This is a genomic window from Flavobacterium suncheonense GH29-5 = DSM 17707, from assembly GCF_000430025.1.
GTDB lineage: Bacteria > Bacteroidota > Bacteroidia > Flavobacteriales > Flavobacteriaceae > Flavobacterium > Flavobacterium suncheonense.
The window spans coordinates 1-57,671 of record NZ_AUCZ01000004.1 but is presented as its reverse complement, the minus strand read 5'-3'; the positions used below and the strand labels follow the sequence as shown (position 1 = coordinate 57,671).

Annotated in this window: 52 protein-coding genes and 1 pseudogene (1 of these 53 running past the window's edge); 22 read left to right on the top strand and 31 right to left on the bottom strand. The window is 37.6% G+C overall.

The annotated features are described in order from the left end of the window. Window positions 1-696: the 3' end of an excinuclease ABC subunit UvrA gene (gene uvrA, locus G498_RS0102485; RefSeq protein ID WP_026979691.1), read on the top strand. Its footprint begins 2,091 nt before the window's first position; 696 of the gene's 2,787 nt are visible here — the last part of the coding sequence; the start codon falls outside the window, past its left edge; the stop codon is at window positions 694-696. Between the two features lie 33 nt (window positions 697-729). Here the strand turns inward: uvrA and G498_RS0102480 are convergent, their stop codons facing one another. After that, a complete protein-coding gene (locus G498_RS0102480) occupies window positions 730-1,932 on the bottom strand; it encodes a M20/M25/M40 family metallo-hydrolase (protein WP_026979690.1) in 1,203 nt (400 codons plus the stop codon). Window positions 1,933-2,044: 112 nt separating this feature from the next. Between G498_RS0102480 and G498_RS0102475 the strand changes: the two genes are divergently transcribed. Together G498_RS0102475 and G498_RS0102470 are read left to right on the top strand one after the other, a co-directional pair. Further along, window positions 2,045-2,437 carry a VOC family protein gene (locus G498_RS0102475; RefSeq protein ID WP_026979689.1) on the top strand — a complete coding sequence of 131 codons (393 nt, stop codon included), beginning with the start codon at window positions 2,045-2,047 and terminating at the stop codon, window positions 2,435-2,437. 228 nt (window positions 2,438-2,665) lie between these two features. Next, window positions 2,666-3,385 carry a hypothetical protein gene (locus G498_RS0102470; protein WP_026979688.1) on the top strand — a complete coding sequence of 240 codons (720 nt, stop codon included), beginning with the start codon at window positions 2,666-2,668 and terminating at the stop codon, window positions 3,383-3,385. 59 nt (window positions 3,386-3,444) lie between these two features. Here G498_RS0102470 and G498_RS0102465 read toward each other — a convergent pair whose 3' ends face one another. Together G498_RS0102465 and G498_RS0102460 are read right to left on the bottom strand one after the other, a co-directional pair. Continuing rightward, on the bottom strand, window positions 3,445-4,005 hold the full coding sequence (locus tag G498_RS0102465) for a hypothetical protein (RefSeq protein WP_035743840.1): 561 nt from the start codon (window positions 4,003-4,005) through the stop codon (window positions 3,445-3,447). Between the two features lies 1 nt (window position 4,006). Next, entirely contained in the window at window positions 4,007-4,918 is a 912-nt protein-coding gene (locus tag G498_RS0102460) for a hypothetical protein (RefSeq protein ID WP_026979686.1), read from the bottom strand. Between the two features lie 159 nt (window positions 4,919-5,077). Here G498_RS0102460 and G498_RS0102455 point away from each other — a divergent pair, with 159 nt between their 5' ends. Beyond that, window positions 5,078-6,079, top strand: coding sequence for an SIMPL domain-containing protein (locus tag G498_RS0102455; protein WP_026979685.1), 1,002 nt, complete (start codon window positions 5,078-5,080; stop codon window positions 6,077-6,079). A 43-nt stretch (window positions 6,080-6,122) separates the two neighbouring features. Here G498_RS0102455 and G498_RS0102450 read toward each other — a convergent pair whose 3' ends face one another. From G498_RS0102450 to G498_RS0102430, 5 genes are all read right to left on the bottom strand, one after another. Beyond that, entirely contained in the window at window positions 6,123-6,752 is a 630-nt protein-coding gene (locus G498_RS0102450; protein ID WP_026979684.1) for a chloramphenicol acetyltransferase, read from the bottom strand. 19 nt (window positions 6,753-6,771) lie between these two features. Beyond that, window positions 6,772-8,049, bottom strand: coding sequence for a glycosyltransferase family 4 protein (locus G498_RS0102445; RefSeq protein WP_026979683.1), 1,278 nt, complete (start codon window positions 8,047-8,049; stop codon window positions 6,772-6,774). 1 nt (window position 8,050) lies between these two features. Then, entirely contained in the window at window positions 8,051-8,422 is a 372-nt protein-coding gene (gene crcB, locus G498_RS0102440) for a fluoride efflux transporter CrcB (protein ID WP_026979682.1), read from the bottom strand. A gap of 54 nt (window positions 8,423-8,476) precedes the next feature. Continuing rightward, entirely contained in the window at window positions 8,477-10,915 is a 2,439-nt protein-coding gene (locus tag G498_RS0102435) for a YfhO family protein (protein WP_026979681.1), read from the bottom strand. A gap of 113 nt (window positions 10,916-11,028) precedes the next feature. Beyond that, on the bottom strand, window positions 11,029-11,304 hold the full coding sequence (locus G498_RS0102430) for a DUF4834 family protein (RefSeq protein WP_026979680.1): 276 nt from the start codon (window positions 11,302-11,304) through the stop codon (window positions 11,029-11,031). Between the two features lie 120 nt (window positions 11,305-11,424). Between G498_RS0102430 and G498_RS0102425 the strand changes: the two genes are divergently transcribed. Together G498_RS0102425 and G498_RS0102420 are read left to right on the top strand one after the other, a co-directional pair. Then, window positions 11,425-12,372, top strand: a complete 948-nt coding sequence (locus G498_RS0102425) for a transporter (protein WP_026979679.1) — start codon at window positions 11,425-11,427, stop codon at window positions 12,370-12,372. Window position 12,373: 1 nt separating this feature from the next. Further along, window positions 12,374-13,492, top strand: a complete 1,119-nt coding sequence (locus G498_RS0102420) for a GNAT family N-acetyltransferase (RefSeq protein ID WP_026979678.1) — start codon at window positions 12,374-12,376, stop codon at window positions 13,490-13,492. A gap of 53 nt (window positions 13,493-13,545) precedes the next feature. Here the strand turns inward: G498_RS0102420 and G498_RS0102415 are convergent, their stop codons facing one another. Further along, window positions 13,546-14,811, bottom strand: a complete 1,266-nt coding sequence (locus tag G498_RS0102415) for an aminotransferase class I/II-fold pyridoxal phosphate-dependent enzyme (protein WP_026979677.1) — start codon at window positions 14,809-14,811, stop codon at window positions 13,546-13,548. Between the two features lie 285 nt (window positions 14,812-15,096). Between G498_RS0102415 and G498_RS0102410 the strand changes: the two genes are divergently transcribed. From G498_RS0102410 to G498_RS0102395, 4 genes are all read left to right on the top strand, one after another. Next, on the top strand, window positions 15,097-15,510 hold the full coding sequence (locus G498_RS0102410) for a hypothetical protein (RefSeq protein WP_026979676.1): 414 nt from the start codon (window positions 15,097-15,099) through the stop codon (window positions 15,508-15,510). 127 nt (window positions 15,511-15,637) lie between these two features. After that, window positions 15,638-16,720 carry an efflux RND transporter periplasmic adaptor subunit gene (locus tag G498_RS0102405; protein WP_035743836.1) on the top strand — a complete coding sequence of 361 codons (1,083 nt, stop codon included), beginning with the start codon at window positions 15,638-15,640 and terminating at the stop codon, window positions 16,718-16,720. A gap of 25 nt (window positions 16,721-16,745) precedes the next feature. Next, window positions 16,746-19,958, top strand: coding sequence for an efflux RND transporter permease subunit (locus G498_RS0102400; RefSeq protein WP_026979674.1), 3,213 nt, complete (start codon window positions 16,746-16,748; stop codon window positions 19,956-19,958). Further along, window positions 19,945-21,381, top strand: a complete 1,437-nt coding sequence (locus tag G498_RS0102395) for a TolC family protein (RefSeq protein WP_026979673.1) — start codon at window positions 19,945-19,947, stop codon at window positions 21,379-21,381. Before G498_RS0102400 ends, G498_RS0102395 begins: the two co-directional genes overlap by 14 nt. Before the next feature lie 245 nt (window positions 21,382-21,626). Here the strand turns inward: G498_RS0102395 and G498_RS0102390 are convergent, their stop codons facing one another. Both G498_RS0102390 and G498_RS16025 read right to left on the bottom strand, forming a co-directional pair. After that, window positions 21,627-23,162 carry a carbon-nitrogen hydrolase family protein gene (locus G498_RS0102390; RefSeq protein WP_026979672.1) on the bottom strand — a complete coding sequence of 512 codons (1,536 nt, stop codon included), beginning with the start codon at window positions 23,160-23,162 and terminating at the stop codon, window positions 21,627-21,629. Window positions 23,163-23,532: 370 nt separating this feature from the next. Next, entirely contained in the window at window positions 23,533-23,730 is a 198-nt protein-coding gene (locus G498_RS16025; RefSeq protein WP_081694197.1) for a hypothetical protein, read from the bottom strand. Between the two features lie 256 nt (window positions 23,731-23,986). Between G498_RS16025 and G498_RS0102380 the strand changes: the two are divergent. Then, a pseudogene (locus tag G498_RS0102380) lies at window positions 23,987-24,247 on the top strand (hypothetical protein); the annotation flags it as partial. A gap of 30 nt (window positions 24,248-24,277) precedes the next feature. Here the strand turns inward: G498_RS0102380 and G498_RS0102375 are convergent. Further along, window positions 24,278-24,832 (bottom strand): REP-associated tyrosine transposase, encoded by a 555-nt coding sequence (locus tag G498_RS0102375; RefSeq protein WP_026979669.1) that lies wholly within the window; start codon window positions 24,830-24,832, stop codon window positions 24,278-24,280. Window positions 24,833-25,347: 515 nt separating this feature from the next. Here G498_RS0102375 and G498_RS0102365 point away from each other — a divergent pair. After that, window positions 25,348-26,835: a MauE/DoxX family redox-associated membrane protein gene (locus tag G498_RS0102365; RefSeq protein ID WP_026979667.1), complete on the top strand. Its 1,488-nt coding sequence runs from the start codon at window positions 25,348-25,350 to the stop codon at window positions 26,833-26,835. 83 nt (window positions 26,836-26,918) lie between these two features. Next, the gene (locus G498_RS15305; RefSeq protein WP_051269649.1) at window positions 26,919-27,203 is read left to right on the top strand and encodes a DUF6520 family protein; all 285 of its coding nucleotides are present in this window, start codon (window positions 26,919-26,921) and stop codon (window positions 27,201-27,203) included. A 49-nt stretch (window positions 27,204-27,252) separates the two neighbouring features. Here G498_RS15305 and G498_RS0102355 read toward each other — a convergent pair whose 3' ends face one another. Genes G498_RS0102355 through G498_RS0102345 form a run of 3 tightly spaced genes read right to left on the bottom strand, consistent with a single transcriptional unit; the run spans window position 27,253 to window position 34,226 of the window. Then, window positions 27,253-29,880 carry an alpha/beta hydrolase family protein gene (locus G498_RS0102355; protein WP_161625328.1) on the bottom strand — a complete coding sequence of 876 codons (2,628 nt, stop codon included), beginning with the start codon at window positions 29,878-29,880 and terminating at the stop codon, window positions 27,253-27,255. Next, window positions 29,880-31,253, bottom strand: a complete 1,374-nt coding sequence (locus G498_RS0102350) for a RagB/SusD family nutrient uptake outer membrane protein (RefSeq protein WP_026979664.1) — start codon at window positions 31,251-31,253, stop codon at window positions 29,880-29,882. Before G498_RS0102350 ends, G498_RS0102355 begins: the two co-directional genes overlap by 1 nt. Window positions 31,254-31,268: 15 nt before the next feature. Continuing rightward, complete coding sequence (locus G498_RS0102345) at window positions 31,269-34,226, bottom strand: SusC/RagA family TonB-linked outer membrane protein (protein WP_026979663.1); 2,958 nt, start codon at window positions 34,224-34,226, stop codon at window positions 31,269-31,271. A gap of 565 nt (window positions 34,227-34,791) precedes the next feature. On the opposite strand from G498_RS0102345, the gene G498_RS0102340 reads away from it, so the two are divergent. From G498_RS0102340 to G498_RS0102325, 4 genes are all read left to right on the top strand, one after another. Then, entirely contained in the window at window positions 34,792-35,028 is a 237-nt protein-coding gene (locus tag G498_RS0102340) for a helix-turn-helix domain-containing protein (protein ID WP_240470433.1), read from the top strand. A gap of 122 nt (window positions 35,029-35,150) precedes the next feature. Beyond that, on the top strand, window positions 35,151-35,954 hold the full coding sequence (locus G498_RS0102335) for a trypsin-like peptidase domain-containing protein (protein WP_026979661.1): 804 nt from the start codon (window positions 35,151-35,153) through the stop codon (window positions 35,952-35,954). Window positions 35,955-36,105: 151 nt separating this feature from the next. Continuing rightward, window positions 36,106-36,993, top strand: a complete 888-nt coding sequence (locus G498_RS0102330; RefSeq protein ID WP_026979660.1) for a DUF6602 domain-containing protein — start codon at window positions 36,106-36,108, stop codon at window positions 36,991-36,993. Between the two features lie 3 nt (window positions 36,994-36,996). Continuing rightward, window positions 36,997-38,064: a nucleoid-associated protein gene (locus G498_RS0102325; RefSeq protein ID WP_026979659.1), complete on the top strand. Its 1,068-nt coding sequence runs from the start codon at window positions 36,997-36,999 to the stop codon at window positions 38,062-38,064. A 211-nt stretch (window positions 38,065-38,275) separates the two neighbouring features. On the opposite strand, the gene G498_RS15695 is transcribed toward G498_RS0102325, so the two are convergent. Further along, the gene (locus G498_RS15695; protein WP_154656439.1) at window positions 38,276-38,443 is read right to left on the bottom strand and encodes a hypothetical protein; all 168 of its coding nucleotides are present in this window, start codon (window positions 38,441-38,443) and stop codon (window positions 38,276-38,278) included. Between the two features lie 46 nt (window positions 38,444-38,489). Here G498_RS15695 and G498_RS0102315 point away from each other — a divergent pair, with 46 nt between their 5' ends. After that, window positions 38,490-39,344 carry a restriction endonuclease gene (locus tag G498_RS0102315; protein WP_161625327.1) on the top strand — a complete coding sequence of 285 codons (855 nt, stop codon included), beginning with the start codon at window positions 38,490-38,492 and terminating at the stop codon, window positions 39,342-39,344. Window positions 39,345-39,459: 115 nt separating this feature from the next. Continuing rightward, on the top strand, window positions 39,460-39,597 hold the full coding sequence (locus tag G498_RS16020; protein ID WP_154656438.1) for a hypothetical protein: 138 nt from the start codon (window positions 39,460-39,462) through the stop codon (window positions 39,595-39,597). 60 nt (window positions 39,598-39,657) lie between these two features. On the opposite strand, the gene G498_RS0102305 is transcribed toward G498_RS16020, so the two are convergent. From G498_RS0102305 to G498_RS0102250, 12 genes are all read right to left on the bottom strand, one after another. Then, window positions 39,658-43,038, bottom strand: a complete 3,381-nt coding sequence (locus G498_RS0102305) for a P-loop NTPase fold protein (protein WP_026979657.1) — start codon at window positions 43,036-43,038, stop codon at window positions 39,658-39,660. An 89-nt stretch (window positions 43,039-43,127) separates the two neighbouring features. Then, a complete protein-coding gene (locus tag G498_RS0102300) occupies window positions 43,128-43,544 on the bottom strand; it encodes a hypothetical protein (protein ID WP_026979656.1) in 417 nt (138 codons plus the stop codon). A 3-nt stretch (window positions 43,545-43,547) separates the two neighbouring features. Continuing rightward, on the bottom strand, window positions 43,548-44,309 hold the full coding sequence (locus tag G498_RS0102295; protein ID WP_316928682.1) for an endonuclease/exonuclease/phosphatase family protein: 762 nt from the start codon (window positions 44,307-44,309) through the stop codon (window positions 43,548-43,550). 62 nt (window positions 44,310-44,371) lie between these two features. Continuing rightward, window positions 44,372-44,581, bottom strand: coding sequence for a hypothetical protein (locus G498_RS15580; protein WP_081694195.1), 210 nt, complete (start codon window positions 44,579-44,581; stop codon window positions 44,372-44,374). 85 nt (window positions 44,582-44,666) lie between these two features. Next, window positions 44,667-45,218, bottom strand: coding sequence for a hypothetical protein (locus G498_RS0102290; RefSeq protein ID WP_035743830.1), 552 nt, complete (start codon window positions 45,216-45,218; stop codon window positions 44,667-44,669). A gap of 321 nt (window positions 45,219-45,539) precedes the next feature. Then, a complete protein-coding gene (locus tag G498_RS0102280; RefSeq protein WP_026979653.1) occupies window positions 45,540-46,598 on the bottom strand; it encodes a type I restriction endonuclease in 1,059 nt (352 codons plus the stop codon). Between the two features lie 4 nt (window positions 46,599-46,602). Continuing rightward, complete coding sequence (locus G498_RS0102275; RefSeq protein WP_026979652.1) at window positions 46,603-46,935, bottom strand: FmdB family zinc ribbon protein; 333 nt, start codon at window positions 46,933-46,935, stop codon at window positions 46,603-46,605. Between the two features lie 20 nt (window positions 46,936-46,955). Then, window positions 46,956-47,366, bottom strand: a complete 411-nt coding sequence (locus G498_RS0102270; protein WP_026979651.1) for an FxLYD domain-containing protein — start codon at window positions 47,364-47,366, stop codon at window positions 46,956-46,958. 2 nt (window positions 47,367-47,368) lie between these two features. Beyond that, entirely contained in the window at window positions 47,369-47,719 is a 351-nt protein-coding gene (locus tag G498_RS0102265) for a DUF2809 domain-containing protein (RefSeq protein WP_240470432.1), read from the bottom strand. A gap of 221 nt (window positions 47,720-47,940) precedes the next feature. Continuing rightward, window positions 47,941-48,606 (bottom strand): DNA-binding transcriptional response regulator, encoded by a 666-nt coding sequence (locus G498_RS0102260; RefSeq protein WP_026979649.1) that lies wholly within the window; start codon window positions 48,604-48,606, stop codon window positions 47,941-47,943. A gap of 6 nt (window positions 48,607-48,612) precedes the next feature. Continuing rightward, complete coding sequence (locus tag G498_RS0102255; RefSeq protein WP_026979648.1) at window positions 48,613-50,313, bottom strand: tetratricopeptide repeat-containing sensor histidine kinase; 1,701 nt, start codon at window positions 50,311-50,313, stop codon at window positions 48,613-48,615. Window positions 50,314-50,365: 52 nt separating this feature from the next. Then, window positions 50,366-50,611: a hypothetical protein gene (locus G498_RS0102250; protein WP_035754122.1), complete on the bottom strand. Its 246-nt coding sequence runs from the start codon at window positions 50,609-50,611 to the stop codon at window positions 50,366-50,368. A gap of 333 nt (window positions 50,612-50,944) precedes the next feature. Here G498_RS0102250 and G498_RS15300 point away from each other — a divergent pair, with 333 nt between their 5' ends. From G498_RS15300 to G498_RS0102230, 3 genes are all read left to right on the top strand, one after another. Then, on the top strand, window positions 50,945-51,820 hold the full coding sequence (locus G498_RS15300; RefSeq protein ID WP_051269647.1) for a hypothetical protein: 876 nt from the start codon (window positions 50,945-50,947) through the stop codon (window positions 51,818-51,820). 301 nt (window positions 51,821-52,121) lie between these two features. Then, window positions 52,122-52,412, top strand: a complete 291-nt coding sequence (locus tag G498_RS0102235; RefSeq protein WP_026979646.1) for a helix-turn-helix domain-containing protein — start codon at window positions 52,122-52,124, stop codon at window positions 52,410-52,412. Between the two features lie 98 nt (window positions 52,413-52,510). Beyond that, complete coding sequence (locus tag G498_RS0102230) at window positions 52,511-53,716, top strand: type II toxin-antitoxin system HipA family toxin (protein ID WP_240470431.1); 1,206 nt, start codon at window positions 52,511-52,513, stop codon at window positions 53,714-53,716. 242 nt (window positions 53,717-53,958) lie between these two features. Here the strand turns inward: G498_RS0102230 and G498_RS0102220 are convergent, their stop codons facing one another. The 3 genes from G498_RS0102220 to G498_RS15295 all read right to left on the bottom strand — a co-directional run. Continuing rightward, window positions 53,959-55,806 carry an OmpA family protein gene (locus G498_RS0102220; protein ID WP_240470430.1) on the bottom strand — a complete coding sequence of 616 codons (1,848 nt, stop codon included), beginning with the start codon at window positions 55,804-55,806 and terminating at the stop codon, window positions 53,959-53,961. 92 nt (window positions 55,807-55,898) lie between these two features. After that, complete coding sequence (locus tag G498_RS0102215) at window positions 55,899-56,837, bottom strand: PorP/SprF family type IX secretion system membrane protein (protein ID WP_026979643.1); 939 nt, start codon at window positions 56,835-56,837, stop codon at window positions 55,899-55,901. A 42-nt stretch (window positions 56,838-56,879) separates the two neighbouring features. After that, on the bottom strand, window positions 56,880-57,671 hold a 792-nt coding region (locus G498_RS15295; protein WP_026979642.1), incomplete at its 5' end, for a gliding motility-associated C-terminal domain-containing protein.

Here is a 57,671-nt window from a genome sequence, read left to right as displayed (position 1 = left end):
GATTTGTTTGCTAAACAGCAATTGTCGAAAATGCGCGGCTATCAGGCGAAACATTTTTCCTTCAACGTAGACGGCGGCCGCTGTGAAACCTGTAAAGGCGAAGGCGAAGTAACCATCGAAATGCAGTTCATGGCCGACGTGCATCTGGAATGTGAAACCTGCAACGGCAAACGCTTCAAAAAAGAAATCCTGGAAGTGAATTTTGAAGGCAAAAACATCGATGACATACTGACGATGACCATTGATGACGCTATTTCCTTCTTCGACACACACAAACAGACGAAAATCATTCAGAAATTACAACCGCTTCAGGATGTTGGTTTGGGATATGTGCAGTTGGGTCAATCGTCTTCTACTCTTTCCGGCGGTGAGGCGCAGCGTATCAAGCTGGCGTCGTTTTTGGTAAAAGGAGCTACTAAAGAAAAAGCACTATTCGTTTTCGATGAACCGACAACCGGATTACACTTCCACGACATCAAAAAATTATTGGCTTCTTTTGATGCCTTAATTGAAAAAGGGCATTCCATAATCGTAATTGAACACAATCTGGATTTAATCAAATGTGCGGATTACATCATCGACATTGGTCCGGAAGGCGGTGAAAACGGCGGAAACCTGATAGCTTTCGGAACTCCGGAAGAAGTGGCAAAAAACACAAAATCAATTACCGGAAAATATTTAAAAGAAAAACTGTAAAAAAAAGACCTCCGTTTAAGAGGTCTTTTTTATTTATTCGATTACGATTTTCTTTGTAACCCTAGTCTCTCCGGATTCTAAAATACCCAAATAAACGCCGGAACTCAAATGCGAAACATCAAGCGTTTCTATCTGTCGGGCATTCTGAAAAGTTTCTGCAATCACTTTCTTTCCATTAATATCTACTACTGAAAACGTATAATTGGGATTGGTTAAAACTCCTAAATTGATGTTCAGCTTGCCTTTTGCCGGGTTGGGGAAAAAGCTTATCTGAAAATCAGCCTGGAAATCTTCCTGGGAAAGTGCCGCTACTGACGCTTTGGCAAAGTGAAGAGTTGCTCCTACGGCAGCTTTAGCCACCTTAAAGTTATAAACCGGATCCATGTTTACCAACAAATCGTTTACCGTGTGTGCATAAGGCGTTTCATTGGTTTCAAAAAAACCGGTAATGATTTCGTTATTGTTTTCAAAAGTCATGTAATCCGATGCATAAGCCGATGCCAGAACCGGGGTTAAAGGAGAATACAAACTCACGCAATTCATCAGTTCCTGTGTCATGGTATTCGAAGCGGCGTTATTGGTGGTTGGATTACCGGTATCGCGTTCGCAGGTGATGGAATTGTTGGCCATTCCGGCTCTTCCGCCTACTTCATCGATATTGAAAACCAAACGGATGTCCATTTTCGGATTTGTCGCGTTAACCACATCGGTTACATAATGCTGACTGCCGCGCAGGCCGTCTTCTTCGCCACTGAAATTGATAAACTTAACCGAATACTCCGTTGGAACACTTTGCAGCAATCTTGCAACTTCCAGGATAGTTACCACTCCGCTGCCATTATCGTTTGTACCCGTTCCGACAATGGAATCGTAATGACCACACACAATAACATAAGTATTAGGATACAGGGTTCCTATCTTTGTTACCACAACATTTTTACAAGTAACCGGAGAACCGGAATAGGTATAGGTGTACGAATCTTCAACAATTTGTGAAGCTGTGTAACCATAACTTTGATATTTTGTTTTCAGCCAATTTAAAGTATTCTGTAAAGCAGCTGAACCGCGCTGTTTAACTCCTAACGCTTCGTATTCGGTTAAATTTGCGGTAACGTTCGTTTGGGAAGTCTGATTGACAACATCGGCATACGCCTGAATGAACGTCTGTGCAGTAGTGGTTTGCAGACAAAACACTGCCGAAAGTAATAGCAGTAGTTTTACGGTAAGAATTTTCATTTTTAGTTAATTAGTTAAGTCGGTTTGTTAGTTTGGTTCACGAATTTATAAAATTTTAGCTTAGGAACTACATTTTTTTATATTTTTCCATCACAATAGAACAAAATCACAAATGAAACAAATCTTAGCCTCCGAATTCATCCTATATGTTGACAATCAGGAAAGTACTTCCCGCTTTTACGAAGCCGTGTTCCGAACCAAACCTACTTTGGAAGTGCCCGGCATGACCGAATTCACCCTTTCCGAAACCCTCAAAATCGGACTGATGCCCAACAGCGGTATTGCCAAAATCTTAACCCCGAAAACGGTTCACCCGGAAAAAGGAAACGGTATTCCGCGTTGTGAGTTCTATTTTTATGTAACCGATTTGCAATTTGAATTTGATAATGCCGTGAAAGCCGGAGCCAAAATCATCAGCGACATCGAAGACCGAAACTGGGGTGACCGCGTTGGTTATGTAGCCGATTTGGACGGTCACATCATTGCCTTCGCGGAAAAATTGTAATTAAATCATACTTCACACAAAACACAATCTCATTTCTCTGTAAAAAGTGAAATTTTTTATTTTACACAAAACACTGTTTATCAGGATATTAACTTATAAAGAATCAAATTAAAAACACACAGAACATTTTTTGGCACGCTAATTGGATATCACTAAGCAACAAGAATTTTTACTTGTTCGAGGAAGCCGAAAATCGAAAGAGTAAGCAAACTGTTAAATTGTAATGTTATGAGAAAAATTACTCTTTTAGTAGCCAGTACTATCCTGGTAGGAAGTATGGCTTTTGCGTCAGAAAATCCTGTTTTTTCTGATAACAACGGTAGAAACCCACGTCATTATGTGGATTATCGCAACGCCGAACCGATTATGTTTCTGGAACGCGGTATTGAGTTTTACATATTCCCTAACGGTGAATTTGATTTCAACACAAGACCTTCAGGCCCAAGAAGAACTGAGGTGAACACCACTTACGGAGCGCCCGGCGTTTATGCCACAACCTATTACGGACCGGCAAACTACGGTGTACGTATTGAACACGACAACTTAGGACGTGTAAGACGAATCGGAAACGTTTTCATCAACTACGACAGCCGTAACCGTGTAAAACGCGTAGGTTCTGTATACATGAGCTATAACAGTTTTGCGCTTACTCAAGTGGGTGGTTTGAGAATTTTCTACAACAGAAGAGGACAAATCATCGATGTAACCGGATATGTGAACGGTGCCAGTCATGCCTACGCTTACAACCCATTTGCCGATGCAGGCTATGGCGGTAACTACGGAACAGGCTACGATTACGACTATGGTTACGATAGCGGATCAGGGTACAACGAAGACGATTACTACTACTACAGAGCCGACGGAACCAAAGCGAAAATGAGCAAAGAAGAAATCGAAGCGGTTAAAAAAGACGAACGTTCTGTAATGGAAAAAAATAAAAGATCATAATAGATTTGGTTGGTTAGTTTGGTTAGAGTCCCGTGGAGCAGCAATGTGAAGCGGGATTTTTACATTTTTAATGGCCCCAAAGTGTATTCCCAAACTTCTTTGGTTTTGTTTCCGAATTGCTTTTGAACCGGATAGAAAAAAACCTGCTGCTGAATGTTCTTCTTTTGAGAATTCACCAGAACTGTATAACTAAACACAAAACTGTTTTCCTGAACGGCTTTTTTCTCAATTTCAAGCAACTGAATATGGTGTTTAGAAGATTTGAGTAGTTGCAGAAAAGCATCAAGTGTAATTGTAGTATCAGCATCCAAAACCATATTATCCATCATAACAGCAGTATTTCCGAAAAGGCTCTTGATACTTTCCATCACCTGATTTTTAAACGCTTCCGATTCATTACCAGAAAGCAGCTGAAAATAACTGTACAAATCCTTGATTTTGGCTTCCGCATTCTCTTGATAAACTACAATGGAAGCAACATTAAAATTGGTCTGAATTGCCTGTTTTGACATTTTTTTATTCACACCGGAAGTTTCAGTACTCATTTCTTTATTCGAAATATTCTGTCCGAAACACAAAACCGAAGCAAACAATAAAAATATATTTAAAAATGGCTTCATCTTACTTTTGAATTAATCGGATTAGCGAAATCTTATTTTCCTTGTCTTTTTCCAAAACCACTATTTTGAGTTGCTTCAGTGAAGGCGTAGGCACCACCAATTGTTGAGTAAATTCTTTTTTATCAAAATACTCGACGCCTAAATTATCCTTTAGCATTACCATAACTTCCAGATTATCAGATAAAATCATCTCCAATTGTGCTTTTCGGATTTCCCAATCTTTGATATCCGATTGCATAAAGGCTTTTAACATCATTCCGTAATCATCGGGTTTGAGTTCAATAATCTGTGGTTCGGAATTGGAACTTACCGTAATTTGCTTGCCTTCATAAAATGGGCTTTTCAATACCACTTTATCTTTTACACCAACTTCCAAAATACCGTTTTTTATCGGAATTGCCTTTTCCACCGAATCGTTTACTACAAAAGCTTTCACTTCATCGGTTGCAATTTTTTCTTTGGTAAAAGTGTCTTTCAATTCGATGGTTTTCTTTTCCGGAACAAATACATTTTTCAAAAACAGTGCTGCAAGTATGAGTATAAGACATATTCCTATAACATAAAATGCTCTACTATTTCCGGTTTTTGAAATTATAGCTTCTTCCGTTTCTTCTGAAATTGCAGTTCCCTTATACTGAAATTTGAATTCGTCCCAACCTGAAAGACCAACATACTGGCTTAAAATATCCAGCATGTCTTTTCGGGGTAACTTCTCATTCTGTTCCGGTTTCAGATGGGTGTAAATCCACTTTTCACTTACGGATTGTTTTGTATTCAGCTGAATGGAGTCAATCAAGTTGAAAATATCCTGGGAACTGAACGTTTTCCAACTTCCAGTAAAATACGGATGCTGCTTTCGGTACGTTTCCAAAACGCTTAGTTTCAACTGAAAAAACACGTCCAATTCGGTCATAAATAACTGCTGTAAAAGTAGTTGCTGCTAGCTTTTCTTTACTGTAAAAGCACTGTAAATGTACTGAAAAAACATTACAGTAAGTCGAAAGTCCTTTTACAGCAAACAATTCTTCATCTGAAAATACATTTGCCTCATCAACCTTAAAAATCAAACATCATGAAATCAAAATGGCTAACCATCGTATGCATTGCAACTTCTTTTTTAAATGCTAACGCACAACATTCCGGGAACGTGAATTCGGAAACCGCTAAAAAAGAAATGGGTAATTACAATTACAATAACCAGTATCAGAATCGGGAAGTGAACAGTATTCAGACAACGTATTCCAACGATTATGAAATGGTCATTAACATCAAAGGAATTTATAACGAAAAAGCAACGGCGCAGCGGGCGGTTTTCAGTGTTTTACAGATTGGAAAATCGGCGGAAGAAGTAACGAATCTCATCGACGACCGTATTAACAAAGTGGCAAAAGAACTTCAGGAGTTCAACAAAGATATCGAAGTGGTTTCCGATATCATCACATTCATCCCAACCTATGAATACGAAGCAGAAAAAAAGATTTTCAACCCGAAAACCTACAACGAAAAACCATCCGGATTTGAACTGAAGAAGAACCTCATCATCAAATACAAAAACACCAACGACCTGAACAAAATCATGAACATTTGCGCCAAACAGGAAATTTATGATATGGCAAAAGTGGATTATGTGACGAGTAATTTAGATCAGATTCGCGACGTGCTTCAGGCAAAAGCCTTGGAAGAATACAAACAAATGCTCACCAATTATTCCGTCATTATGAATACCGATTTGTTCAAAAAGGAAAAAACGCTAACCGAAGGCTACAACACCATTTATCCGATGGAAAGTTACAAATCGTATTCCGCTTACAGTCAGGCTTCCATTAATTTTGACCCAAAAAGTCAGGTGAATCAAGTGAAGAAAAACACGACGCAATTTTATGATGCAGCCTTGGCCAAATCGCACACTTTTGTGGTGAATCCGGAAATTACCGAACCGACGATTCAACTGTTTTACGATATGGTAATAAAAATCAAATTGAAGGAAGACCAATTACCGAAAAACACCATTATTCGCAACAACCGCTATTATATTATCACAGCGGCCGGCGATATCAAACCGTTAAACCTGTAAATAAAAATCCCGCTTCACAGCAATATGAAGCGGGATTTTTCAATTAAATCGAATTCAGGAAATATTGAAATTTTTCAAGATATTTTGCGATATGGAAGCCGTCCACTAACCCATGATTGGCTTCAATGGAAAACGGAAGAAACCGTTTCCCTTCACGGACAAACGCCTTTCCAAAAGTAATTTTCGGAACGGATTCGCTGTTATTGAAATTCGTCGGATGCAGAAGCCCGGTAAACGACAACCACGGCAAAGTTGAATGACGAATTAAATCGCTTTTGAAATCATCATTGTTCAATCGTAATCCGGTGGAATTTTGCACTTCCTGAATTTCCCGTTGCAGTTCCGCATTAAAAACTTCAAAATCGTCTGAAAAAGGAATAAAAGCAAACCCAAAAGTCCCGTCTTCCCTTCCTATTGTCGTTCCGGCGTGAATGACATCAAAAACCACCACCTGATTGTCTACAATTCGATATTTAAATTCTTCCGTTTGATTGATTGCCATCATCGATTTGTGCATGTACGTAGCGAAAAAAGATTGCTGCAACTCTTTCGCCTTCAGATATGCATGCGTACAATCCACTTCAGTTACGATACCGAAATAAGGACTGTCCATTTTCGTAAAAAATTCAAAATGCTCTTTTCGGTTCCAGGTTGATAGGTCTATAATTCTCATTTGAACCTTTTACAAGTAGTTATTTTAGAAGCGCCGCTAATTCTTTGGTCAGGTTTTTTCGGCTGTATTGTTGCAAACCAACGGGATACACTTTCAAATTCTTCTCCAGATATAAGTTGAAATAATTGAGAATCGTTTCTTTCACTTTGTCTTTTTCGTCGTACAGGGCAAACGTTCCGCTATTGGTTTGTTTTAAGATTTCGGAAAAGTCCGCGTCTTTTGGACCGATGGCTAAAATCGGACGTTCGGACACCATATATTCAAACAATTTTCCGGGAATGATGCTTTTCGTGTCTTCCGAATCAATTTCAATCAGCAACAAAACCTGCGATTTCCGCTGTTGTTCCACCGCTTCCTGATGTGAAACATAACCCAAATTGTTTACGAAAGTATTCAGTTTAAATTCTTTAATCGCATCCAAAACTTCCTGACTGGTAGCGCCTATCAATTTCAATTCGAAGTGCTTTCTGAATTCGGCATTTTCTTTGGTAAGTTCCCGCAAGGCTTTCCACAAAACACGCGGATTGCGTTCCGATAAAAACGACCCAATGTGTGCCAAGGTGAATTTTTCATCCATAGCCGGCCTTCCCACATTTTCCACGTCGTAACCATTCGTAATGACATGAATCGGTTTATTGGTAATGGCTTCAAATTCTTTTTTGGTGGTTGGACTGGTTACCAAAAGAAAATCAGCGGTAGTCATGACTTTCTTCTCCATATCCTTATGCTTTTTAGCCGATGCTTCCGTTAATTTCAAAGCTTTGTGATACCCGATAGTCGTCCACGGATCGCGGAAATCGGCTATCCATTTGACATTCAGCTTTTCCTTGAGCTGCAATCCTATTAAGTGCAGGCTGTGTGGCGGTCCGGTGGTAATTACCGTATCAATATTATTTTCCTGAATGTATTTTGACAGATACTTTACAGATGGTTTCACCCACAACACACGGGCATCGGGAATAAACAGATTACCGCGAACCCAAAGCATCATTTTCTGAATCAAGGATTGTTTTCTCTGGTTCGGAATAATTCCGGAACTGATTTTTTTGGTATTCTTTTTCGAAAAAACCGAAGCCCAGGCATACGGCTCAATGATTTTATTTTTAAGAATGGTTACGTTTTTCGGCACATCTGCAACCAACTTTTCATCCAATAACGGATAAGTCGGATTTTCGGGTATGTAAACTATGGGGTCGATGTCGAAATCCGGTAAATACTTCACGAATTTGAGCCAACGCTGTACGCCGGGTCCTCCCGCGGGTGGCCAATAATACGTTATGATGAGTACTTTTTTCATGTTATCCTTTCGAAACCATTAAACCGGCATAGGTGGCGGCTAATCCTAAAATCACACTTAAACCAATATATAGAAATGCCGTTCCAATCTGATTGGCTTGCAGTAGTTGTACATTCTCGTTTGAAAATGTGGAGAATGTTGTATAACCGCCACAAAAACCGGTTACCAAAAAGAATTTCAGATCCGGATTGGTGATGTGGTTTTTCTCCAGATAGCCTAAAAACAGACCGATAAGGAAACAGCCCAGAATGTTCGCGGTAAACGTGGCATACGGAAAATATAACTGTACATGTTTATTAACAAACTGAGCGGTCAGGTAACGAAAAACGCTGCCTAATCCTCCGCCTAATGCTATTAATAAAATGATTCTCATATTTTCTTGAAACGAAGATAAAACGGATGCACGCAACGCAGATTATCACTGATTTTATACTTCTTCTTTTTTTCTTTTAACTTCTGTAAAAATTCCGAAACCGATTAAAAGTATCATACCAAAGCAGCTTACTAAGGAAATCAGGCTTCCGGTTTTTACCACTTGCGGTTCGAATTTGAATTCTATGGTGTGTTTCCCGGCTGGGATTTGCAAACCTCTCAAGACATAATTTACATTGTAGATTTTCGTTTCTTTTCCATCAATGGTAGCTTTCCAGCCTTTTGGATAGTAAATCTCAGAAAACACACCAAAACCTTCTTTAGTGTTTGATGATGTATAAACCAAACGGTTTGGCTTGTATTCCGTTAATCTTATAGTTGCTGTGGAATCTTTAGAAATGTTTTCCGCTCCTTTAAAATCCTGTCCTCCTTCTGCCAATGTATTGAGAATTACAGTGTTTTTGGAATCCAGTTTGTCCAAAGCTTTCATCTCCTGATCGGCAGAACTTACAAATTGAACTTTATTCACAAACCAGGCATTTCCGTTCGCATTCGGATTGACCATCGGAACATCCTGACCTTTTTCGTCTTTTTGGATGATGTATTTTACATTCAGCATGTTCAACACTTCAATATTGTTTTTCGCAATCTGATAATCAAACAACTGTTGCATTTTTCGTGGTTTGGCGGCATGATACCCCCCAATCGATTTATGGAAATACGACGCACGCGCGCTCGACATGTTCCCGTCTACTTCAAAAACACGGTAATGGGTGGTGTCGCGTAAAATGTGCTCATCAGCCGGTGTGGCTTCGAACGGTAAATCCGCTTGACGGGCCGAAACGAAACTGTCATTGTTTACGTAATTTTTGTCTACAAAGAATAAATCGCCTACCATTAAAACACCCACTATGATAATTGCAGTTAGCTCAGATAGTTTGTTTTTAAGGAATAGCCAAAGTGTTCCTGCTGCCAGTAAAATAAGTATTCCGGAACGCATCAAATCGGACGAATACATTTCTTTGCGCTGTTCCACTAAAGCATCGATAAACGGTGGACCCATTTCGCCGTACATCTGCAAATACATGCTGTCGCTGCCGCCGGTAAATCGGAACATGCCTTTGAAAAGGAACAAGACAACAATTACGCCTACCGTTACTGCAGCTGTTTTCCATAAAGCGGTAAAACGCTCTTTTTCCTCAGCTTTGAAGAATGCCTGTAAACCTAAAATCGCCATAACCGGCATACACAGTTCCAAAAGCACCTGAATGGAAGATACTGCCCGGAATTTGTTGTACATCGGCACGAAATCGATGAAGAAATCCGTCAATAACGGAAAGTGTTTCCCCCAAGACAACAACAACGATAAAATGGCACCGCCTAAAAACGCGTATTTGATTTTGCGCTTGTCTACAAACATCGACAAGACAAATAAGAAGAAAACGATGGCGCCGATATAAGCCGGTGCTGCCACAATAGGCTGATCACCCCAATACGTTGGTACCGAAGAGGCAAAATCCTTGGCTTCTGCCGGTGAAGCTCCTTGTGACAATACGAAATCATACATCGGTGAACCTTCTCCTGTATTCTCATGATTGGAACCCCCAAACAAACGCGGGGCAATAAGGTTTAAACTTTCGGCAATTCCATAGCTGTATTCGGTGATGTATTCGTAGGACATGGCATTGCTGCTGTCTGCTTTTTTCCCGTCGGGTGCGAAACTCAATTCACTGTCGCTTCGGGTGGAATATTTGGCGTATTCGGAAGTCGCCATTAAGTTAGTAGCATTCGCACCAACAGCAAGTATCGCGGCCAGTGCAAAAATTCCGGCGGTCTTCCAAAGCCCTTTGAAATCTTTTTCTTTTACATACTGGATTGTATAATACAACGCAATCACCAAAAGTAAAAACAGTAAATAATACGTCATCTGAAAGTGATTCGCGTTGATTTCCAGTGCGGCTGCTATCATCGTGAGCAAACCACCAATAACATAGCGCTTCTGATACACCAGAATAACGCCGGCAACTACCATCGGCATATAGGCAATGGCGTGCGCTTTAGCATTGTGCCCCACCCCGAGAATGATAATCATATAAGTAGAAAAACCAAACGCGAGCGCTCCGAAAAACGACTTCATCGTATCTACCCGGAGGGATTTCAGCAAAATGAAAAAACCTAAAAAGTACAAAAACAAATAATCGGCAGGACGCGGTAGAAATCGGAATACACTGTCTAATTTTTTGATGTAATTGTGCGGATAATTGGCGCCTAACTGATACGTTGGCATGCCTCCGAAAGCACTGTTCGTCCAATACGGCTCTTCTCCCGTGGTTTTTCTGAAATCCGCCTGCTCTTTTGCCATTCCGATGTATTGAGCAATGTCGCTTTGAAAGACTTTTTTACCCTGCATGACCGGATAAAAATAAAGAAGGGAAATGATTGCAAAACCTGCTATAACCAGCAAATAAGGGTAGATTTTGTTTAGGTTTTTCATATAATATGAATGTAAATTGCTTCGATTAGCTTAAAAATCAGGCTAAAATAACAATAAAAACCCTTTTAAAAAAAGAAAACGAACAACTGGGGGTTATTCGTTTTTACTTGTGCTTATTCAATTTCTTCAAAATCAATATACTCGCCTACTTTTTTCTTCTCCCGGGGCATCTCATTCTTAGAAGACTGCGGTTGACTTTGTTGCGAATATTGCTGCTGATAATTTTGCTGATAGTTTTGTTGTTGCTGTTTAAAATTCTGCTCGGCTTTTTTTACTACCTGCTGAAACAAATACGGTGCAAGCAGACGCATCAGGAATTTCAAAACGTAGTAAATAAAAACAATCCAGAGTAAGGTTCTTAACAGTCCGGTAAATGAGGCCGTATCCATAATCGAAATAAAATTTTTCAAATTTAAGCAAAGCTAACTTTAAAAATCGGTTTCGTTTCTTAAAATAATAATAAAAATGCTATTTTTGGAAAGCTTAATAAAAACGGAAACTCACAAACCATGCGAAACATAAAAACAAAACTTCTCGGCTTTTTGCTTTTAACGTCGGGAATCACTTTTGCTCAATATACAGAGGAAATTAACTCGAACCGTCCGGGAAAATCTTTTGGAGCGTATTCGATCGGAAAAACAGTAATTCAGGCGGAAACCGGCGTGTTTTATCTGAAAGAAGACCACGATTTACTGGAAACAGAATCCAAAGGTTTCGGATTGGATTTAGCCGTTCGTTACGGTGCTTTTCTGGAGCAACTGGAATTTATTGCCGAAATGCAATATGAAACCGACAAATTCAGCACGCCTTTCGGAAACGAAAACCGCAACGGCTTCCGACAATTATTAGTAGGAGCCAAATATCTGGTTTACGACCCGTGGAAAAACTACAAGGAAAAAGTGAACGTATACAGCTGGAAAGCCAATAAAAAATTCAAATGGAGAAAATTGTTGCCGGCTGTTGGTGTGTATGCCGGAGCGAATTTCAATGTTGGAGACAATCCGTATACCTTTCCGAATGACCCGAGTTTCAGCCCGAAAGTAATGGCCATTTTGCAAAACCATTTCGGTAACAAAACCGTATTGACCACCAACATCATCTACGATAAATTCACAACCGACTATCCTTCACTGGGCTACATCTTAACGTTAAGCCGTGCCGTTGGGGAAAGATGGTCTGTTTTTCTGGAAAACCAAGGTTACAAAAGCGACTGGTATGCCGACAGTGTAATCCGCGGCGGTGGTGCTTTCCTGTTGAAGAAAAACATGCAGGTTGACGTTTCTTTGGGAACCAACTTTAAAGACACGCCGTCCATCCTGAGCGGTGCCGTAGGTTTTGCGTGGCGATTTGACAAAAACTACAAGCCTATCGAAATTAAAGAAGGGAAAGAAGTGAAAGGCGATTCGAAAGGAAAAGCCATGGAGAAAAAGAAAAACCGTACCGACGAAGTAAAATAACATGATTACAATAAAAGAGGTTACCTCAAAAAAAGCGTTGAAGGAGTTCGTTTTGTTCTCCTTCGACCTTTTTAAGAACAATCCGTACTGGATTCCGCCGATTATTGCCGACGAGCTGGAATCGTTTGATAAAGACAAAAACCCGGCGTTTAAAACAGCCAGCGTTAAATTTTTTCTGGCCTACAAAAACGGAAAAATTGCCGGAAAAGTGGCGGCCATCATTAATTGGGACGAAGTAAACCTGCTGAAGAAAAAGAAAACCCGATTTGGCTGGTTTGATGTTGTTGACGACCTTGAAGTAACTAAAGCGCTATTGGATAAAGTGGCCGAATTCGGTAAAGAAAACGGCATGGACCATATCGAAGGCCCAATGGGTTTCTCCAATTTAGATAAAGTGGGCGTTTTAACGGAAGGTTTTGACCAACTGGGTACGATGATTTCCTGGTACAGCCCGCCGTATTACAAAGAACACTTTGAAAAACTGGGCATGGTAAAAGAAAAGGAATATTTCGAGAGTTACTTTTCCATGGAAGCAGTAAATCCGGAACCTTTTCAGCGCGCCAGCAAAATGATTAAAGAGCGTTACGGTTTAAAAGTGCTGAACTTTAAAACATCCGCAGCAGTCATGCCGTATGTGGATCAGATGTTTGATCTGTTTAACGAATCTTATGCTTCACTACAGTCGTTTGTGGCCATTAATGAAGAAACCAAGGAATATTTCAAGAAGAAATACATCAGTTTCATCAATCCGGAGTACATCAAATTTATTATTGATAAAAACGACAAGATGATTGGTTTTACCGTGGTGATGCCGTCGTTTGAAAGAGCACTGCAGAAGGCCAAAGGTAAATTATTCCCATTCGGATTTATTCATCTGCTGCAGGCGAAAAAAAATTCAAAAGAAGTGGTTTTTTACCTGATTGGGGTTAGCCCTGAATACCAGAACAAAGGCATTACGGCCGTTATTTTCGATGAATATTACAAAGTTTTCAAAGAAAAAGGCATCAAACGCTTCATCCGCACTCCGGAATTGGAGGAGAATCATGCGATGCATAATTTGTGGAAGAATTTTGATCCGACCGTTCACAAATGGAGACGAACGTATCGAAAAGATATATAAACAAAAAACCGAAGATTGCTCTTCGGTTTTTTTTATGATTTGAATTGTTGAAATTACTCAGCAGAAACGTCTACCGTAGTTTTTTCAGCGATTGCTTTATACGTTCCGTTGGTTAATTTCTCACGGATGGCTTCAAAAGCAGCTAAAGTTTCGTCGATATCTTTTTGCGTGTGCGACGCCGTTGGAATCATACGCAACAAGATGATACCTTTCGGAATTACCGGATATACCACAATGGATAAAAAGATTCCGTAGTTTTCACGCAAATCGTTTACCATTACCATCGCTTCCGGAATAGAACCTTCCAGATAAACCGGTGTGATACAGGTATTAGTATCGCCAATGTTAAACCCTCTTTCTTTTAATCCGTTTTGTAAAGCGTTTACGTTTACCCATAATTTGTCTTTGATTTCAGACGAATTGCGCAACAACTCCAAACGCTTCAGTGAACCGATAGTCTGAATCATCGGCAACGCTTTAGCGAACATTTGCGAACGTAAGTTGTATTTCAGATAATCGATTACATCTTTATCTGCCGCTACGAAAGCCCCGATATTAGCCATGGATTTTGCAAATGTTGAGAAATATACGTCAATTCCGTCCTGACAACCTTGCTCCTCACCTGCTCCGGCTCCTGTTTTCCCAAGGGTTCCGAAACCGTGCGCATCGTCTACCAGCAAGCGGAAATTGTATTTTTTCTTCATTTCCACAATTTCTTTCAGTTTCCCCTGCTGACCGCGCATTCCGAAAACCCCTTCGGTAATGAAAAGGATACCACCTCCAGTTTCCTGTGCCATTTTAGTGGCACGCTGCAGGTTTTTCTCCATACTTTCCAGGTCGTTGTGTTTGTAGGTGAAACGTTTTCCCATGTGCAGACGAACGCCGTCGATGATACACGCGTGAGAATCCACATCGTATACGATAATGTCGTTTTTAGACACCAAAGCATCAATGATAGACACCATTCCCTGATACCCGAAATTCAGCAAATAAGCCGCTTCTTTCTGCACAAAAGCCGCTAATTCGTTTTCCAGTTGTTCGTGGTATTTGGTGTGACCCGACATCATACGGGCGCCCATCGGATAAGCGGCTCCGAATTGTGCTGCCGCCTCGGTATCCGCTTTGCGAACTTCCGGATGATTCGCTAATCCTAAATAATCGTTCAAACTCCAGTTTAAAATGTCTTTTCCGTGGAATTTCATTCTTGGTCCTAATTCGCCTTCCAATTTCGGAAACACATAGTAACCTTCTGCCTGTGAAGCCCATTTTCCTAACGGGCCTTTATTGTTTTGTATTCTTTCAAATAAATCTTTTACCATAATGCAAGAATGTATAAGTCTGATTTTTAATCGCTCCAAAAGTAACTATTTCTGATTTTCTATCATAAATAAATTGCATTTTTTAAATCTAAATTTACAAACCGTTTCAGGACAGCTAAAACGCTAAAATATTCTTCTCCGGATTTACGACTGCTTCCTCCAAAACCTTTTTAAACAAAAGCAAAGCGTCACAACACACTTTTTAAAACCGTAAAATTATTTTAACATCATTTTATATGCATTAAGTTTCCTTAACAGAAAACTTTAATTACTTTTGCCGTACTTATGAAGAGACTGTTTCATCACATCCTGCTTCTTTTTACCGTCTTATGGTTTAACAACCTGTTTGCTGTTAATTCCGATAAGGCGCACGCTCATTTTTTATCCTCTGAAAAGAATTCCGAAGTGTATGCTTCTTCAGATGCTGAGTTTAAATCGGATGCTGATGTTAAGCAGTACTTATTTATTCCAAAGGCTTTTAAAGACAAAATTGAGCTTTCCGAAAGTGAAATTGAAACGGAAAATTTTCAGTTCAATCACCTCAGCGGCACTTTCAGTTTCTTTGAAACCTACTTTTTTACAGCTACCAACGGCAATATCAGCCAACTGTTTCACAACGGTTTAGCACCCTGCCAACATTTCTTATACCTCGCAACGATTAAGTCGTTCTGCATTATTTTCTGCGTCTACAGGATTTGATCCCGCTTCTTTCCCGGAATTGCTCCCTTAAAGCCTTTATGGCTTAAACTGACTTTTTTAGTTCTCTAAAACAAGCCGGAGCACCTTTACCATTTCAAAATTTACAATCATAACCATTTTTATTATTATGGCTAAAAGACTTTTATTGCTTCTTAGCTTGTGTGGTCTGCTATGGAACACCAGCTGCAATACTGAAAAAGAAAAGAAAGAAGAAAATCACAACTTTTTGGTTACCAACCCTATACAAAAAGACACTTTAATCACAAAATCTTATGTGTGCCAGATTCACGCCATCAATCATATCGAATTACGGGCTCAGGAACGCGGATATTTACAGAAGATTTATGTAGACGAAGGCCAATTCGTAAAAAAAGGCCAATTGTTGTTCCAAATCATGCCGAACCTCTATCAGGCGGATGTGCAGAAAATGCAGGCCGAGGTCAACTTTGTGCAAATCGAATATCAGAACACCAAAAGATTAGCCGAGAAAAACGTCGTTTCTCCTAACGAACTTGCCATGGCAAAAGCCAAGTTAGACAAAGCCATAGCGGAACTGGGTGTGGCAAAAGTGCATTTACAGTTTACCGAAATCCGCGCGCCGTTTGACGGGATTATCGACAAATTCCATGTGCGTTTGGGAAGTTTGCTGGAAGAAGGCGATTTGTTGACTAATTTGTCTGATAACAGCAAAATGTGGGTGTACTACAACGTTCCGGAAGCGGAATATCTGGATTACAAATCGAAAACGAAAGATAACGGCAAAACCACCGTGGATTTGCTGATGGCAAATAACGAGTTCTTCCCTCAAAAAGGCGTTGTAGAAACCATTGAAGCCGATTTTAACAACGAAACTGGTAACATTTCTTTCCGTGCGACCTTCCCGAATCCGAAAGGGCTGCTGCGCCATGGCGAAACCGGAAGTGTTCAAACCACGATTCCGCTGAAAAATGTGATGCTGATTCCTCAAAAAGCCACTTTCGAAGTACTGGAGAAAAAATATGTATATGTGGTAGACCAAAACAATGTAGTACATTCCAAAGCCATTTCCATAGTGGCCGAATTGCCGCACATCTTCGCCGTAAAAGGCTTATCGGAAGGCGATAAAATTCTGCTGGAAGGATTAGGCCTGGTGAAAGAAAACGAAAAAATCGAGTATAAAGCAGTCGCTCCGAACACCGTGTTGTCGCATTTAGACTTGTATGCTGAATAATTATAAATCTTAAAAAAAGAGAAAAATGTTTAGCAAATTCATACACAGACCGGTATTCGCGATTGTGATTTCCATCGTGATACTTTTTGTGGGATCGCTGGCCATCAAACAGTTGCCCATCTCACAGTTTCCGCAAATTGCGCCAACCACCGTTAACATCTTTATTGCCTATCCCGGTGCGAGTGCCGATGTATTGGTAAAATCGACACTTATCAGTTTGGAAAATGCCATAAACGGTGTGGAAGGCATGCGTTATATTGCCACCGACGCCACCAGTGCCGGAGAGGCCACCTTAAGAATCATTTTTGAACCCGGAACCGACCCCAACGAAGCCGTAGTCCGGGTAAAAACCAGGGTCGATCAGGTGATGCCGCTCTTGCCGGAACTGGTACAACGGGAAGGGGTTGTCATTACTCCGATTCAGCCTTCCATGCTAATGTACGTGAACCTTTACTCGAAAGACAAAGGCATGGACGAAAAATTCCTGTACAATTATGCCAGCGTAAAAATGATTCCCGAAATCAACCGACTGAAAGGTGTGGCGCGTTCCCAGATTTTGGGAAGCCGAACCTATGCGATGCGGGTCTGGTTAAATCCGGAGCGGATGCGTTCGTATAATATTTCGGTGGATGAAGTGATGGACGCTTTAGGCGAACAAAGTATCATCGGACGTCCGGGCCGGATCGGACAGAGTTCGGGTATTGCTGCCCAGTCACTGGAATATGTACTGACCTATAAAGGCCGTTTCAGCGAGCCTAAAGAATACGAAAACGTAATTATCCGTGCGAATTCAGATGGCGAAAAAATCCGTTTGAAAGACATCGGAAAAGTGGAATTGGGAAGTGAATTCTTCGACATCTATTCCAATTTGGACGGAAGCCCGTCTGCGGCCATCGTCTTAAAACAAAACTACGGCAGTAACGCCAGCGAGGTTATTGAAGAAATCAAAGCCAAACTGGAGGAAATGAAAGAAACCTTTCCTCCTGGCATGGATTACAAAATCAGTTACGACGTTTCGCAGTTCCTTGATGCGTCTATTGAACAGGTTGTTGACACCTTACGCGATGCGTTCATTCTGGTAGCTTTTGTAGTGTTTATCTTCTTAGGCGACTGGCGTTCGACTTTAATTCCGATTATTGCCGTACCGGTATCGTTAATCGGGGCGTTCTTTGTGATTCAGTTCTTCGGGCTTTCCATCAACTTAGTTACCTTATTTGCGCTTGTACTGGCGATTGGTATCGTGGTGGATGACGCGATTGTCGTCGTCGAGGCCGTCCATGCCAAGTTTGAGGAAGACCCGCATATCACACCGTATCAGGCCGTTAAAAAAGTATTGGGCGAAATCAGCGGGGCAATTATTGCGATTACTGCGGTAATGGTTTCCGTATTCCTGCCGATTTCCTTCATGTCGGGTCCTGTAGGAACGTTCTACCGTCAGTTCTCGATTACCATGGCGAGTTCGATTGTGATTTCGGCTTTGGTTGCCCTTACCCTAACCCCGGTATTGTGTGCCATCATGCTGAAAAACCATCACGGGCACGAAAAGAAAAGCAATGCCTTTACCCGCGCCCTTGACAAGTTCAATAGTATTTTTGACCGACTGACCGGTAAATATGTTTCGCTGTTACGAAAGATTGCCAGCCGAAGATGGGTTACGTTTGGAATCTTAGCTGCTTTCTGTGCGGGCATTATCTTTGAAAATCAAATTCTGCCGTCCGGATTTATTCCGAATGAAGATCAGGGAACCATTTATGCCATTATTCAGACGCCTCCGGGCTCGACTTTGGAACGCACCAATCAGATTTCGCAAAAACTGCAGAAAATATGTAAAAGTGTTGACGGAATAGAATCGGTGTCTTCATTGGCTGGTTATGAGATTATGACGGAAGGACGCGGTTCGAATGCCGGCACCTGTCTAATCAACCTAAAACCTTGGTCGGAACGGGAACATACCGTGAAGGAAATCATGGAAGAACTGGAAGAAAAATCGAAAGGATTGGGCGCCGTGGTGGAATACTTTGAGCCACCAGCCATTCCGGGATTCGGTTCTTCGGGCGGTTTCTCGATGCGTTTGCTGGACAAGAATACCACAACCGATTACCACGAATTCGACAAAGTCAACAAAAAATTCATGGCCGATTTGGGCAAACGCAAAGAACTGACCGGTTTGTTTACCTTCTTCGCGGCCAATTATCCGCAATACGAGCTGGAAATCAACAACGATTTGGCGATGCAGAAAGGCGTTTCCATCGGTAAAGCCATGGAAAACCTCAACATCATGATTGGTAGTACCTACGAACAGGGGTTCATCAAATTTGGCCGTTTCTTTAAAGTGTATGTTCAATCCGATCCTAAATTCCGACGATTGCCTTCGGACATTTTGAACATGTTTGTGAAAAACGAAAATGGGGAAATGGTACCGTATTCCGCGTTTATGACCCTGAAAAAATCACAGGGACCGAATGAGATTACGCGCTACAACATGTATAATTCCGCGGCGATTCAGGGACTTCCGGCAAAAGGGTACACCACTGCCGAAGCCATTCAGGCCATTCGTGAAGTAGCCGAAGTTTCGTTGCCAAAAGGCTATGACATCGCCTGGGAAGGTCTGTCTTATGACGAATCCAACCGGGGTAACGAATCCATTTACATTTTCGGCATCGTACTGATTTTCGTGTATTTGGTTTTAGCGGCGCAATACGAAAGTTTCATCATTCCGTTGTCGGTTATTTTCTCGTTGCCGGCGGGTATTTTCGGATCGTTTATGCTGCTGCAGTTAATGGGGCTTGAAAACAATATTTACGCGCAGATCGGGCTCATCATGCTCGTCGGACTGCTCGGGAAGAATGCCGTGCTGATTGTGGAATTTGCCATACAGAAGCACAACGAAGGCATGACCATACTCGAAGCAGCCATCGAAGGGGCAAAAGTGCGTTTCCGTCCGATTCTGATGACTTCCTTTGCTTTTATTGCCGGACTAATTCCGTTGATTATTGCCACAGGAGCCGGTGCCATCGGAAATAAAACCATTGGAGCGGCTGCTTTAGGCGGAATGTTGTTGGGAACTGTTTTCGGCGTAATTGTCGTTCCGGGACTGTATTACATTTTCGGATCGTTGGCCGACGGCCGTAAACTGATTAAAGGCGAAGACGAAAGCTCCTTATCCGATGAATTCGTGCATATGATTGATGCGTTTAAACCACAACAAGAAACTGAAGAAAACCATGAAAACAACTAAGAACTGGAAATATAGTTGCATAGCCGGCACGCTCATTCTGCTGAGTGTAGCAGGCTGTAAAACACCCGGCCTAGCCGAAAAGAATGCCAACACCAAAGTTCCTGAGCAGTATACCGCTGTTCAGGACACGGTGAATTCGGGAAAAATGTCCTGGAAAACCTATTTTAAGGATGCCAACCTGCAAGCATTGATTGACGAAGCGTTGAAAAACAATCAGGAGCTGAACATTACGATGCAGGAGATTGAGATTTCAAAAAACGAAATCAAAGCCCGAAAAGGAGAATACCTCCCGTTTGTAAATGCCAAAGCCGGAGCCGCCGTGGATAAAAAAGCGCGGTACACTAACATCGGGGCTATGGAAGCCACTACTGAAATCAGCCCCGGGGAAGAAATGCCGGAACCGCTAAACGATTTCAATTTAGGGCTTTACGCGAACTGGGAACTGGACATCTGGAAAAAACTCCGCAACGCCAAGAAATCGGCGGTGAGTCGTTATCTTTCTTCGGTGGAAGGGAAAAATTTCATGGTAACCAATCTGGTTTCGGAAATTGCGAATTCGTATTATGAATTGCTGGCGTTAGACAATCAGCTGGAAATTGTAAATCAGAACATTGCCATTCAAAGTAATGCTTTGGAAATCGTAAAATGGCAGAAAGATGCCGCACGTACGACCGAATTGGCCGTTAAGAAATTTGAAGCCGAAGTGTTTAAAACCAAGAGCCTGCAATTTGACATTCAACAGCAAATTGTGGAAACGGAGAACCGGATTAATTTCTTAGTCGGCAGATTCCCGCAGCCTGTGGAACGCAACAGCGGTACTTTTACTGAAAGCCTGCCCAATGTGGTACACACTGGTTTACCGTCGGATTTGCTGGCCAACCGTCCGGACATCAAACAGGCGGAATACGAATTGGCCGCTACGAAACTGGACGTGAAATCGGCGAAAGCACGTTTCTACCCTTCTGTAGGGATTTCTGCCGGTATCGGGTATCAGGCCTTTAATCCGGAATATCTTTTCAAACCGAAATCGTTATTGTACTCGTTAGCCGGTGATTTAATGGCACCTTTAATCAACCGAAATGCGATTAAAGCAAGCTACAATACGGCCAACGCAAAACAGATTCAGGCGGCTTACAATTACGAGCAGACCATTCTGAAAGCCTATATTGAAGTGAGCAATCAGGTGTCTAAAATCAGTAATCTGGAAAAGAGTTATGCTTTGAGAAGCCAACAGGTGGAAGCGCTGAACAACTCGGTTAACATATCCAACGATTTGTTCCGTTCTGCCCGTGCCGATTATATGGAAGTTTTGTTAACCCAACGCGATGCTCTGGAATCCAAATTCGATTTGGTGGAAACCAAAATGCAGCAGCTAAACGCCATGGTTAACATTTACCGAGCTTTAGGAGGCGGCTGGCAATAATGCAGTTAGTTATTATGGATTGATGAAAAGCCATTGTACTTCGGTACAGTGGCTTTTTCTTTACCCGCTTTCGTCTGTTTTTTATTCCCATAAAAATATCAGAGAAAAAACGACTTAAATCCGATAATTAGCATTACATTTGTACCCGAACGCACAGCAATGTGGTTACACGTTCACTTTAAAAGTCGGGGGCTCCACCCCGGCTTTTTTCATTTTCAACTGTTTTTTTACTTCATATTGCCTGTTTATCCTTCGGAAGGCACTGATTTTAACAGTTGCGTGGCATACAAATCGTTTCTTTTGTCTAAGAGGTTTTTTACGCTGCCGTGGAAATGCAGACTTTCCAGTAAACTCAAATCGACATCGGAAATCAGAATCATTTCGGTATTGGCGGTCGCTTCACTTTTGATGCCGTTAAACGGAAAGGCAAAGTCACAAGGCGTAAACACCACGGCCTGCGAATAGTGCAAATCCATCGCTTCCACCTGAGGCAAATTCCCGACGCTTCCCGTAATGGCCACAAAACACTCGTTTTCAATCGCCCGGGCTGCGGCGCAATGGCGTACTCGCATGTAGGCATTGTGGGTATCGGTTAAATACGGGACAAACAGTATCTGCATTCTTTCTTCGGAAAGCAAACGGGCAAGTTCGGGAAATTCTACGTCGTAGCAGATTAGGATGCCAATTTTTCCGGCGTCGGTATCGTAGGTTCTGAGCATGTCGCCGCCTTTAAGCCCCCAGTATTTTTGCTCGTCGGGTGTGATGTGGATTTTTTCGTAGCGTTCGGTTTTCCCGTTGCGGTGGCAGAGAAATCCAACGTTTTTAAGCCGGTTGTCTTCCATAAAAGGCATGCTTCCGGTAATGATGTTGACGTTGTATTTGATGGCCCATTCGCTGAACTTGTCTTTGATTTGTTCGGTATAGTCGGCTAACTGTCGCATGGCATCGGCTTCGTCTTTGCTTTCCAGCAGTGCCATCATCGGGGCGTTGAAAAATTCCGGAAAGACCGCAAAATCCGATTTGTAAGCCGATACGGAATCGATAAAATATTCGGCCTGGGTAAACAACTGTTCCAGCGATGTATAATAGCGCATTTCCCATTGGATAAGACCAAGACGGACGTTTCGGGTTACTCTTTTGGTTTCTGTTTCGCTGTCTTCGTAATAGACGTTATCCCATTGCAGCAAGGTGGCATATTCGCGGCTTTGCAAATCTTCGGGAAGGTAATTGGTAAGCACTTTTTTAACGTGAAAATCGTTACTGAGCTGAAAAGATAAAACAGGATCATAAATTTCCTTGCGTTTTACTTTGGCAATATACTCTTTGGGCTTCATTTCCGATTCGTACTGGTAATAGTTCGGGATGCGCCCGCCGAAAACCACCGCTTTGAGGTTGAGTTTCTCACAGAGTTCTTTCCGGACGTCGTAGAGCCTGCGGCCTAAGCGTCTTCCGCGGTAATCGGGATGGATGAACACTTCGATTCCGTACAGTACATCGCCTTGGGGGTTGTGGGTGGAAAAGGTATAATTTCCGGTAATTTCTTTGTAGGTATGGTTGTCGCCAAAATCGTCGTAGTTTACAATGATGGACAACGCACAGCCTACGATTTTATCGTTATAACAAATGACCAGCTGGCCTTCGGGGAATTTCTTGATGAGCCGGTCTATGGCCATAAACGTCCAGAGGTTGCCTACCCAGTTTTTGTAGGCGGCTTCCATGGTTTCAATCAGTTGTCTGTAATCGTCCAGCTTTAGTTCCCGTATTTCAACAATATCATCCATAGGTATCTTTTTTTCGGATTAAAAAAACGCTGTAAACCGGTATGCACAACCTTACCACAATATGAGGTGAACCTGGTGTCTAGCAAGGCGAAGAATAACAAATTTAAGAAATACCCGTTGTTTTATGAAGAAATTCTTAATTTTTTAAGAGTTTTTTGAATTGGCCACGAATTACACCAATTACACGAATTTACACGAACCGGTGTGTGGTTTCTTGGCTTTAGCACCGTTGTAACAACATTTTTGCTTTGATTTTTTGTTGCAATATGAATTTTAGCTGTAGGTTTTGAAAATGAACCGTAAATCCTGTTCTTTTGTTTTTAGTTTTGCTTAAAGCCCGGGAGGCTTTGCTGCGTGATGTTAATGTTCCTTACAGATAATTTTCCACTAACTGTTTTTTTAAACCTGTATACTCACAAAATTCATCGATACTGACCAAACTGGATTGGGGTTTATTTTGTTCTTCCTTAATCCTTTGCAATAGCCTTGCTGACTGACGGTAGCTTTTTCCGGTTATGGTTTGTACATCTTTCGGGTAAATACAAATTCTTTTGGGTGTTGTTTTCATACTTTATCCATGCTTTGTCTATGCTATTTAAAAGCTGCTGTTTTTTTGAGCCACTAAAATATTTAATAAATGTATCGGTTTGAAGTGGTCGTTTACGTCTAAAAATGTCTTTTGTGTTCCTTTCTGTCATTTGGAATGGCAGCGGGTAAAAACGCTTGATATAATTTAAAAATTTGCCTCCGGATCAATCCGGAAATGTTGCAACAGAATTACGATTGATAAGCAAATTATTTTATTAATTTAAAAGACAAACATTATGGCCAGACAGAAAGGCATATTTAAAATTAAAGGTACCATTGGGGATGTTACTTTTTACAAATCGGGAGATGGGTATTTAGTTCGTGAAAAAGGCGGTATTGATGCCAACCGCATTGCGAGTGATCCGGCATTTCAGCGTACCAGAGAGAACGGTTCGGAATTTGGACGCGCCGGAAAAGCCGGTAAAATGCTGCGAACCGCATTTCGCCCATTATTACTGAACTCGGCGGACCACAGAATGGTGAGCCGTTTAACCCGATAGCGCGGATTTGCAATCCGTGCCCACAATCTAAATCAAATCTAACAGAGTAACTTCTAAATCATTTTCTAAACGAGCATAATTTCTTGCGGAACTAAAATAATAATCTTCCGCGAAACCAACTATTTTATCTTTGACGGGATTTTGATGAATGTAATTTACTTTTTGCTTTATAAACGAGTTACTATAAACATGTTCCGCATGATAACCATCTTGCCAAATTTTATATTGTTGCTTCCTTTTTAAATGTTCACAAGCGTTTTGAAAATAATGCAACATCCATTCTCTTCTGCTTTCAGGTTCTTCGATTATCGTTTGAATGATTTTCTTTGAAGTGAATTTCTTAAAATCACGCATCACATCAGACAAAACAAACCCACTTGTTGCCTTGCATAATAAATGAACGTGACTTGTCATGATACAATAGGCATATATTTCCAATCCTTTGTTTTGTTGACAATGCTGTAATGCATGGATGAGCACATATTTTTGATTAAGACGTGTAAATATATCTATCCAACCTACTGTTGTAATGGTAATAAAATAGGCTTCTTCTGTTGTTGTGGCTTTATATTTCGTTGACATGGCTTTTTATATAAAATAACAAAGCTACAACTTTTTGTCGTTGTAGCTTTTAGTCGCGTCTCTTTGTGGGCACGGATTGCAAATCCGCGCTATCGGGTTGCACTAACCCAAGTTAATCCTTTGAGTTTAAAATATCCAATTTCAACTAAGAAAGGCGCCAGTGGTTCTGCCATCATGCTTAAAGATTCTATTTCAATTGTAGGTATTCACACACGTGAAACTGATGAAACTCTTAATCAGGGGGTCAGAATTACTGAAGATGTGAAAAATGAAATTTATAGCTGGATGCATTAGTAAAAGAATTCTAACTTAGATATATTAAAACCTTGTTTCTAAAGAGAAAACAAGGTTTTTTTTATTTAACTTAAATTTATATTGAATGCAAGGAGCTTAAAAACATCTATCTGTTAACCTTATAATTTTCTCCCTTTTGGATAAGTTGTTGTCCCGAATTGAAATGCCTTTACTGTTTGTATTTCAGAATTTTACATCATTAAACCAATCGAGTTAATGTTATGAAACTGAATGCAACTTTTAGGACTGTTTTACTTGAAAGTATTTGTTTGCTGTATGTTATTTTGTTTGTGTATGCGGCTGTAAGTAAATTACTTGAATTTGACAATTTTCAGGCGCAGCTTGGGCAATCTCCTCTTTTAAGTGCTTTTACCGGATTTGTGTCTTATAGTGTATTAGGACTTGAACTTATTGTTGCCTTATTGGTCTGCTTTCCTAAAACCCGGTATATCGGTTTGTTATCCGCTTTAAGCTTAATGGTGCTTTTTACTGCTTACATTGTAATTATTTTGAACTATTCCTACTTTGTGCCTTGTTCCTGCGGTGGTATTTTGGAATCGTTGGGATGGAAGGAACATCTTGTTTTTAATGTCGGATTTGTGATTTTGGCTTTGATGGGTTTGCTCCTTGCTACAACCAATGTACGCAGAACAATCTTTCAGCTGATTATTGTTTTTCCTACATGCATTGTTTTTATGGTTGGGCTTTATATCGCTTCGGAGCGTGCCATGCATCGGGAAAATCCTTTTATCCGCAGGTTTGTTGAGGGTTCGGCTTTTAAGACTGATGAAGTGCAATTGATTAATAACTCTCATTATCTGGCAGGCTCTGATAACGGAACTGTTTTTTTAGCCGATCATTTAGCTCCGATGTACATTACCGCTTTTGATACGCTTTTAAAAACCAAGAAGCAATTTAAAATTGAACTGGAACGTGACGATTTCCCTTTTCAGACTGTGCAAATGAAAGTGCTTCCTCCTTTCTTTTATTTGACGGATGGCACGGTTCCGGTTATCTATCGCGGGTTACTGGATGACTGGAAAGGGAAAATTCTGATGGAACCCAATGGATATTATTTTTCGAAAGCGGAAATTACTGCACCGAACACCATAGTATTTAGGGCTCAAAACAGTAATAACGGCGAGAATGTATTAGGAACGTTTCAATTTGGAGATTCTCTGCATGTTTCCTACGCTCCTAATCTATTACAAAAACAGGTTGACGGTTTCTTTGATACGGACGGTACCATGGCTTTTGACCCTATGATGAAAAAGTTTGCCTACACTTACTATTACCGAAATCAATTTATGGTATCTGACCCGAATTTAAAACTTGATTATCGTGGCAAAACCATAGATACTATCAGTCATGTAAATTTTAAAACTGCCTACATTAAAGCAACCAAAGAACGAAAAATGGCTTCGCCACCACTAACGGTAAACCAACTGACTGCCTTTTCAAACGGTTTGTTGTTTGTGAATTCTAAAATCGTTGGCCGCTATGAGCCCAAAGAAATGTGGCAGGAAGCTTCTGTTGTTGACATTTATGATACGCACAACTATTCTTATTTATCGAGTATTTACATATATCATGTGGAAAAGGCAAGACTACAATCGATGTATGTTGTTGGGGATAACCTATATGCTATTATAGGCTCCTACTTGCACCGATATCATCTGAATACCAATCTTATTCGCAAAAAGACTTAAAAATATACCGGCCGGTAGCAGGACTGAGATCGAAAACCTGTAGAAAAGAGTAGATCAGAAAATCATATCTAAATTTTATTATTATGAAAACTATTGCAAAAGTGATTTTGCCAGTATTGGCATTCACATTGGCCAGCGCAGGTGCCATTGGCACTAATGAAGCGAAAGTTAGTGAGGCTAAAAAGCCCGTTTTGATTACAGGATTTATCCAAAACCCGAATCCAAATAACTGTTTGGAAATTACTGTGGATTGTACTCCCGTAAACACCGGACAGATTTGTATGTCGAGCGAGGCAACTCCAAGACAGGTTTGGCGAAAAAACATTGCCAACCAGTGTAGTCTGAACCTGTATAAAGTGGTTCACTAATACCCCTAAAACAAAGTGCCTCCATCAAACCATGGAGGCACTTTCATTTTTATTCCGTTCCTTTCTGAATCCAAGCTGCTGCGGGTTCTTTCTTTAAAAAATGGTCGAACCACTGTTGTATGCGGTTGGTTAAATCTATCTGATTTTTACCATTAACAAAAATATGCCCGTCATTGGGGTAGCGTAGCATAATGTGTTTTTTGTTTAATCTTCGCAATGCAATGTAAAAGGTTAAGGCTTGTTTCGGCAGTACGTTTTCGTCCTGCAAACCAGCCCAGGTTAATAAAGGTGTATTTATCCCAGCCGCCTGCATTAATGGTGAATTATCGAGATAGCCTTGCGGGTTTTCAAAGAAGGATTTTCCCATGCGGTACTGCTGATTTTCATAACGCCAAGCGTCTATTTTATTGTCTTCTTTATTAAGTGTGAAATAATGCCTTGCCACATCGGAAACGCCTGCCCCACTAACCGCAGCGGAAAACAAGTTGGTTTGGGATATAATGTAGTTGGTTTCGTAAGCCCCGAATGATTGTCCTTTTAATCCAATTTTTCCCTGCTCTGTATAACCCATGTCTATTACTTTATTGACCGCTGTAGTTACACAATCTAAAGCGGATTTTCCCGGACTCCCTTTTTGAAATTCGATATCCGGTAATAAAACAAAATATCCTTTTGAAGTAAAGTTGGTAATGTTTAAACCAATGGGATTGTTGAGTGTTGGATTTACATATTGGTTTAGTTCCCGTGAGACCGTGTCGTAAATCCAGACTATCATAGGGTATTTTTGACCGGGCTTGTAATTTGCCGGATAAAACAATGCTCCGTTTAGTTCATTTCCTGAAGGGGCTTTGTAGTGTATCATTTCTGACTTACCCCAAAAATACTTGTCGTGATGCGGATTACTTTTATATATAATCTTATGATTTACCTCATTTCTTACTTTAAACATAAGGCTTGGTGGTACATCAAACTTTTGAGTTTCATAAACAAAAGCCTGATCATTCTTCGACAGAAGCAATCTGCCTGCTGCTCCCTGTTCTGTAACTAACGAAATTATCGATTTATTTGGTCGCAACTCGTGAAAGCCATTGCTCCCATCGTAAAGATTTAATGCCGTTAGTATTTGTGTATCTTTTAGATCGATTAAAGCATCCGGAAGGCCTGAATAGTTAGTATACGATGTCGGGCTTACTTTAATACGAAACCTTGTTTTGGTTTCTTTACCTTTTGTAAGTCTATAGCTTTTCTTTCCTTCCAAATCGATTAACCAAACATCGTAATAATCGTAAAGCAGCACTGATTTGTAATCGCTGGTAAAACCTGCCAAACCCCATACATTTAATTGTGCTCCCGGATCTGTTTTACGGTTGTCCCAATCTGACTGTAACTGTTTTGTAATATTTCTATGCTTATTCAGGTTAGTATCATAACTCCACCAATTGCCTTCTCTAAAATAAACAATATACTTTCCGTTGGGTTGCACTCTTATCATTTCCTGTTGTCCTGATTGTTTTTCCAAGAGCTTTATTTTGTTTCCGCTGGCCAGTTCTGTGAGGTAAAAGTCCCGGTCCGCAAAAAGTTTGTATTCGGGTTCGTACTGCATTGGATTGGCCGTTATGGCGTATTGCTGATTTCCGGTTAGCATTATCCACGATTCTTCCTCTGAGGTAATTACACTCACCTTTCCGGTTTTAGGCCACCATACTGCCAATAATTGCGTATTGCCCACAGAAGCTTTTAGCTTTCTTTCAGGGTATATGATTTTATCATTTGCGTTCCATATTTCTACCCCTTCAAAGTTTTCTTTATCGGGTTTTTCGAGTATGCTTTGTATTCCGAAAAATACTTTACTGCCGTCTGTTGAAAGTTTTAATGCAATGTTAGAATTGGTATCTATTCTAAAGTTTTTTGGAAAACCTGAACCTGTTTCATTTAAACTGTAGTACTTGTTTTCTTTACTGTTGAGATACACAACTTCAGATTGTTTATCGCTTTTAGTACTTGTGCGATAGAAGACCACATCTTCCCCATTTTCCTGCCAAGTTAAAGCACTGTAAACTGTATTTGCATTTTGACAAACCAATTTCACTTGAGGTTTTGTGACAAGACTGATTATAGTAACAGAAGGCATAGAACCTGTTGTAGTGCAAAGGATTTTTGTTTTGGCCTCATTCCAAACATACTTATCCGCCTCATCGATGGATTGCAAAAGTTTTCCCTGAAGATTCCGGATGCACAGCTTTTTACTTTCGTTTGCTACGGGTTCTTCGGTAATAAGATAGTTTTCGTTTGCCGTTATTCTGTAATTGAAAACATTAGTAATGCCGGTTTCTGTTCCGTTTGAAAGGTTTAGCAGTATTAGACTGTTGTTTTTACGATAAGCAAAGATGTTCTCTTGTATGAACCTGCTGTCTAAAGCCTTAGGCAACACATATTTCCTTTGTGTTTTGGTACTTAAGACAAACAACGTATCGGCACCCGATGGGTAGGACATTGAATAACTTACCCAATTACCGTTATCTGAAAGAGCCCGCGTTTGCAACGTGCCCCACAGGTGATAATCTTTCCCGGTAAGCGGGATTTTGGTTGCTACCTGCCCCATTACAGGGCAGGAAACAAACCCAAATATGAATACAGCTAATGCGCCGTAAACAACTTGTAAATAGGCTTTTTTCATTAGTATCCGGGATTTTGGGTCATGTTGGGGTTTGCCAGTAATTCCGTTTCTGGAATTGGCCAATGGGCATCTGTATTGTTCCATCCCGGTTTGACTGGTGTTAACACTGCGTTTAATTGTCCGGTTCGTTTTAGGTCGAAAAAGCGGTGGCTATATTCGGTAAAGAATTCTAAACGGCGTTGCAGCATAATATCATTGAATATTGCCGCTTCGGTTACTGCAGGTGTATCGGGCAAACCTGCGGTATTGCGGATAAGATTTACATCTGATTTTGCTCCAATCTCGTTACCTTGTTTTAACCTTGCTTCTGCCCGGATTAAATATTGTTCTGCCAGACGGAAGACAACCGAATATTCCAACGAAGTTCCCGTGTTGGTATTTTGCTTGTACTTATGGGCGTGATACCAAATGCTTGTTCCGTCTGTAATGGTGTTAATCCAATGGGATTTGCGAAGGTCTTCGGGCTGAAAAGCGGTTGCCAAACCCGGACTTAAGCCTACGAACGGCGGCGGGCCATCGTTAAAAATAAAGACCGATGCCTCATCGGCATTGTTGCCTTCCATTTTGGGTGAAAACTGCCAAATGGTAGCAGTGCTTTCTTTTAAGAATATTTTGTCTATATCGGTTTCCCAAACATAATCGGTTGTGTTGATTACTTCTGTTGCCAAGGTTTCTGCCTGCAACCAGTTTTCCTGATACAGATATACTCTCGCCAAGAATGCTTTGGCTGTGGCCTTGTTAGGACGCACCCGGTCTGGCGTTAGATAACTTGTTGACAACATTTCTATTGCCTGGAGTAAATCTGAAACGACCTGTTCGTATACCAATGTTTTAGGCATACGGCTGGCTAAGCGGTTTTGCTGATAATCTGTAGTGGCGATGTACGGAACATCGTTATACAAATTTACCAAATAGAAATGCAGCAAAGCCCTGATAAAATAAGCTTCTCCCGTAAATTGGGTTTTATAGGGTTCCTGCAGGCTTACCGATTGCTGGCACCCTTCGATTATAGCATTGGCACAATAGATTTGATGGTAACTGTCGTTCCAGTACTGCCGTGCTGTTGGATTGGTTGCCAACAGGCTGTTATTGAAAATATGAGAAACGTTCTCGTCTGTTGTACCGTAATAGATTAACTCGTCTGTATATAAGCCAAGATTTACCGAAGTGCCCAATGCAGAACCTGTGATAAGGCCGTTGTCGCGTACTTTTGCAAAAAGGTCTAACACGGCTGCATTTGCGGTGTTGTGGTTTTCGAAAACCTCGGAGCCTGTGAGTTGCGATTGGGGTGTTTCGACCTCAACAAAACTCTCGCAAGCAGTTGTTAAGGCTAACAAGGTTAGCGATACGGATAATATGAGTAGCTTTTTCATTGGTGTAGTGTTTGATTATAAGGTTAGTTTTACCCCCGTTGTGAATACCCTTAATGGGGGCAGATAGCCTGAGAATTTAAACTCGGGATCGCCACTGTTGTAGGGTGTGAAGGTGAGCAGGTTTTGCCCCTGGAAATACAACTGACATTTTAAATCCTTCGTTTTCAAAGGAATATCATACGTTAATGATACGTTTTTAAGCCTTACAAAGGAAGCGTCCTGCAATGCTGCATCGCTTAAGCCATAACGGTAATAAGCAGCAATAACTTCACCATTTGCTCCTGATGTAAATGGTAATTGCTGATGGCTTACCTCTGAAAGCTGATTAACCGCAGTACCGGGAACGCCCGGCATATAGCCAAAGCTTTGCTGTTTTACAAAATGAAACAAGAAATCCAGTTGCAGGTTTTTATAACGTAAGTTGTTTTGCAAGCCTCCGAAATATTTAGGGCTTAGATTGGCAATAGTTTGTCTGTCTGCCAATGAAGTAATCTGGCCGTCGTTATTTACATCTTCAAACTCGTATAGGTTAGTTAATGGGTTGAAACCTGTGTAATGGTAAAGTTTGACAATATTGACCGACTGCCCTACTACATACGTATTTGCATAAGGAGATGTTTCCAAGCCCGGGTATGACAGCAATTTATTTCTGTTGAATGAGATATTGAAATTGGTTGTCCAAGAGAAATCATTACCTGCAATGTTTTTGGAAGCCAACGTAAACTCTAACCCTGTGTTTTGCACCGTTGCATCGAGATTACCCTGTAAAGTTTGAAAACCTGTAGTGCCCGGAAGCGGGATGCCTACCAATTGGTTAGTAGAGCGGTTGTTATAATAAGCCGACGTTAGGAAAATACGATCCTGAAAGAAACCTGCTTCTAGTGCTGCTTCGAACTTTTTATTGGTTTCCCAACCGAACTCGGGGTTGAACAATCGTATTGGTTGTAAGCCTATGGTGCCCTGATAGGTGTTTCCGGAAGACACATAGGTATCTAAAAACTGATAATCGCCAATTTGGTCGTTGCCTGTGGTACCGTAACTGGTGCGAAGTTTTCCGAAACTTAAGATACTGTTGCCTTGCAGCAATTTTTCTTCGGAGAAAACCCAAGCGGCACCAACCGCCCCGAAGTTAGCAAACTGTTTGCCGGGTCCGAAGCGGCTGGAACCGTCACGTCTGCCGGTAATGTTAAGGATGTAACGGCTATCGTAATTGTAATTGATACGTGCGAAAACCGCCTGATAGTTGTAAACGGCTTCATCACTCAAGTCGATAGCTTTTAGGTTTGCTGAAGCTATATCGTGAATTAAGCTGTTGCTTGAAAAACCAAAACCGGACTGAAACAACCGATTGGTTATCTGGCTTTGAAAAGTAGTACCAAGCAATGCCTCGACTTTAGCTTTCCCGAGATTCCAGTTCCCGTTGATTTGCGGTTCGGCAATCCATGACGTTCTTGATGTGATGTTGTTGCTGATTCCCGATATTTCGCTGCCCAACCCATAAGCAGGATTGTACATGGTGGAAGGCTGTGTGTTACTCTCATTACTGCGCAAATCTGTGTACCCTAAACTGGTTTTGAGTTGCAGGTTGGGTAGAATGTTATACGACAATACCGCATTAGCATTAAAATCTTTGATTTTGGAAAAAAACTCAGATTCTAATAACGCTAACGGATTGTCCCAAGTACTGTTTTCCCAATTTAGGCTTCCGTTGGCATCGTATAAAGCCGGAGCATTTGGCGCCAATGTTCTGGAAACTGCTGTTAAATCTGTAGCGGGTTGGTTATTGTTTTGCGCGGTGTAGTTGGCTGAAAAGTTTAGTTTGAAGCGGTTATTATCGGCCGTATGGTTCATGCTGAAATGCGCTGCGCTTTTCCTGTATTTAAAAGCTTTTGGATATACCGTAGTTTCCAAGCGGGTATTTCCACTTAACAAGTACTGTGTATTTTTAGAGCCACCGGAAACCGAAGCTTGCAGGTTGTTGATTTCGGCTGTACCGCCTATTAACTCTTCCTGCCAGTCTGTATATCTATCTTGGCTCCAAGTGCCGTTGATGTCGTAAGCATAATCGGGATAGGTTGTGATGCCGTCGTTTGCGAAAGCCTGGGCGCGCATTGCCAGATACTCCTGAGTATTCATAAGGTCAAGCTTTTTAGTGACGGAGGCTACCCCTGTTGACGCATTGACACTGAAAACTGTTTTATCTGACTTTCCCTTTTTAGTGGTAATGAGCACTACCCCGTTAGCCCCTCTTGAGCCGTAGATAGCTGTGGCATCGGCATCTTTGAGGATTTCGATGCTTTCGATATCGGAAGGGTTTATGCTGTTTAAAGGGCTCGTCATGGTGGGCATCATCCCTGAAGTGTTGAGCGAACCGATAGTTTCGGAGGAGTATGATACTCCATCGATAATATACAACGGTTGGTTACCATCTGCCCGAAGGCTGTTTTGCCCCCGGATTTTGATTTGGAAAGCGCCGCCCGGTGCGCCACTGTCCTGCGTTACCTCTACCCCTGCCATGCGACCTTGCATAACTGCGATTACGTTGGTTACGGGCTGCTTTTCGATGTCTTTGGAGGAAACTTTAGCAATACTGCCCGTGCGTTCTTTTTCCTTTACGGAATAGTAGCCCGCGTTTACTTTTACTTCCTGTAATTGGGTGGCATCGTCTTGAAGGATTACATTGATTTTTGTTTGGTTGTTTACTGTGATGTATTGTGTTTTGTACCCGATGAAGGAAAACACCAAAGTATCTGTAGGTTTTGCCTCGATGGTATACCCACCGTTACCGTTTGAAATGGTTGCTGTTTGGCTGTTTTTAATAATGATGCTTACTCCAGGCAGAACACCACTATTGTCTGACACGGTGCCAGTTATTTTATGTGGTTGGGATTGCGCCTGAATGGTAAGAGGCAGAACAGAAAAAATAAGGCAAAATATTTCCAGCCTATGCCTACTGAATAAAAAATTTTTCATAGTATTGGATTGGTTAATGAAACGTTAGTTTTGTTTACTTGGGCCTTCTGTACTTATGCGCCAACACGAGGCAGAAGGCTCTTTTTATTTAAAAATTATTTCATCATAGGCATTACTGTTATGATTTGACATTGTTTAAAACAATGCCACTATTAGCCTAATGCAGCTAAGCCATAGTGGCATATAACGGCAAGGTAGACCCAGCCGGTTTTATTGTGATTTTGCGAGCCTGTAAAGTGAAGTTTTGCTTTGAAAAAAGAGAGTTTAGTGCATAAAAAAGCGTGGAACTCAACTTAAATGCCTTAGAGGTACTGGTATACCCGCACACAGATAAGAGAGCCCACGCCATGGTCGTGAGCTTCATGCTTATCCTCTCGTGTGCCAAAAAATTACCAGTTTTCTAAGACGAGATTCAAAGCGAGAGCTTCAAATGTTTTATTTAAAGAATCGCAAAAATATGTATTTCAAAGCAAATGTAAGAAATATTTTTAAATGTAGGTTTTTAAACCCACAATATTTTTTAAAAATGTATTGAAATTGCCACTAGATACTAGAAAATTAAATTTTGACAAAAGACGATTTTAAAATACTATTTGGTAAAAGGTTAGAGTTTCTTAGGACTCAACAAGATCTGTCTTATCGTTCAATGGCAGAAAGATGTGATGTAGATTCTAGTGATATAAGTAAAATCGAAAAAGGAAAAGTAGATATACAATTAAAAACAATTTTAGAATTAGCTAAAGGGTTAAATAAACATCCAAAAGAATTATTTGATTTTGAAATCGATTTTGATGAAAACTAAAAGATGCTTTTAAGCATCTTTTTTATTTACGGGAAACCGTAATGGTTTGTTTAGGAGTATTCTTATTTTTGACAGAGACTTCATATATTTAGAAGTTAGTATCAATTAACAAAAAGATAAATATGAATCACGGTTTTAAAAATGATTATTTATGTGCCGCTAGTAGAATTGAAGCGTATTTTAAAGACGACATAGGCTCAGAAAAGGCAGTATCTGGAACAGCTTTTTTTGTAAAATCTGAAGAAGGGAGTACTAATTTGATAACAAATCGTCATGTTATTGATCTTGATTATAAACAAAGAACAGCAAAATATAAAAATTTCAAACTTGTAAAATTAATAGTTTATAATAAAGAGAAAGATCCGCAAACAGGATTACCAACAGATGACAATGAACTATTAATTGGTAATATTGATCAATTCATTTATTCTGATAATTATATGAATGATGTCGCTTGTCTTAAAAACGTTCAAGCTGCAAGTTTAAATGGCAAAGAACCAAAAGCAAGTTTTAGCATAAATTTAAAAGATATTGCAGATCAAACTAGATTAATGGAAAAAATAACTGTGTGTGATTTTGTTGCTTTTCCTGGTTTCCCAGACTGGTATGATAAAAAAAATAATCTACCAATATTAAGAACTGGAACAATTGCGAGCGATCCTAGATTTGATTATTCATATTCAGGTGAAGATGAAGGACAAGTTATAGCATATGAAGCTTTTTCCTTTGGAGGTTCATCAGGAAGTCCTGTTTTTGCAATTCAAAAAGGTATTAAAGTTGAAGCTCCATTGTTTGGTGGTGGATTTAGGGAAATAATGTTAGTAGGAATAAACGCTGGACATATTCCAGTAAAAGATTCAGTAAACAGTCATTCTGGTATTTCATTTTTTTATAAATCTTCAATTATTTTTGAATTACTTAAATAACCGTTGCTAACATAGAGTTTAGTAATTAATAGAATGATCTTTTCGTACATTTGACTAGGTGATAAAATAAAACTAAAGGAACAAAAGTCCCACCTGACACAAAAGCCGGGGGAACGTTATAGGCATTACCCAAATAAACATCCGTAAATAGATGGAAAAAAAGGATAGAGAATTTAGAAAAATTTCAATTGATACATTCTTCGATTTCGAGGCTGATGGTATAGATATTGCTCAAAGTCAAGTCAAATTAATTCACAATACAGGAAATATAAGAGCTTCAGGCGATCATTTTGAAATAGCAGTTAGAAATTTTTTTAGAAGTAAACTACCTGACAAATATTATATTAGTAATGGGCACATAATTGATACTAAACTTTCAGCAAGTCCACAACTAGATATGATAATTGCTGATAATTTTAGAACTCCAATATTATATAGAACTTTTGATAATACGGAATACTTAACTTATGAAAGTATTTTTGCTTACGCTGAAATTAAATCAAGTTGGAATAAAAAATATATAAACGATTTTGTTACAACAAAAGAAAGAATGCACTCATTTCTGACCAGACCTGAAATAAGTCCAAATTATATTGAAGCAGGAGGAAAAGGTATTTTTATTGACAAAGCAACTACTGCCAACTCACATAAAAATCCATTACTAAGTTTCATGTTTATTGGCATAAGTAATACATTTACCTACGAAGATATCACTGAATATTATAAAAATAAAGACTGGAAATTTCTTCCAAATATTTTATGCTTATTTGATAAAGGAATAATTGTAAATATAAATAAACCTGCATTAGACCAAGGAATTTTCAAAATCAATTTATATCCTGAATTCATTGAAAACAAAGAAGAAAATGAATGGATACTATTACAATTTGACAAGAAAAGAAGCACATTAGGTACACTATATTATTTAGTTTTAGAGCACCTAAATACTTGTGTATTAGGCTATCCAAATATGTTAGATTATATGCAAAAAATATTTGAAATAAATCCTAATAATATTGACTTTATAAATGATTATTAAATTATGATAAACGTTGAAAACATTGAAATATCGAGAATTATTATTCATAAGGTTCATAAAAAAAGAGAAGGTGAAGATTTTGGAACAGCAGAATACTCAGAAAATCTTTTTCGATTTGGAGAGGCAGAGTTAGAAACTTTAAAAGAACGAATTGCTACTGCTTTTTCAAAAAACAAACGATTTTTTAAATTGCAAATTGATGATGATGAAGCAGATAGTTTTTATAGCTATTCTTTAGAGATGAAAAATTCATCAGATGAAAAATTCATAACTAAATCTAAAAGCATTGCAGATTTATTAGCAAAAAGTCATGATAAAAAAACCATTCCTTCAGGACTCCTTTTAATAATGGATGGTAGAATTAACAATAAACATTTCACATTAGTAATTAAGGCTGAATTGCAAGTTGCATTTACCATAAGAGAATTAAACAATCAAAAACTAGTTGAATTGATAAATGATTTATTTCTTTCACCTGCAAAAGACTTTTATAAAATCGGATTTCTTTTAGAAGAAAATATACTTGCGAGTGAAACAAATGAAAAACATTCCTGCTATATGTATGACGATAATTTTAGTAGTGGAAAAAAAGATTTAGCGGAATATTTTTATTCTACTTTCTTAGGATTTAATTCAAACTCAAATGATAAATTAGTAACAAAAAACTTCTATGAAGATGTTTTTAAATTTATTGATACAAATATTCAAGGTTTTGAAGATAAAAGAGGGCTCAAAAATGCCATAAATGTACTTTACAGAGAAAACACATCTGGCATAATTAATCCGCAAGAATTTGGTGAAGACCACTTTACTGATGAATTACTTAGAAGATTTGGAACAGATATTGGCTCTAAATATCCAAATTCTTTTACCAAGGATTTAACTTTAGTAGACAGAAAACTTCATCGAGGACAAATAGTTCTTTTAGATGATTTAAAAATTGAAGGGCCTCAAGAAGCACTTGGGAATGTAAGTGTGATGAGTGGAAATAATATAAACTATGAACAATTACGACTACAAATTGAAAACGGAGAAATTAAACAGATAGTGACTATTAAAACTGAACTTTAAAGTACTGCCTATAACAGCGGTTTTGTTAAAGCTGGCTGGATTTTAGTACAAAACTGAAACTTATTTATTGTTTATACATAAAAATGCATTAGGGCATCTTTATGTTTTTATAGCAACATTTGTAGTTGTTAATTTGGGATAAACAGTTATCCAAAACGGAGCATTTGGTTTTACCCTAACCACCACTACTCTACCTTATTGTATTTTTGGGTTATGGAATGGTATGAAATTTTAGGGTTAATTGTATTTGTGCTTGCCGGGATTTGGTTGCGGGGGAAAGCTTATGATGGTGGGAAGTATCGTGGGTATAATGGTAGTTGGAGGAATAGGAAATGAAAGGCGCTTTTGAGGCGTCTTTCATTTTTTTTAATGTAATCATAAAGCTTTTAGTTTAACTTAGCATTATTCATTTTATGCAAATTGATATGCAACCGACTAACAAGTTAGATTGGAAAATTTACGAATCAATCACGAAATACATTTACGAAATGTTAGGCCATCAATCCGGAGTTAAGGTAAAAGGATTTGGCAGTAAATGTAAAGTTACCGGCAGGTCTGGTAGTAATTATCAAATCGATGTTTTAACAACACATTCTGATGGAATAAATACCTACGATACTGCTATAGAATGTAAATATTGGAAGAAGAAAGTCAACAGAGACATTGTCATGAAGGTATTTGGAATTATAGAAGATACTAGCATTAATAAAGGTATCATAGTCTCCAAAGAAGGCTTTACTAAAGATGCGATTGATTACGCAAAATTTAAAAACATTGGTTTAGTAACTTTAAAGGAATGGAACAATAATGACCAAAGTTCAAGGCCAAAAGAAATTGAGTTAGGAACTTTACAAGTTAATCTTAACATTACAGCTATACGCCCAAAACTTCTACAAATTAATCTAGGCAATAATCGATTTCTAGACGTCCAAGATGAATTGGATCTTTTCAATTATTATGTAGAACTCATCGATGGGAAACGCCGTCCCTTTTATGATTATGTGACCGATTTTCGCAAATACGTGGCTAATCAGCAAAAGATGGAAATTGAAATTATTAAAAGCTACAAACTACCGGAAAGCAAACTTTTCAGACAAGGTATAAATGAGAGTATTAGATTAGATGTTGTTACTATTACAGGGAAATTAACTCAAAATAATGAAAGTAAAAATTTAGAATTTACACTGGTTGATAAAGTTTGGCTAATAATGAAATCTATTTTTGAAGAAAAAACATTTTCATTTTCGGAAAATGGTTTGATTATAGAACATAAGAAATAATGTTTTAATAAGGCTATAAAAGTTGATTAGATTATGAAATAAAAGTCGCCTTTAAGTTTCTTTTTTGTAAGAATATTTTTATATTTTTGCAGCCTAATTTATAAGCTAGCACATCTTGAAATTTTTAAAAGCATATTGGATGCTTATTTTAGCTGCTATGATTTTAATTGCTACGATTTACTATTGTTATGATATTGCAAAACAAATTGAAGTATTAGAGGCGCGAATGGATGAGCTAAATGCTATGGGATAATTAGATGAGACGCTTTTGGGCGTCTTTTTATTGTCAGTGCATACCTCAATCTTTGATTTATTATCTTTTTGTTTTTGACCAATTTGGTATTTTTTTATCCGCATAAACCCTCATATCATTTTTCTTAGGATAATTCTTAAGTCTTTCTTTCAACAAAACTATTCCACTAGCTTTATTATCCTTTCCTTTTGACACTACGTCTACATACAATTTATAATGCTTTGAAAAATATTTACCATATAAAAAGTCATTTTCTAATAGAACCTTCAAAATTCCGTTTATTGATTCATCAGGCTTCTTAATTAATAAATTATGGTTAACGATATCGTCAAAGAAGAATATTATATGTGAATGGTTTAAACTTGAATTACAATTTAAAGAATCAAGTATTGATTTATAAAAATTAACAATAATTTTTTTATCGAGTTGAATCAATAATTTTTTTAAAAAAACAAATTGTGACTGTTGGACATTAATTTTACTTGAAGCAAAGTCTTTAAGATATTCCATTAAACAAGGAAAAACCTTTTCAAAATATACAACTTGTTCAATTTTTTTATTATTCATTTTTCTAAAAAGTTGATTATGGAAAAGGTCTCTATTTTCAAAAATATCATAATATTTTTCTTTAGTTAATTCCTTAAAATAGGAATTAAAGTATTTAACAAGCACCTTAGATAGATTATTATCAATTTTCAAAACATAATCAACAACATTAATATTTATGTTAGTAATATCATTAAATTTCTTATCATATTTTTCTTCAACATGAATAGCCCATCCCGATAGTTTACGATAAAACCTATAGACTAGTACATCATTATTTTCAAAAATTATTTCCTCAATCAACTGAAAATTTTCTAGAACCCATTTAATATTCAATCTCTTTCCTAGATGTGAATTGTTTGTCATTTCTTTTACAACTCTTTTTAACAATTCATAATTAAATTGATTTTCAATTATAATTTCCAAAAGTTTTTGAAATGTAATTACATTTTCAATTTTTAAAGCTAATAACCTAATTGTAGACTCATCATTTAAGGATTGTATCTCATTAAAAATTTCTGGTTCGTAATTAGGGGACAAATCATGTGCGTTTTTTAATGCAAACGCTAATAATAAAACTAATATCTCTTTATTATCTTTTGATTTTCGAATACTTGAATTAATAACCCCTTTATTTACTGAAATGTCATCAATTGGATTACTGTCTGTTAATACTTGTAGACATTCGAAGTAATATTTTATCTCATCTATATTTGATTCTGTTATTTCATTTAAACCAGATTTTAAATCAGCTACAATCTCTGTGAAATCGAAATCAACGTTCTCCTTTAATATTTTCAAACCTTTCAATTCTGATTCTAATCGCTCAATGTCTAAAATATTGTCATCTGTATAAAAATATTCTCTTATTTTTTGGGGTGTACATGTGAGGTTGTAAACTATATAATCTTCAGATACCTTCTCTAAAAGGTAAAAAAAGCTGGAAGGTTCTATACTTCTATTTTTAAGGTCTAAATCTTTTAAATCGAGACCTTCAACTTCATTATCCAAAAAAGTACTAACTTCATAAATTCCATTTATATATTGTTCTTCCCCAGATGCACTTCTGATTTCATAATACAAGACATCAACACATTTATTTAAAATAGATTTCCCTAAAGAAATATCTTTTAACGTGATTTTTTTATGTAAATCATAAAACTCTTTGTGATAATAATCATTACTAATTAGTCTATCATTTAAATCTCTCCAATAATTACTAATTATATTTTTATCTACAAGATTTAAATCTTCAAGTTTGGTTAAAATATCAGGCAGTAAAGCGATATTTTTTAAAGTGATATTTGACAGTGAAATTTTTGCAAACTTTTTCTCAAAATGGGCCGGGAATGATACGGTATCTAAAAATTTATTTAATTCATCAACCTTGCCATTAACAAGAATTGTCTCGATCTCTCGATCCATAAGAACCTCCTCCGCATTATCAAGAGATACTCCAAAAACAATTGCAGCCATAGACTTATCTATATCTCTATCACCTTTAAATAATAATTGTGTATTTTCATTTATATACGATCTAGATAAAATCATTTCATTAGGAGTTCTTTTTCTATTTGAATTATTTTCATTGGGTTCGTCATTAAGTATCGAATCTTTAGTCATTGAAAATAATGCTAAATAGCGAAAATTAATTTCTGGATATTGTAGATGCAACGTTACTATATCATTTACATAGTTAATTATCTGTCTAGGCTTAATAACTGAATCTGTTATATAATTGTCAAAGATTCTTTTGACAAAGTGAGTTTCTTCCACATTATTGATAAAATTTGCGCCAAAAGACATAACTAAATTCTCCTCAAGTAATTGCTCCCAATTTGAAAATAATGGCGGAGTAACCCTAAACTTAACTGCAAAAGTTTTATCAATTAAACCTCTTCCTATTTCTTTATCATTATTTTCTGTAAAACATTCGACAATCTTACTTTCATCATATGGAATAATTAACCAAATATTATCATACAATTCATTTTCACTATTTTCTGCAAAAAAAATATTAATTGTTGACCATAAAGCTTTTACCTTTTCTTTTGACAATCTATCAATATTGTCTATTGTTAAGATTAACGTTTTCCCATTGTTCAACAATTCTTTATTTATATCTTTCAAAAAACGTCTAAATTCCTTATTTGAGGGTTCATTTTCAATCACATAATCAACAGTGTTACTTTTTATCTCCTTTCCATTTAGCAAATAAAATATTTGGCCTAAAAGCTGCCTACCAGTCAACTTGTTTTCCCCCTCTTTTTCATTCTCTTCAAATTGATTTTTAATCTCTAAAACAAGATGATAAAAACCTATACCAAACAAAATTGCAGGGATAAACCAGACTAATAACAACTCTTTAAAAACCCCAAGATTATTGTTTGGAATAAAATCAATAGATGATATGATTGGATAGATTGTTTTGAGGAAAGCATAGAATAAAAAACATAAAATAAAAATTATCCAAAAAAACTTAATTTCAGGATAAATATTTTTAATAGAAGTTACTGTTTTTCCTTTTAATTCATTTTTCTTTTTTTTCCAGTCAACATCTTGAGGAATTATTTCTTTTAAATCCAAAAAATCAATTAACTCTTCTAATAAAGCTCTTCTATTTAAATCTTCTTGGTGTCCCCAAGAATCATAAATAAAATGAACATATTTTTCTTTATTGAGATAAGCTTCTTCCTCCCTTTGAATTATCTTAATTATATTAGATTTACCAGATCCCCAATCTCCTTCAAGACCAATTATCTGTTTTTTTATTTCATGACTCTGATTTTTAATAATACTACTTATTGATTTAGCAATATTATCATGTGAGCTACCCTTTAGTTTATCTACTCCTAAAGGTAATGTTGATATAAATCTTGGGTAATTATCACTCATAACAAACTATTTCAAATAATAAATATAAGTATTTACTGTAAATGTAATATTTTAACAACTCGAAAAAGACTGTAAAAAATTACTCCCAATTACTCTGCCTCCAACTCATATTCATTCCCATTTTCATCAGTAGCTTTTAACTTTCCATAATCTATCCATTCGACATCAACTTCAACTTCATCACCATCTGGTGTAGTAATAGTTCCGTTACCATATTTCCCATTCATGGTTACATTTCCGGAAACCTCATCGCCATTATCATTGTGCCCAACAACATCGTAATTGTAATCGTAATCTCCTGATGTTCCGGTGCGATATTCATATTTATGTTCTTCGTCTACATGATACGTTGGATCATCCTTCGGTTCTTCGTATTCAATATCTTTAGTTGACACGAAACCTTGAACCTGGGAATCATTATTATCTTCATAATTCGTTTTGTTTTCTTTACAGCCTAATAGACTAGTTAAAACGAATAAAAATGCCAAAAAAGTAGTTTTGTTCATACGCTATTTGATTTCTATTGTTGCCCAAATGGGAATGTGATCTGAAATTTCTTTTGTTTTTTGTATGCTCTCAAAGTCCTGATAAAAGTGAATGACTCCGGTATTTATTACCTCAACTTTTGAAGTATTGATGAATATATTATCGTATTCTGATGCTAAACAATCTGAACCATTGCATTGCTTTTTTAAGGATGTTTTTTGATTTTGAAATACTGGTTTATACCCCATACCTTTTAACGGCCCAAAAACAGAATGGGATTGCGGGCAATTGAAATCGCCCAGGAAAATAAGGTTATGTTCTGAATATTGTTTGGGTAAAAATTTAAAATACTTGATTTCGGTTTCCGGCTGCAGTTTTTTGGTAATGGCGTGAAAATTGGAAAGTGTAAAGTTTTTTCCTTTATACTGAAACGTACAGTAATAAGGCTCCCGGTCTATTTCAAGTTGGTATTTTGCTTCAAGCCAGGCCTCTCCTATTTTCTTGAGTTGTGCTACTTTCCAGAGAAAGGCATAGCGTTCGGTTTTGTACTTACTGCCTGTGGTAGGATTGCTCACTATATAATCCCACTTTGCTCCTTTACGGTTTAGAATATCGGCGAGTTTGGCTATGGTTTGCGCGCCTCCATCATTAGGAACTACTTCCTGTATCGCCACTACATCAAATTTTTTGATTGTGTTGGCAATGTACTCTAGGTTTTCATCAGATTTTGAAGAACCTATGTTTGCGATATTCCATGTGCATAATTTGATTTGTGAAGAACACAAATGAGCACAAAGAATGAGAAGGATTATTAGGCTCTTTTTCAAAACACAACTAATAAACTTGATTAATCTTCCCAACCGCAAAGGGTTAAACCATACCCTTGAGCTTCTTTAAGGGTTACTTTCTTGATACCATGACTGCATGAATTTAATCCGCGGCAATTTTCTTTATAATGGTATTTTTTTGCTCCTGTTGTACCACAGATGTAAACTTCTGAACCCCTGGTATAGGATGAAGTGATCACAAAAATTAATGATAGTGCAAGTAGTTTCATGTTTTTGTTTTGGTTTTTAAAGATAGATTTTTTTCTTAAAACTAAGAGCCTGAAGGATTTGGTTTTTCAGTCAGGCATAAAATGTCTATTTTTTTAATTCTTCGATTTTGAACTTTGCAGAATCAAATGATGATTCTAAACTTTCTACATCGTTAACAAATAAAGTGTTGTCTGCCCCATATTTTTCCAGTTTTAAATACCACACGGCTTTGCCTTTACTTACATAGTATCCTACCTGAAAACCATCTGCTGTTGTGAACTTGTTCTCCAAATAATCAGGTGCTGATTGAAGGTCTTTTTCCAGGTCGCCCTTCAAACTATTCAATGCTTTTATCACTTCCAATAAATCTGTATATTCTATTGAGGCTGTTGAATTGCTATACTTCCCCTCTTTAATAATTTGAAAGAAATAATGCGATGTTGCACCACTTATTAATTTACGAACTCTTGTATCTGAAACTGTACCATATGGCCCTTTTATTTGTTGCAGATTGTAATCAATAAACTTTGTTATGACGCCTGTTTTAGAAGCAAAAACATCCATTTTTGTCTTAACTGTTTCTAAATCTTTTTTTGCTTCTTGAGCGAATATGATTGAGCTAAAAAGTATAGATATTAATGTGTAGTAGTTTTTCATTTTTATGGTATTTTGTTAATTATAAATTTCTTGCAATTGATTTTTCACCTTCTAGACGAAGCTCCCCCTCCTAATCCTCCAACTCCAATTATGAAACCTAACCAGTAAAAAAATCCTGAATTATGTTCTGCATATAGCCCAATATTAAAACCCAACAGTTTTCCAATCAAAGAGAAAATGAATACAAATCCATGAACAATACCTGAAAAAAATCCATATTCACTAGAAGTGTAATTGTTAGGAGCACATGATGTTAAACTAATTGAGACTAACAGGATAAAAATTGCGATAACCAATCTTTTATTCTTCATGCTATAAAAATTAATTAGTTTCACACTCATACAACCCAACCGTATCCAACAACTCTTTCTCAAAATTGTAGATATCATCAATACTTTCAATTAATTGACGGTTTTCGTTCTTATTTTCATTGAAAAGGCCAATGTACTTTTTACCTCCGTTAAGATGCAATCTGCAAAGTGGTTTACGGTTGTTATCGTCGAGAAGTACTCCGAAATAAGATTGGGTATCGCGGTGCACTATCCGGTGTACGGGTATTTTTCTTCTAAGAATTGCTACTATAATTCTATAAGCTTCGAGTTCTTCATCTGTTGTAGTAACTTTAGATATTTCAGATTCCTCAATTTGATCTTTTTCCTGAATGATTACCTCTTTATTTAAGGCCAAATGTAACCGCTCGTTTATCTTTTCGCCAATAAGCTGACCAAATGCTTTTTGAACAAGTTCTGTAAATTCATCCATTACTTTTTCAGTCAATCTCCCATTATATACTTTATTGGCAAATAGCCGAACAAATTCTGGTGAAGGATTATCTATCTCACTATCAATTTGTTTACGAATCTCTTTGATATATTTAAGTGAACTTGCATTGTCAAGAATCTTATTAATGTCAAAATTTGATTTGTGGAATTTTGCCACCTCGTTTATGGCACTGTCTTTCAAATTGGTTATATCAAATTCAAAGAATGGCTTCTCATCCATCTTGTTTTTCTCGTCTAAATCAGTGAAAAACTGATACTGTATTCCGTTAGTCAGCAACGCAAAACGTGTCTTACTTACGTGGAAATACCTAAATAATTGTGACCCGTGAACACTTAAATTCTCTTTCCAGTTTTTACATTCGATTATCATGATAGGCTCTCCATTCTGAACAATGGCATAATCTACTTTCTCTCCTTTTTTGATTCCGATATCTGCCACATATTCCGGCACTACCTCTAATGGATTGAATGTGTCATAACCGAGTGTATTGATGAATGGTAACACAAAAGCGTGTTTCGTTGATTCTTCCGTTTCTATTTTATCCTTTAACTGATGTATTTTATCAGCTAAGGATTTTAGTTGTGTTTGTAGTTCCATGATTTTACTTTTTAGGACGGGTTAACAAGGTCATGATTCCTAATATTAAATCTCCAAATACCCAAATGGTTATGATAAGCATTGCACCAATGCCTGTACCAATTGCTGCTCCTGCCTGCTCTGCTTCACTTGCTGCAGCATCAACTGTTTGTGCCGCACTTCCTACTCCTGTAACAAACCAAAGTAACATTAAGAGATTGAAGACTATGAAAGTGTATTTAATTATTTTTCCAAAAAAGCTCCTTTCCGGTTTTCTGAGTTTTGCGCCACATTTTGGACAATCAAAAGCTTTATCGCTTATTTCTGAGTTGCATTCTTTGCAGTTTGTTAATGCCATAATCTTTATCTTTTTAGTTATTATTTTAAAACATTTCCAACTTCTACCTCATAGTTTTCGGCATTTTGAATATCAAAACCTATTACATCAATAGTCTTTTCAGCACCTGCTGCTAAATTTGCAGCGTTACCTATTCCTGTTCCAACTATATCACCTTTTTTATTATAAAAGGTAGCTTTCAAGTCTAGATAGTTGATTAATTCATCTGAATTATTTTTAACCCTGCAATGCACTGTGTAAGTATCCATTGTAGCCTCATAATTAGCTGTTTGCTTTAATATTTCCACTTCGGGTTTCTCATTTTCTGTTGCTTCTTGATTTAAACTTGCTTCTGTTGAAACAGTTTTTTTATCTTCTCCGCTGCCGTATGCAGCAACTAAAAATCCTGAAATTACCAGGGCAGAAAACAGGTGTTGTACTTTTCTCTTCATCTCTATTTAAAATTATTTGTTCTTGTTCTTCTATAAAACTCTAACGGAAACGCTGTTCCTAACACATACATTATCATGTCCATCCAGTCGAAAGTGCCTGGAATAATCCTGAAGAATTGTCCAACTTCAGACATAATGGCCATTACCGGCATTCCGAATATCCATATTGCGCTTTCTTTGTTGATTTTGTTTTTCCAAATCAATAAAACCAAACAGACATAGGATGACAACCAAAGGCCATCAGGTAAAGAATATAATACCCAATCCGGAATTACTTCTACAACTTTTAGCGTATTGCTCCGTATACTTTGTGTTACTTCAAAACAAGCTATTGCGTCGAGCCAATTAAACATTTTTAAAGATTCGCTTCTGAACAGCACATAAATTAAGCTTCCAAAAGTTACTGTTACAACCGAACCAAAAAATAACTGTTTCTTCATTCATCAATAGCAATAATCAAACTTATGAGGAACCGAAAACTATTCCTTACGGAAAACCGTAAGGTGAGGATTTTTTTTATGGGTATAAAAAAAGCACTCTATAAGAGCGCTTTATGAATTAAAAAACTTAAGAGTTATATTATTCCGAGATCTTTGGCTATTACTACCAGATGTACTGTATTATTCGCCTTAAAATAATCTTTTAACTTAGCAATCCTTTTCTCTACAGTACTTTTACTGTTTGGTGTTATGCCGGCTTCCTTTAGCGTCGCTTCCATATTCTCCTGCTGAATTCCTACCGACAGATAGTGTAAAACCTTAATGTCAAAATCATCAATTTCACCAACCGATTTGGTTTTTAAAATATTGCTTAATTCTGAAGAAATAAACTTCTCAGCGTTATGGGCATTGCTGATTGCTGTTTTTAATTCTTCAATACTGCGTCTTCCTTTTAGTACAAAACCATCTACTTTATATTTGTCAAACAATGCTTTTATGCGATAGGGTTTGTCTTCAACCGAAAAAGCTATTGCTCGAAGGTTTGAATCGATTTTTTTGGCTGCCTCTATAAGTTCTTCACCTGAATTTAATATGCTAGTTTTATAATCTTCCTTAAACGACAAATCTGTAATTAATAACTCGTAAGGCTGGTTATCCTGAAGGGCACGCTTTATTTTCAAGAGCGCATCATCACAATATTTGGAAGATTCTATAGTTGGCACCTTCAACTCTTTTAAAACCTGCATTACCGCAATGTCGTTTAAATCTACATCGTCTACAACAAGAACTTTTCTAAACATAAACTATTATTTGGGTATTGAAAAATTTAATCGGAATCCTTTTCCGGAATCTGTTTCAAAAGTAAGAGTTCCTTTTATCGAAAGAATACGGTTTTCCGCATTTTTAAGTCCGTTCTTTAATTTTAATTCTTCCTGCATTCCAATACCGTTGTCTGAATAACTAATTTGAATACTCTTTCCAATATCTTCAAATCCGACCACAACAATGTTAGCCTGGCTGTGTTTTCGCATGTTAACCATTAATTCCTGCAAAACTCTGTAGATTGTTACTTTGTTTTCCGGATTTACTTTATCCCAATTAATATCATGATTGTCTTTTATAATCACTTTTATTTCTTCGTTGGCGTATTCCGAAAGCATTTGTTTTAAATGGAATTGGTATTGATTGCCTGTATCTATATCTGTAATTGCTCTCGAAATATTTCTTGCTTTTTTATATATCTTATCCAAACTGTTTAAAAGGGTTTCCTTTTTTTCAGAATTTGGAAGTTCCTGAATCTGCACGTATGAAATGGTTTGAAAAACATCGTTAGCGAGTTCATCGTGTAATTGTTTTGAAATTCTGGTTTCGGTATCGTAAACGGCTTTAATTTTTTCTTTTCTGTTTTTCTTCTTAAAAAATCGTACTATCCAAATAATTGAAAACGCCAACACACTTACTCCTGTAATTGACAAGAGTCTTTGCCTTTTGGCACGTTCCAATTTTAAAAGATTATCTGTTCGCTCAATTCTTAACCGTTGATTTTCGTCTTTTTCATTTTGGAAATCGTACTTAATCTTAGCAAATTGATTTTTAGCGTTATTGCGAACCCCGGTGATACTGTCATTTAACCTTAAAAACTGATTCGTATATTGATTTAAACCTGGTTTAATATGATTAGCCATTAAAAAAGAAAGGGCTTCTAATCTTTCGTCTATACTTTTATGGTATGTTGCGTTCTGATATGCCCTAAGAGCATATTCATCAGACTTTGACAAATTATTTTTTTGATAAAATTCGGCTAAATGCAAATAGCTTTCAATAGCATCATAACTAAGACTTTCTTTATTTCTGATTTCAAGACTTTTATTTAAAAAAGCCAAGGCATCTTTATTTCGACCTATTTTAAAGTAAGCATATCCTAAATTATCCATTACCCTTGCCTTCTTAGCTTTAAGCGTAGTATCTCTAAAAACAGCAGATTTTAAAATTGATTCCAAAATAGTAACTGCTTTGGAAGGTTCATTCTTTTGAATCCAAATCACAGCTATATTGTTAAGCGGTGATATTTTTTCAACTTTATTCTTAGCGTTTTCTAAAGTTGAAGCATAATATTCATAGGCATCGTCATAATTTTTTTGCTCCTTTGCTATTATCCCTAATTGATTATATGCCGGTGCTATATAATCTGGAATTTTAAATTTCAATAACTCTGTTAACGTTTCCTCACTACCGTAATAATCACCTAAGGTTTGCTGAGCCATTGCCATTTGATACAAGCAATACCCAATATTTGCAGTATCTTTTTCTATTTCATATAATTCTTTTGATTTATTAAAATAAAAAAAGGCGCTATCATAAACTTCTTTATTAAAACATTGAGATGCTTTTTCTCTAAAAAAAGGAGCTTCAGTTTTTACAGCTTGCAAGGCATCTTCCTTGATACTATCGTTACACGAGAAAAAAAATATGCCGGTAATTAAAATTAAAAACGGGGAACGTACCATAACTGTTACTTTCCCCGAAATTAGTAATTATTAACAAAATGTAATAATTTATTTATGGTCTTGGAGGTGGTGGCGGAACAATAATTGGATCATCACCCGGCCCTCCAACTTGTGGCGTAATTTGAAGTGTATCAATCATATTGATTGTATCACCTTCTCTTGAAAAAACAGCACCAGTACTACCATTGTTCCTGAATCCTTTCTCGTGAACATTTACCTGTTCGTAATCATCGGATGAACAAGAAACACCTGCTATACCCAATACTACAAATGCAGTCAAAAAAACTATTTTTCTCATTTTTTTCTGTATTAAAATTAGACATAGGCATTGCCTTCCGGGCATATCCCGGACTTGCTTGAACAGCAATGCTAATTTGAGTTGGGAAGTGTAGTGTGCCTAAACCGCAGTGAAAGAATCGTACTTCCCGAACAATTATTCAAAGCGATTTTTGGCAACACTTTGTAGAAGTAGTTTTGTACATTTGTTCTTATCGCGAAATAGAACAAGAACTAATTCTGAGGCAAAGTAAAAGCCTTTTGTTTCGGGTATTTATACGGAATTCCTGAAATTCCTGCAATTCCGCAGGAGTCCATAGAATTCCTGAAAAATCCTAAAAAATCCGATTTGATTATGACAAAAAATACTTCTGAGGAATACAAAAAAGGAATACGGGAAAAATTTGAGATTGAGAAAAATGGTGTTCATGCCGATGTCTTTCTAAATCCTTCCAGAGCAAAATTGAGAAACTTATGTTTTGAACTTTTTAAAGACAATAGCAATCCTGATGATTCAAAAGTTTTTGAATCGTTTTTCAAATACAAATTCAGTGTAGATTGCAGGAAAAAATTAAAAGAAGAAACTGATAAGTTTAGACCTATTGAAAACTTTTTAAAGGGAGAAACGGAACCCGCAGATTTTGAAACTGTAAACATGGCTGCTATTTTGGTAGATTTTCAGCCAAGACCTTTTTTGAAATTTTCTAAAAAAGAAAATACGGATACTACTACTGATATTATTGAAAAAAATCCAACGGCTACATTTGTTAAAACAACTAATAAACATACGAAAGACTTACCCTATACAGACTTTCCACAAAAACTTACTATTACAACCGACAAAAAGAGAAACAACAAAAAAATTACAATTCTATTATTGGTATTCGCTACGGTTTTAGGTCTAGGTTTTTCAGTTAAACAAATCTTTTTTCCTAAAAAGCAATGTATGGAGTGGCAAAAAGACCATTATGTAGTTGTGGATTGTACTACGGAAACACAAGGTTTTGTAAGAATTCCATTTGACGAGTCTTTAACCGATTTCAGAAGAATATGGCCTTGCGATACCACTACTTTTTTTAAAGACGGTAAACCTATTTTATGGTATTGCAAATCTGGTGATGAAATTGAATTGTATAACAAACCAGGCTTTGATCCTGTTTATGAGAAACCTCTTAAAGCTATTACCCCTTATATGATGAAAACATATTTTGCAGCTAAAAAGCAAGACTGATTAGTTGTTTATGGTAGAATCCATAATTAACAAATGTTTTAAAGAAATCTTTTTTCGTCATTTATAACTTAAATACCTTATCACACAAACCAGAACCTTATAAAAAAAGAGATTGGTATTTGCTATTTTCAGGTTTATCCTTTTAGTAATTACTGATTATTAAATTGCTAGGTATTGATAATTGTTGTATCACTAAGTTTGATACATTGCCAATAAACTACAGGAGAATAAAAACAACAAAAATGTTTATTATTATGAACATAAACACTATATTTGTTCATATTAATGAACATTCATAAAAATGAGAAAAAAAAAACAAACCATTTTTCCTAAGCATCTAAAGACGTTAGAACAGATGGGAGAAAATATAAAGTTAGCCAGAAAAAGAAGGAAACTTACTGCTGTTCAGGTAGCAGAAAGAGCTGATATTGTTAGAACAACTTTATATCAAATAGAAAAAGGTAATCCTAGTGTTGCTATTGGTGCTTATTTTAATGTTTTAAGAGTATTAGGTCTTCAGGACGATTTCCTAAAACTTGCTGCAGATGATGAACTGGGAAGAAAACTACAGGATCTTGAACTATTAAAATAAAGTTATTTATACAAACGACACAACCTACTATAATCTATTAAAAATCTGAAATGTCCATAAACAAAACAGACATATACGTTTACGCACATTGGCTAGGTATGCAGGAACCTAAAATCATTGGTATCCTTTCAGCACAACAAGCCAAAGGAAAAAAAGCATTCAGTTTCGAATATGATAACGATTGGCTCAAATCGGAACAAAAATTCATGCTCGACCCAGACATTCATTTATATAATGGCCCACAATACCCAAACCAAAAAGAAAATTTTGGCATTTTCCTAGACAGCATGCCAGACACTTGGGGACGAACACTAATGAAACGCAGAGCCGCACAGTGGGCAAAAGTGAATAAAACAAAAGCACCTACACTTTACGACATCGATTTTCTTTTAGGGGTATATGACGAAAGTCGTATGGGTGCATTACGCTTTAAAACAGACCCAAATGGAGATTTTTTAGACAATAATAAAACAACTTCAACCCCACCCTGGTCGTCTATTCGCGAACTTCAAAACGCTGCCTATATTTTTGAAAATGATATAGAAAATGAGGACATAAACAGATGGTTAACGGTACTTATAGCCCCCGGTTCATCATTGGGAGGCGCAAGACCAAAAGCAAACATCTTAGATGCCGATAAAAACCTTTGGATAGCAAAATTCCCCTCCAAAACTGATACTATCGATAAAGCCGCCTGGGAATTTCTGGCTTATCAACTAGCCATAAAAGCAGGAATTGAAATGGCACCATGTCGCATAGACAGAATATTGGGCAACCATAATACCTTTTTCACAAAACGCTTCGACCGCGAAAATGGAGGGAGGATACACTTTGCTTCAGCCATGACCATGACAGGGAACAACGAAGACACAATACGCGATCATCAGGCAAGCTACTTGGATATAGCAGAATTTATTAGTACTTATGGAACTAACATTGAGGCAAATTTGCACCAGCTATGGCGCAGGATAATCTTCAATATTGCTATTTCCAACACCGACGACCATTTAAGAAACCACGGTTTTATCCTAACAAAAGACGGCTGGATACTTTCACCGGCTTACGACCTTAATCCATCTATCGATAAAGAAGGTTTAGCACTGAACATTGATCTAGATAATAATGCTCTTGATTTTGAATTAGCAAAAAGTGTTGGTGAATATTTCCGTTTAAATAACTTACAAATGGAGACCATTATACAAGAAGTTCTTGAAGCTACAGCACATTGGAAGACCTTAGCAAAGGATATTGGAATTTCAAGAAATGAACAGGAATTGATGGAAAAAGCGTTTAGATTTCAGTAATTAGTACTCAACTATATATTTTAATATTGCTTTTTATCGCCGCTTTTTTGCGGTATTTATTGTAAATAATACAATTAAAATGGCTGCAAGGATAATGCAGTTAGCTTTTAAAAATTCTAAAATTCTGGAATTAAAAAAATCATTCATCTATAAAAGGAAAATAAGTAAAAGAGCTGAAATAAATCTCAGCTCTTTTATGCTTTAAAAATTAATACCTAATTGTTTTATAATGAATTTCTATTTCATTTCTCTACAATAATAAAATCTGATCTTCGGTTTACATAATGTTCTTCTTCTGAACATTTTACACCATTACTACATCTGTTTTTCAATCTGGTCTCACCAAATCCTACCGCACTTTCTATGCGATCGGAAGAAATACCTTTAGACAAAATATAGGTCTGGGTTGATTTGGCTCTGTTATCGGACAATTTCAAGTTGTATAAATCTTTCCCTCTGGAATCTGTATGCGATTCGATACGGATTTTTACTTTTGGAAAGTTCTGCAACACATACACAACCTTATCCAATTCTGCAGCTGCCTGTGGTGTTATATCCCATTTATCGTAGTTGAAGAAAATCGGGTTAATGTCTATTTTTTCGTTGCCGTTGTCTTTCACTACAAAATCTTCCAGCTTGCTAAGTTCGAAATCTACTTTATGGATATCTCCGTCTTTTCCTAAAGTGGTTAACTCTTTCTCCTGTGTGCTGTACTCTGGTTTAGACGCGTTTATTTTATAGGTATGGTCACATGGCAATTGGAATTCGAATGTGCCGTCTGGTCTGGTTGGTATCTCGTTTTTAAGGTCGCCAAAAGCATCAAAAACTTTTATTGTTGCTCCGGATAGTCCTTCTTTTTCTTTTACGCTAATAACCTTCCCTTGTACAATTTGAAAACATTCCGGTTTTTTCTTGGTAAAATAGTAAATATCGTCGTCTCCTTTACCGGTATCGCGGTTTGAAGACAGGTAGCCGAATTTTGATTCCGAATCAATAATGAAGGCAAAATCGTCTTTATTGCTGTTTGCCGGCTCGCCCAAATTCTTAGGCTCGGAGAAATTTTTACCGTCGTGTTTACTTTCCAGTATATCCAACCCGCCAAAACCATAATGCCCATCGGAAGAAAAATACAATACACCGTTACTGTAAAAAGGAAACATTTCACGTCCGATGGTATTGATTGTAGGACCAACATTAACCGGGGTGTTAATTTTTCCGTCGGGAAACACCTCTGCTACATAAATATCGGTTTCTCCGTACCCACCGGGCATATCCGACACAAAAAACAACCATTTACCGTCCGGACTTAAGCACGGATGCCCCACGCTATAATCTAAACTATTGAAAAACATTTTCTCGGTTTTAACCACTTTATCGCCTTCTATCCATGCTTTAATGATTTGAAAGTTGTTGGTTCCTTTCTTGTCGTTTTTCAACCTGTTGCCTTTTAATGTATTCGTTGTGTAGTAAAACGTTTTTAAATCTGGCGCAAAGGTTATTGTGGCATCGTGATAACTTGAGTTTATCTCTTTTAGAAATAACTGTTCGTTGATTAGTGCTCCGTCTGAAATATTCCTGTCTGTCACATACATACCTAAAAAAGGCTGCTGGTTCCAGGAATAAATTTTGCTGTCGCTATCTGCACCCTGTTTACTCGAAGAGTACACCAGTTGATTTCCAAAAAAAGCCGCTCCAAAATCTGAATTCGGACTGTTGATTTCTAAATTTCTCAAATCGTACAAAGGCGACCTTTTAGACAAACTATCCAAATATTTCTGATTGGAAGCAAAATGTTTAATTTGTTCGTTATCTCCTTTGTTCTTAAGGTATTCTTTCGTTATCTGATTGGCTTTATCATAATCTCTTACACTTCTTAAGGCCTGAGTATAACGCAACATATAAGTATCGGAAAGGCTTTGCCTCTGCATGTCGTACAACTTTTGATACCACGTAAGCGCTTTTCGCATATCGTTAAGATGGTAGTATGTGTCCGCTATGTTGGTAATTGTCTTGAGTGAAGGATTGGATTCGCTTTCCAGATATTCTTCATATAATTTTGACGCTTCTACATAAGACATCTGATTGAACATTTTTTCTGCATTTTTTAACTTTAACTGGCCAAATAAGGTACTTGTACACAACAGTATCCCTAGTATATATATTTTTCTCATATGCATTAGTATTAAAAGAAACGTGGCGACTTAATGGTTGAAGTTTTTTGAGGTAGTTGGTAACGAAGGATTATCTCGTGTGTTCCGTCGTTATATTTGTTTAATTCGGTTACGGTATAATCGAAGGAATAACCCAAGAAGAAATCTTTGAGAAACTGAACTCCTGCCAGAGCACTAACTGAATCGTCCCAACGGTAAGAAGCCCCTAATGTCACTTTTTCCTGAAGCAGAAAATTAGCCGAAATATCTGTTGACAATGGTGCGCCTCCTACAGCTTTTACCAAAACAGAAGGTTTGAATTTAATGGACTCTGACAAATCAAACACATAGCCTCCAATAAAATAGTAATGCAGTTTATCAGACACAACCGATTCCTGAATATCATCGTAATAATCGTATCGGAGAAAGTTTGGAACCGAAACTCCTGCATACCATTTTTCGGAATACAGATAAACTCCGGAACCCATTAGTCCCATCATTTTATTGTTTATATTACTGTTCAGCAATACATCATTACTATCGTAAAACCTTCCTTTGGACCAATCAATATTTAACACTCTTATTCCTGCCTTCAGACCAAAAGCCAATTTAGTTTGAACGCCAAGATCTAGTGTATAAGAAACATTTCCGGCTAAGGTGTTTTCATTTGAAGGTCCCAATTTGTCGCTGATAACATTTAAGCCTAAACTCACTTTTTTACTTCCTACCGGTGAATGAACTCCCAGGGTACCGGTTTGTGGTGCTCCGTCTAAGCCGACCCATTGTTTCCGCAAGAGTAAATTCGCTTCTAAGGCTCCTGTTGAACCTGTATAACCAGGGTTAACCATCATCGTATTGTACATATACTGAGTATACTCCGGACTTTGTTGTGCTGTTATTTGTTTAGGGAGGAAAACCAAAGCTAATCCGATGATTAACTTTGATAATGTGGTATTTATCTTCGCTTTCATAAATTTTTATTTTAAAGGATTAGAATGCGATAGGTAAGACACCTATCGCATTATGAATAACCATCCTGATTTCGTTACGTTTTCTGTTTCTCCTGTCTCGAAAGTATAATAGTATGTTCCAGTTGCTAAAACATTTCCGTCGAAAGTGTTGCTAACATTTGAAATACCTTTCCAGTCGTTTTTATAACCTCTGGTTTGGAAAACCAGATTTCCGTAACGGTTATAAATTGCAAGCTTATTGTTAGGATAGAACTCTGCACATTTAATGGTAAACACATCGTTAGAGCCATCTTCGTTTGGTGTGAACTCGTTATAAACAGTAAGACACGGATCACTCGATACTCCTTCAACACATATTTCTACAACCAAACTCAAGGTTTCCGAACTAACCAGATTACAGGCTAAACTGTTACTGTACTCGACACCTACCGAATTTGCACCAGGTTGCTGCCAGTTTACAGTTACAAAATCATCATTTACTCCTCCTCCTGCTGTAATTTGACCTCCGTTACTAACGCTCCAAACATAATTGTCCATATTAGGTTCTGTTGTATAGGTAACCGATGTTAAAACACAAGTAGTTACCAATCCTCCATTGATTGTTGCCGGGTTGTTTGTTCTAAAATGAGCGGTTACACCTAATAATGAAGAACTTAAACAACCAGTCACATTATCTACCATTCCTGCATAATAGGTAACCCCGTCTTCTAAAGCCGTTGTTGGTGCCAGGATATTGCCTCCACTTGGTGCATCGTACCATATCACACCAGTTTCATTAACCTGCAATGAGGCTACGGTTGGACTGTCAGATTCACAGAAATCTTGTGTCGCATC

Excerpts from the sequence above, each read along its gene's own strand:
- G498_RS0102480 (WP_026979690.1), bottom strand. The coding sequence starts at position 1,932 with ATGAAAATTCTTACCGTAAAACTACTGCTATTACTTTCGGCAGTGTTT.
- G498_RS0102475 (WP_026979689.1), top strand. The coding sequence starts at position 2,045 with ATGAAACAAATCTTAGCCTCCGAATTCATCCTATATGTTGACAATCAG.
- G498_RS0102470 (WP_026979688.1), top strand. The coding sequence starts at position 2,666 with ATGAGAAAAATTACTCTTTTAGTAGCCAGTACTATCCTGGTAGGAAGT.
- G498_RS0102465 (WP_035743840.1), bottom strand. The coding sequence starts at position 4,005 with ATGAAGCCATTTTTAAATATATTTTTATTGTTTGCTTCGGTTTTGTGT.
- G498_RS0102460 (WP_026979686.1), bottom strand. The coding sequence starts at position 4,918 with ATGACCGAATTGGACGTGTTTTTTCAGTTGAAACTAAGCGTTTTGGAA.
- G498_RS0102455 (WP_026979685.1), top strand. The coding sequence starts at position 5,078 with ATGAAATCAAAATGGCTAACCATCGTATGCATTGCAACTTCTTTTTTA.
- G498_RS0102450 (WP_026979684.1), bottom strand. The coding sequence starts at position 6,752 with ATGAGAATTATAGACCTATCAACCTGGAACCGAAAAGAGCATTTTGAA.
- G498_RS0102445 (WP_026979683.1), bottom strand. The coding sequence starts at position 8,049 with ATGAAAAAAGTACTCATCATAACGTATTATTGGCCACCCGCGGGAGGA.
- crcB (WP_026979682.1), bottom strand. The coding sequence starts at position 8,422 with ATGAGAATCATTTTATTAATAGCATTAGGCGGAGGATTAGGCAGCGTT.
- G498_RS0102435 (WP_026979681.1), bottom strand. The coding sequence starts at position 10,915 with ATGAAAAACCTAAACAAAATCTACCCTTATTTGCTGGTTATAGCAGGT.
- G498_RS0102430 (WP_026979680.1), bottom strand. The coding sequence starts at position 11,304 with ATGGATACGGCCTCATTTACCGGACTGTTAAGAACCTTACTCTGGATT.
- G498_RS0102425 (WP_026979679.1), top strand. The coding sequence starts at position 11,425 with ATGCGAAACATAAAAACAAAACTTCTCGGCTTTTTGCTTTTAACGTCG.
- G498_RS0102420 (WP_026979678.1), top strand. The coding sequence starts at position 12,374 with ATGATTACAATAAAAGAGGTTACCTCAAAAAAAGCGTTGAAGGAGTTC.
- G498_RS0102415 (WP_026979677.1), bottom strand. The coding sequence starts at position 14,811 with ATGGTAAAAGATTTATTTGAAAGAATACAAAACAATAAAGGCCCGTTA.
- G498_RS0102410 (WP_026979676.1), top strand. The coding sequence starts at position 15,097 with ATGAAGAGACTGTTTCATCACATCCTGCTTCTTTTTACCGTCTTATGG.
- G498_RS0102405 (WP_035743836.1), top strand. The coding sequence starts at position 15,638 with ATGGCTAAAAGACTTTTATTGCTTCTTAGCTTGTGTGGTCTGCTATGG.
- G498_RS0102400 (WP_026979674.1), top strand. The coding sequence starts at position 16,746 with ATGTTTAGCAAATTCATACACAGACCGGTATTCGCGATTGTGATTTCC.
- G498_RS0102395 (WP_026979673.1), top strand. The coding sequence starts at position 19,945 with ATGAAAACAACTAAGAACTGGAAATATAGTTGCATAGCCGGCACGCTC.
- G498_RS0102390 (WP_026979672.1), bottom strand. The coding sequence starts at position 23,162 with ATGGATGATATTGTTGAAATACGGGAACTAAAGCTGGACGATTACAGA.
- G498_RS16025 (WP_081694197.1), bottom strand. The coding sequence starts at position 23,730 with ATGAAAACAACACCCAAAAGAATTTGTATTTACCCGAAAGATGTACAA.
- G498_RS0102375 (WP_026979669.1), bottom strand. The coding sequence starts at position 24,832 with ATGTCAACGAAATATAAAGCCACAACAACAGAAGAAGCCTATTTTATT.
- G498_RS0102365 (WP_026979667.1), top strand. The coding sequence starts at position 25,348 with ATGAAACTGAATGCAACTTTTAGGACTGTTTTACTTGAAAGTATTTGT.
- G498_RS15305 (WP_051269649.1), top strand. The coding sequence starts at position 26,919 with ATGAAAACTATTGCAAAAGTGATTTTGCCAGTATTGGCATTCACATTG.
- G498_RS0102355 (WP_161625328.1), bottom strand. The coding sequence starts at position 29,880 with ATGAAAAAAGCCTATTTACAAGTTGTTTACGGCGCATTAGCTGTATTC.
- G498_RS0102350 (WP_026979664.1), bottom strand. The coding sequence starts at position 31,253 with ATGAAAAAGCTACTCATATTATCCGTATCGCTAACCTTGTTAGCCTTA.
- G498_RS0102345 (WP_026979663.1), bottom strand. The coding sequence starts at position 34,226 with ATGAAAAATTTTTTATTCAGTAGGCATAGGCTGGAAATATTTTGCCTT.
- G498_RS0102335 (WP_026979661.1), top strand. The coding sequence starts at position 35,151 with ATGAATCACGGTTTTAAAAATGATTATTTATGTGCCGCTAGTAGAATT.
- G498_RS0102330 (WP_026979660.1), top strand. The coding sequence starts at position 36,106 with ATGGAAAAAAAGGATAGAGAATTTAGAAAAATTTCAATTGATACATTC.
- G498_RS0102325 (WP_026979659.1), top strand. The coding sequence starts at position 36,997 with ATGATAAACGTTGAAAACATTGAAATATCGAGAATTATTATTCATAAG.
- G498_RS15695 (WP_154656439.1), bottom strand. The coding sequence starts at position 38,443 with ATGATTACATTAAAAAAAATGAAAGACGCCTCAAAAGCGCCTTTCATT.
- G498_RS0102315 (WP_161625327.1), top strand. The coding sequence starts at position 38,490 with ATGCAACCGACTAACAAGTTAGATTGGAAAATTTACGAATCAATCACG.
- G498_RS0102305 (WP_026979657.1), bottom strand. The coding sequence starts at position 43,038 with ATGAGTGATAATTACCCAAGATTTATATCAACATTACCTTTAGGAGTA.
- G498_RS0102300 (WP_026979656.1), bottom strand. The coding sequence starts at position 43,544 with ATGAACAAAACTACTTTTTTGGCATTTTTATTCGTTTTAACTAGTCTA.
- G498_RS15580 (WP_081694195.1), bottom strand. The coding sequence starts at position 44,581 with ATGAAACTACTTGCACTATCATTAATTTTTGTGATCACTTCATCCTAT.
- G498_RS0102290 (WP_035743830.1), bottom strand. The coding sequence starts at position 45,218 with ATGAAAAACTACTACACATTAATATCTATACTTTTTAGCTCAATCATA.
- G498_RS0102280 (WP_026979653.1), bottom strand. The coding sequence starts at position 46,598 with ATGGAACTACAAACACAACTAAAATCCTTAGCTGATAAAATACATCAG.
- G498_RS0102275 (WP_026979652.1), bottom strand. The coding sequence starts at position 46,935 with ATGGCATTAACAAACTGCAAAGAATGCAACTCAGAAATAAGCGATAAA.
- G498_RS0102270 (WP_026979651.1), bottom strand. The coding sequence starts at position 47,366 with ATGAAGAGAAAAGTACAACACCTGTTTTCTGCCCTGGTAATTTCAGGA.
- G498_RS0102265 (WP_240470432.1), bottom strand. The coding sequence starts at position 47,719 with ATGTTTAATTGGCTCGACGCAATAGCTTGTTTTGAAGTAACACAAAGT.
- G498_RS0102260 (WP_026979649.1), bottom strand. The coding sequence starts at position 48,606 with ATGTTTAGAAAAGTTCTTGTTGTAGACGATGTAGATTTAAACGACATT.
- G498_RS0102255 (WP_026979648.1), bottom strand. The coding sequence starts at position 50,313 with ATGGTACGTTCCCCGTTTTTAATTTTAATTACCGGCATATTTTTTTTC.
- G498_RS0102250 (WP_035754122.1), bottom strand. The coding sequence starts at position 50,611 with ATGAGAAAAATAGTTTTTTTGACTGCATTTGTAGTATTGGGTATAGCA.
- G498_RS15300 (WP_051269647.1), top strand. The coding sequence starts at position 50,945 with ATGACAAAAAATACTTCTGAGGAATACAAAAAAGGAATACGGGAAAAA.
- G498_RS0102235 (WP_026979646.1), top strand. The coding sequence starts at position 52,122 with ATGAGAAAAAAAAAACAAACCATTTTTCCTAAGCATCTAAAGACGTTA.
- G498_RS0102230 (WP_240470431.1), top strand. The coding sequence starts at position 52,511 with ATGCAGGAACCTAAAATCATTGGTATCCTTTCAGCACAACAAGCCAAA.
- G498_RS0102220 (WP_240470430.1), bottom strand. The coding sequence starts at position 55,806 with ATGTTCAATCAGATGTCTTATGTAGAAGCGTCAAAATTATATGAAGAA.
- G498_RS0102215 (WP_026979643.1), bottom strand. The coding sequence starts at position 56,837 with ATGAAAGCGAAGATAAATACCACATTATCAAAGTTAATCATCGGATTA.